General features: G+C 73.1%; 48 protein-coding genes (2 of these 48 cut by a window edge). 14 read left to right on the forward strand and 34 right to left on the reverse strand.

The features are described 5' to 3' along the window. The 4 genes from IH48_RS0107755 to IH48_RS0107770 all read right to left on the reverse strand — a co-directional run. Positions 1-106: the 5' end (the start) of a universal stress protein gene (locus tag IH48_RS0107755; protein WP_037841331.1), read on the reverse strand. It extends 419 nt beyond the left edge of the window; the window shows 106 of its 525 coding nt (coding positions 1-106); the start codon lies at positions 104-106; the stop codon falls past the left edge of the window. Positions 107-125: 19 nt separating this feature from the next. Beyond that, on the reverse strand, positions 126-620 hold the full coding sequence (locus IH48_RS0107760; protein WP_030900927.1) for a GNAT family N-acetyltransferase: 495 nt from the start codon (positions 618-620) through the stop codon (positions 126-128). 36 nt (positions 621-656) lie between these two features. Then, positions 657-2,378 carry an IlvD/Edd family dehydratase gene (locus IH48_RS0107765; RefSeq protein WP_030900932.1) on the reverse strand — a complete coding sequence of 574 codons (1,722 nt, stop codon included), beginning with the start codon at positions 2,376-2,378 and terminating at the stop codon, positions 657-659. Between the two features lie 138 nt (positions 2,379-2,516). Then, positions 2,517-3,785, reverse strand: coding sequence for a PP2C family protein-serine/threonine phosphatase (locus tag IH48_RS0107770; protein WP_030900935.1), 1,269 nt, complete (start codon positions 3,783-3,785; stop codon positions 2,517-2,519). 231 nt (positions 3,786-4,016) lie between these two features. On the opposite strand from IH48_RS0107770, the gene IH48_RS0107775 reads away from it, so the two are divergent. The 5 genes from IH48_RS0107775 to IH48_RS0107795 all read left to right on the forward strand — a co-directional run bounded on the left by IH48_RS0107775 (position 4,017) and on the right by IH48_RS0107795 (position 11,930). After that, on the forward strand, positions 4,017-7,721 hold the full coding sequence (locus IH48_RS0107775; RefSeq protein WP_051839392.1) for a nitrate reductase subunit alpha: 3,705 nt from the start codon (positions 4,017-4,019) through the stop codon (positions 7,719-7,721). Then, on the forward strand, positions 7,721-9,352 hold the full coding sequence (gene narH, locus IH48_RS0107780) for a nitrate reductase subunit beta (RefSeq protein ID WP_030900941.1): 1,632 nt from the start codon (positions 7,721-7,723) through the stop codon (positions 9,350-9,352). Before IH48_RS0107775 ends, narH (IH48_RS0107780) begins: the two co-directional genes overlap by 1 nt. Continuing rightward, the gene (narJ, locus tag IH48_RS0107785; RefSeq protein ID WP_234434168.1) at positions 9,349-10,023 is read left to right on the forward strand and encodes a nitrate reductase molybdenum cofactor assembly chaperone; all 675 of its coding nucleotides are present in this window, start codon (positions 9,349-9,351) and stop codon (positions 10,021-10,023) included. The genes narH (IH48_RS0107780) and narJ (IH48_RS0107785) overlap by 4 nt, the downstream gene beginning before the upstream one ends. Then, positions 10,020-10,763 carry a respiratory nitrate reductase subunit gamma gene (gene narI, locus IH48_RS0107790; protein WP_030900944.1) on the forward strand — a complete coding sequence of 248 codons (744 nt, stop codon included), beginning with the start codon at positions 10,020-10,022 and terminating at the stop codon, positions 10,761-10,763. The genes narJ (IH48_RS0107785) and narI (IH48_RS0107790) overlap by 4 nt, the downstream gene beginning before the upstream one ends. Before the next feature lie 327 nt (positions 10,764-11,090). After that, positions 11,091-11,930 (forward strand): ABC transporter ATP-binding protein, encoded by an 840-nt coding sequence (locus tag IH48_RS0107795; protein ID WP_030900947.1) that lies wholly within the window; start codon positions 11,091-11,093, stop codon positions 11,928-11,930. On the opposite strand, the gene IH48_RS0107800 is transcribed toward IH48_RS0107795, so the two are convergent. Together IH48_RS0107800 and IH48_RS0107805 are read right to left on the reverse strand one after the other, a co-directional pair. Further along, a complete protein-coding gene (locus tag IH48_RS0107800) occupies positions 11,899-12,282 on the reverse strand; it encodes a DUF4440 domain-containing protein (protein ID WP_030900950.1) in 384 nt (127 codons plus the stop codon). The genes IH48_RS0107795 and IH48_RS0107800 overlap by 32 nt on opposite strands. Next, positions 12,275-12,823, reverse strand: a complete 549-nt coding sequence (locus tag IH48_RS0107805) for a DUF1697 domain-containing protein (RefSeq protein WP_030900953.1) — start codon at positions 12,821-12,823, stop codon at positions 12,275-12,277. The genes IH48_RS0107800 and IH48_RS0107805 overlap by 8 nt, the downstream gene beginning before the upstream one ends. Before the next feature lie 126 nt (positions 12,824-12,949). Here IH48_RS0107805 and IH48_RS0107810 point away from each other — a divergent pair, with 126 nt between their 5' ends. After that, positions 12,950-13,816 (forward strand): phosphotransferase enzyme family protein, encoded by an 867-nt coding sequence (locus tag IH48_RS0107810; RefSeq protein WP_030900956.1) that lies wholly within the window; start codon positions 12,950-12,952, stop codon positions 13,814-13,816. Between the two features lie 177 nt (positions 13,817-13,993). On the opposite strand, the gene IH48_RS0107815 is transcribed toward IH48_RS0107810, so the two are convergent. Further along, a complete protein-coding gene (locus tag IH48_RS0107815) occupies positions 13,994-14,713 on the reverse strand; it encodes a 3'-5' exonuclease (protein ID WP_030900958.1) in 720 nt (239 codons plus the stop codon). Positions 14,714-14,841: 128 nt separating this feature from the next. After that, a complete protein-coding gene (locus IH48_RS0107820) occupies positions 14,842-16,080 on the reverse strand; it encodes an SAV2148 family HEPN domain-containing protein (RefSeq protein ID WP_030900961.1) in 1,239 nt (412 codons plus the stop codon). A 330-nt stretch (positions 16,081-16,410) separates the two neighbouring features. On the opposite strand from IH48_RS0107820, the gene glgX reads away from it, so the two are divergent. From glgX to treY, 3 genes are all read left to right on the forward strand, one after another. Then, positions 16,411-18,561 carry a glycogen debranching protein GlgX gene (gene glgX / locus IH48_RS0107825; RefSeq protein ID WP_030900965.1) on the forward strand — a complete coding sequence of 717 codons (2,151 nt, stop codon included), beginning with the start codon at positions 16,411-16,413 and terminating at the stop codon, positions 18,559-18,561. 95 nt (positions 18,562-18,656) lie between these two features. Continuing rightward, positions 18,657-19,466, forward strand: a complete 810-nt coding sequence (locus tag IH48_RS0107830) for a GNAT family N-acetyltransferase (RefSeq protein ID WP_030900968.1) — start codon at positions 18,657-18,659, stop codon at positions 19,464-19,466. A 34-nt stretch (positions 19,467-19,500) separates the two neighbouring features. Beyond that, positions 19,501-21,873 carry a malto-oligosyltrehalose synthase gene (treY, locus tag IH48_RS0107835; protein WP_030900970.1) on the forward strand — a complete coding sequence of 791 codons (2,373 nt, stop codon included), beginning with the start codon at positions 19,501-19,503 and terminating at the stop codon, positions 21,871-21,873. 540 nt (positions 21,874-22,413) lie between these two features. On the opposite strand, the gene IH48_RS0107840 is transcribed toward treY, so the two are convergent. Next, positions 22,414-22,962 (reverse strand): DUF1707 and FHA domain-containing protein, encoded by a 549-nt coding sequence (locus tag IH48_RS0107840; RefSeq protein WP_051839339.1) that lies wholly within the window; start codon positions 22,960-22,962, stop codon positions 22,414-22,416. 184 nt (positions 22,963-23,146) lie between these two features. On the opposite strand from IH48_RS0107840, the gene treZ reads away from it, so the two are divergent. Beyond that, positions 23,147-24,898, forward strand: coding sequence for a malto-oligosyltrehalose trehalohydrolase (treZ, locus tag IH48_RS0107845; RefSeq protein WP_030900976.1), 1,752 nt, complete (start codon positions 23,147-23,149; stop codon positions 24,896-24,898). Positions 24,899-24,924: 26 nt separating this feature from the next. Here treZ and IH48_RS0107850 read toward each other — a convergent pair whose 3' ends face one another. From IH48_RS0107850 to IH48_RS0107865, 4 genes are all read right to left on the reverse strand, one after another. Further along, on the reverse strand, positions 24,925-26,094 hold the full coding sequence (locus IH48_RS0107850; RefSeq protein WP_030900978.1) for an aminopeptidase P family protein: 1,170 nt from the start codon (positions 26,092-26,094) through the stop codon (positions 24,925-24,927). A 153-nt stretch (positions 26,095-26,247) separates the two neighbouring features. Continuing rightward, positions 26,248-27,057, reverse strand: a complete 810-nt coding sequence (locus tag IH48_RS0107855; protein WP_051839340.1) for an acetate uptake transporter — start codon at positions 27,055-27,057, stop codon at positions 26,248-26,250. A 199-nt stretch (positions 27,058-27,256) separates the two neighbouring features. Continuing rightward, positions 27,257-28,228, reverse strand: coding sequence for a hypothetical protein (locus tag IH48_RS0107860; RefSeq protein WP_030900984.1), 972 nt, complete (start codon positions 28,226-28,228; stop codon positions 27,257-27,259). A 130-nt stretch (positions 28,229-28,358) separates the two neighbouring features. After that, a complete protein-coding gene (locus IH48_RS0107865) occupies positions 28,359-29,063 on the reverse strand; it encodes a nucleoside/nucleotide kinase family protein (protein WP_051839342.1) in 705 nt (234 codons plus the stop codon). Between the two features lie 133 nt (positions 29,064-29,196). Between IH48_RS0107865 and IH48_RS0107870 the strand changes: the two genes are divergently transcribed. Beyond that, positions 29,197-31,698, forward strand: a complete 2,502-nt coding sequence (locus IH48_RS0107870; RefSeq protein ID WP_030900988.1) for a GTPase-associated protein 1-related protein — start codon at positions 29,197-29,199, stop codon at positions 31,696-31,698. On the opposite strand, the gene narI (IH48_RS0107875) is transcribed toward IH48_RS0107870, so the two are convergent. From narI (IH48_RS0107875) to IH48_RS0107910, 8 genes are all read right to left on the reverse strand, one after another. Further along, a complete protein-coding gene (gene narI, locus IH48_RS0107875) occupies positions 31,652-32,443 on the reverse strand; it encodes a respiratory nitrate reductase subunit gamma (RefSeq protein ID WP_030900990.1) in 792 nt (263 codons plus the stop codon). The genes IH48_RS0107870 and narI (IH48_RS0107875) overlap by 47 nt on opposite strands. Next, the gene (gene narJ, locus IH48_RS0107880) at positions 32,440-33,084 is read right to left on the reverse strand and encodes a nitrate reductase molybdenum cofactor assembly chaperone (protein WP_037841239.1); all 645 of its coding nucleotides are present in this window, start codon (positions 33,082-33,084) and stop codon (positions 32,440-32,442) included. Before narJ (IH48_RS0107880) ends, narI (IH48_RS0107875) begins: the two co-directional genes overlap by 4 nt. Beyond that, positions 33,081-34,847, reverse strand: a complete 1,767-nt coding sequence (gene narH, locus IH48_RS0107885) for a nitrate reductase subunit beta (protein WP_420705455.1) — start codon at positions 34,845-34,847, stop codon at positions 33,081-33,083. The genes narJ (IH48_RS0107880) and narH (IH48_RS0107885) overlap by 4 nt, the downstream gene beginning before the upstream one ends. Before the next feature lies 1 nt (position 34,848). Beyond that, on the reverse strand, positions 34,849-38,628 hold the full coding sequence (locus IH48_RS0107890; protein ID WP_078849547.1) for a nitrate reductase subunit alpha: 3,780 nt from the start codon (positions 38,626-38,628) through the stop codon (positions 34,849-34,851). A 198-nt stretch (positions 38,629-38,826) separates the two neighbouring features. After that, positions 38,827-39,252 (reverse strand): peptide-methionine (R)-S-oxide reductase MsrB, encoded by a 426-nt coding sequence (msrB, locus tag IH48_RS0107895; protein WP_234434169.1) that lies wholly within the window; start codon positions 39,250-39,252, stop codon positions 38,827-38,829. Between the two features lie 11 nt (positions 39,253-39,263). Beyond that, positions 39,264-40,679, reverse strand: coding sequence for a UDP-N-acetylmuramate--L-alanine ligase (gene murC / locus IH48_RS0107900; protein ID WP_030901000.1), 1,416 nt, complete (start codon positions 40,677-40,679; stop codon positions 39,264-39,266). A 63-nt stretch (positions 40,680-40,742) separates the two neighbouring features. Beyond that, on the reverse strand, positions 40,743-41,195 hold the full coding sequence (locus IH48_RS0107905; protein WP_030901002.1) for a hypothetical protein: 453 nt from the start codon (positions 41,193-41,195) through the stop codon (positions 40,743-40,745). Positions 41,196-41,407: 212 nt separating this feature from the next. Further along, on the reverse strand, positions 41,408-42,220 hold the full coding sequence (locus tag IH48_RS0107910; RefSeq protein ID WP_030901004.1) for a pyrimidine reductase family protein: 813 nt from the start codon (positions 42,218-42,220) through the stop codon (positions 41,408-41,410). Between the two features lie 37 nt (positions 42,221-42,257). Between IH48_RS0107910 and zapE the strand changes: the two genes are divergently transcribed. Beyond that, positions 42,258-43,340, forward strand: a complete 1,083-nt coding sequence (gene zapE, locus IH48_RS0107915; protein WP_030901006.1) for a cell division protein ZapE — start codon at positions 42,258-42,260, stop codon at positions 43,338-43,340. Between the two features lie 75 nt (positions 43,341-43,415). After that, a complete protein-coding gene (locus IH48_RS0107920) occupies positions 43,416-43,841 on the forward strand; it encodes an OsmC family protein (protein ID WP_030901007.1) in 426 nt (141 codons plus the stop codon). 41 nt (positions 43,842-43,882) lie between these two features. Here IH48_RS0107920 and IH48_RS36175 read toward each other — a convergent pair whose 3' ends face one another. Together IH48_RS36175 and IH48_RS0107930 are read right to left on the reverse strand one after the other, a co-directional pair. Beyond that, complete coding sequence (locus IH48_RS36175) at positions 43,883-44,035, reverse strand: hypothetical protein (protein WP_158710261.1); 153 nt, start codon at positions 44,033-44,035, stop codon at positions 43,883-43,885. Positions 44,036-44,063: 28 nt separating this feature from the next. Next, entirely contained in the window at positions 44,064-44,741 is a 678-nt protein-coding gene (locus tag IH48_RS0107930; RefSeq protein WP_030901010.1) for an AIM24 family protein, read from the reverse strand. 60 nt (positions 44,742-44,801) lie between these two features. On the opposite strand from IH48_RS0107930, the gene IH48_RS0107935 reads away from it, so the two are divergent. Next, a complete protein-coding gene (locus IH48_RS0107935) occupies positions 44,802-45,533 on the forward strand; it encodes a peptidyl-tRNA hydrolase (RefSeq protein WP_030901013.1) in 732 nt (243 codons plus the stop codon). 18 nt (positions 45,534-45,551) lie between these two features. Here the strand turns inward: IH48_RS0107935 and IH48_RS34305 are convergent, their stop codons facing one another. From IH48_RS34305 to IH48_RS0107990, 11 genes are all read right to left on the reverse strand, one after another. Further along, on the reverse strand, positions 45,552-46,064 hold the full coding sequence (locus tag IH48_RS34305) for a hypothetical protein (protein WP_051839344.1): 513 nt from the start codon (positions 46,062-46,064) through the stop codon (positions 45,552-45,554). Further along, on the reverse strand, positions 46,061-47,497 hold the full coding sequence (locus tag IH48_RS0107945; protein ID WP_030901018.1) for a sensor histidine kinase: 1,437 nt from the start codon (positions 47,495-47,497) through the stop codon (positions 46,061-46,063). Before IH48_RS0107945 ends, IH48_RS34305 begins: the two co-directional genes overlap by 4 nt. Next, entirely contained in the window at positions 47,494-48,186 is a 693-nt protein-coding gene (locus tag IH48_RS0107950; RefSeq protein WP_030901021.1) for a response regulator transcription factor, read from the reverse strand. Before IH48_RS0107950 ends, IH48_RS0107945 begins: the two co-directional genes overlap by 4 nt. Before the next feature lie 37 nt (positions 48,187-48,223). Continuing rightward, the gene (locus tag IH48_RS0107955; protein WP_051839346.1) at positions 48,224-48,793 is read right to left on the reverse strand and encodes a GerMN domain-containing protein; all 570 of its coding nucleotides are present in this window, start codon (positions 48,791-48,793) and stop codon (positions 48,224-48,226) included. 87 nt (positions 48,794-48,880) lie between these two features. Beyond that, positions 48,881-50,125: an acyltransferase family protein gene (locus IH48_RS0107960; RefSeq protein WP_030901026.1), complete on the reverse strand. Its 1,245-nt coding sequence runs from the start codon at positions 50,123-50,125 to the stop codon at positions 48,881-48,883. A 3-nt stretch (positions 50,126-50,128) separates the two neighbouring features. Then, entirely contained in the window at positions 50,129-50,956 is an 828-nt protein-coding gene (locus IH48_RS0107965; protein ID WP_030901029.1) for an SGNH/GDSL hydrolase family protein, read from the reverse strand. Between the two features lie 150 nt (positions 50,957-51,106). Next, positions 51,107-53,242 carry a 3-hydroxyacyl-CoA dehydrogenase NAD-binding domain-containing protein gene (locus IH48_RS0107970; protein WP_030901032.1) on the reverse strand — a complete coding sequence of 712 codons (2,136 nt, stop codon included), beginning with the start codon at positions 53,240-53,242 and terminating at the stop codon, positions 51,107-51,109. After that, positions 53,239-54,459 (reverse strand): thiolase family protein, encoded by a 1,221-nt coding sequence (locus IH48_RS0107975; RefSeq protein WP_030901035.1) that lies wholly within the window; start codon positions 54,457-54,459, stop codon positions 53,239-53,241. Before IH48_RS0107975 ends, IH48_RS0107970 begins: the two co-directional genes overlap by 4 nt. Positions 54,460-54,644: 185 nt before the next feature. Then, the gene (locus IH48_RS0107980; RefSeq protein ID WP_030901037.1) at positions 54,645-55,940 is read right to left on the reverse strand and encodes an HRDC domain-containing protein; all 1,296 of its coding nucleotides are present in this window, start codon (positions 55,938-55,940) and stop codon (positions 54,645-54,647) included. A 91-nt stretch (positions 55,941-56,031) separates the two neighbouring features. Continuing rightward, positions 56,032-56,700 carry a response regulator transcription factor gene (locus IH48_RS0107985; RefSeq protein WP_030901040.1) on the reverse strand — a complete coding sequence of 223 codons (669 nt, stop codon included), beginning with the start codon at positions 56,698-56,700 and terminating at the stop codon, positions 56,032-56,034. Positions 56,701-57,150: 450 nt separating this feature from the next. Continuing rightward, on the reverse strand, positions 57,151-57,671 hold the 3' portion of the coding sequence (locus IH48_RS0107990; RefSeq protein ID WP_037841244.1) for a DUF3000 domain-containing protein. Its footprint extends 175 nt past the window's final position; the window shows 521 of its 696 coding nt (coding positions 176-696); its start codon lies beyond the right edge, outside the window — the gene reads right to left on this strand; it ends in the stop codon at positions 57,151-57,153.

Here is a 57,671-nt window from a genome sequence, read left to right on the forward strand (position 1 = left end):
CGCCGACGTGCAGCAGGGTGATGGACGCGTCCCGTGGCGCGTGCGTGCGGACGGCGTCGACGCAGGAGGGCCACGTGCCCTCGACGATCCAGGCGATCATGTTCACGGTCACGCCCACCAACCTGTCACACGGCGGGCCTGTCGAGCGCGTACGCCGTCACCGGGGCTCCGCCCAGTTCGTCCTCACGGCGCGGGGTGAACCCGAGCCGCCGCGCGACCCGTACGGAGGCGTCGTTGCCGTGCCGGATCAGCGCGGTGAAACGGTCCTCGTCAAGCGTTCTCCAGCCCCACTCGAGGCAGCCGCGCGCCGCCTCCGTCGCATAGCCGTTGCCCCACACGCCGGCCCGCAGCGCCCAGCCGAGCTCGACCTCGTCGAACTGCTCCCAGTACTGCAGGCCGCTGCGCCCGATGAACTCGCCTGTGGCCTTCAACTCGACCGCGCACAGGCCGTGTCCGCGCTCGGACCACTGCCGCTCGATGCGCGCGAGCCGGTCCTCGGCCGCTTCCCGCGTGTAGGTGCCGAGGAAGCGGTTCACGCGCGGGTCCTCGTGCAGGGCGACGAACGCGTCGGTGTCCGCGAGTGTCAGCGGCCTGAGCAGCAGCCGTTCCGTCTCGATCATCGTCCGATGGTACGAGGTGCCCGGCCCGGCGGCTGGTCAGTGGGACTCGCGGCCGACCACGGGGCCCGTGGCGCCCAGCAGGAAGTCGAGATCGGCGCCCGTATCGGCCTGGGTGACGTGGTCGACGTAGAGCCTCTCCCAGCCCCGCGTGGGCGACGCGTAGCCTTCCGTGGTGGCCGACTCCGGCGTCCTGGAGGCCAGTTCGGCGTCCGGGACGTCCAGCCTGAGGGAGCGGGCCGCCACGTCGAGCTCGATCATGTCCCCGGTCCGCACGAGTGCGAGCGGGCCGCCCGCGGCGGCCTCCGGAGCGACGTGCAGGACGACCGTCCCGTACGCGGTGCCGCTCATCCGCCCGTCGCACACGCGCACCATGTCGCGCACGCCGCTCTCCAGCAGTTTCTTCGGCAGCGGCATGTTCGAGACCTCGGGCATCCCGGGGTAGCCCTTCGGCCCGCAGCCGCGCAGGACGAGGACCGAGTCGGCGTCGACGTCGAGGTCCGGGGCGTCGATCCTGGCGTGGAAGTCCTCGATGCTGTCGAAGACGACCGCGCGGCCTCGGTGGCGCAGCAGGTGCGGTGACGCGGCGGCCGGCTTGATGATCGCGCCGTCGGGCGCCAGGTTGCCGCGCAGCACCGCGATGCCCGCGGCATCCCGCAGGGGCGCCGCTCGGCCCCTGATGACCTCGGGGTCCCAGATCCGGGCATCGTCCAGGTACTCCACGAGCGGCCTGCCCGTCACGGTGAGCGCCTCGGGGTCGAGCAGGTCGCGCACTTCCCTGAGGACGGCGAGCAGGCCGCCCGCGCGGTGCAGGTCGTCCATCAGGAACCGGCCGGCGGGCTGGAGGTCGACAAGCAGCGGCACGCGGGAGCCGATGCGGTCGAAGTCGTCCAGCGTCAGCTCTGTGCCCAGGCGGCCCGCGATGGCCAGCAGGTGCACGACCGCGTTGGTGGAGCCGCCGATGGCGGCGAGCGCGACGATCGCGTTGTGGAACGAGCCGCGCGTGAGCAGCGTGCTGGGCGTGCGCTCCTCGCGTACGAGGTCCACCGCGAGCCTGCCGGTGGCGTGTGCGGACTCCAGCAGGCGGCTGTCGGGCGCGGGCGTACCGGCGGTGCCGGGCACGACCGTGCCGAGCGCCTCGGCGAGCAGCCCCATCGTGGACGCGGTGCCCATGGTGTTGCAGTGGCCCTTGCTGCGGATCATCGCGGACTCGGAGCGTATGAAGTCGTCGCGACCGAGCGTGCCGCCCCGCACCTCCTCGCTCAGCCGCCACACGTCGGTGCCGCAGCCGAGCGCCTTGCCGCGGAACGTGCCGGTGAGCATCGGGCCGCCGGGCACGACCACGGCGGGCAGGTCGACGGACGCGGCGGCCATCAGCAGGGAGGGAATGGTCTTGTCGCACCCGCCGAGCAGGACGACGCCGTCGACGGGGTTGCCGCGCAGCATCTCCTCCGTGGCCATCGCCGCCATGTTCCGCCAGAGCATGGCGGTGGGCCGCAGCAGCGTCTCGCCGAGGGAGACGACGGGCAGGTCGAGGGGGATGCCGCCCGCCTCGTGGACACCGTCCCTGACGGAGGAGGCGACCTCTTTGAGGTGCGCGTTGCAGGGTGTGAGGTCGGACGCGGTGTTGGCGATGGCGATGTGCGGGCGCCGTCCGGAGAAGGCGTCGGACGGCAGCCCCCGGCGCATCCAGGCGCGGTGGATGTAGCCGTCGCGATCGTCGCCGCCGTACCACTGCGCGCTGCGGAGTCGCGGCGTCATGTTCTTCTCGGCCTCCGGGGCGGGGACGTGGGACGAGCCGGGCAGGGTCAGCGACTGTACGCGCCGGGTGCCGGGCGGGGGAAGGTCCGCGACCTCACCCGGAAAGGCCTCGCACGCCTCCCGCCCGACGCTCGCCTCTCACCGCTGCGGGCCGCCGGGAGCGCGCAGTGCGAGCAGGGCCACGTCATCGTCGAACACCTGCCGGTTCCGGCTGATCAGGGCGTCGCACATCTCGTCGAGCGGGGCTGCGGCCAGGCGGGCCGCCTGTTCGGCCAGGTCGCCGAGGCCGATGTCGATGTCCTGGCCGCGGCGCTCGACGAGCCCGTCGGTGAACAGCACGAGGGTGCTGCCGGGACTGAGGGGATGCTCATGGGTGAAGCGGGGGACGGACGCGTCGATGCCCACCGGGATCCCGTGCCGGGCGGGCGCCAGGTAGGCGGTGCTGCCGTCCGCTTCGACCAGCAGCGGTGGCGGGTGCCCGGCGTTGCTCCACGTGAAGGTGTACTGCCCCTCCTCACCGCGGCGCCCGATGCGGCCGAGTACCAGGGTGGCCGTGGGCGGGTCGTCGAACATCGTCAGGGCGTGGTCCAGCCGTGCCATGACCAGTCCGGGCGGCCCGGCCCGGTCGTAGGCGAGCGCGCGGAGCATGTTGCGGATCTGGCCCATCGTGGGGGCGGCCTCGACGTCATGGCCCGTCACGTCCCCCACCACCACGTACATGCCGCCGTCCGGCAGGATCACGGCGTCGTACCAGTCCCCGCCCAGCCTGGGCATCTCGGAGGCGGGCTCGTAGCGGGCCGCGGCCGCGAACGGCGACAGGTCGGGAAGTACGGGCAGCATTCGGCGCTGGAAGTGCTCGGCTGCCTGCCTGAGGTGCCCGTACAGGCGGGCGTTCTCGAGGCTGATGCCCGCGGCGCTGGCCAGCGCCGTCAGCAGGTCCTCGTCGTCCTCGTCGAAGGCCGTGCCGTCCGCCTTGTCGGCGACGTAGAGATCCCCGTAGACCGTGCCGCGTACCACGAGCGGAACGCCCAGCAGGGCGCGCATGAGGGGGTGTCCGGGCGGGAAACCCGCGGCATGCGGGTGCGTGGCCACATCGGCCACCCGCAAGGACTGCCGCTCGTCCACCATGGTGTGCAGCAGGCCGTGCCCCTGGGGCAGCCCCATGGCGGCGCACAGGTGCGGGTCGTCGATGCCCACGGTGATCAGGTCGAGCACCTCACCGCTCTCCGAGAGCACGCCCAATGCCCCGTAGCGCGCGCCCACGAGACCGGTGGCCGCTTCCACGATGCGGTGCAGCACCGTGCGGGTGTCCATGTCGGCGCTGACCGTCCCGACCGCGTCCAGCAGCCGCCGCAGCCCGTGCCTGTCCAGAGCGCGCCGCGGCGGCTCCCACGGATCGTGTGCCATGGCGCTCCTCCCGTCGCGTGCCGTCCGCCACCACTTTTGTCACATTATGCCCTCAGGGGACTGACGGAGTGTCGGTCCGATCCGTTGCGGCCGCGTGCGGCGCATAGTGGTCACCACTCCATGGCGCCGGACGGGATACCGGGGCGCGCACAGCACGAGCAGGCGACCGCGGCATCCGAGGAGGCAACGCACGTGACCCAGGACCGCGTGGGTGAGGCGGCTGAGCGGCTGATGCGCTCGGCTCAGTACTTCTTCCCCGGCGAGCAGTCGCCCGACCGGCGGACGCTGCATCGCGAGGGCGGCCGGGCGGCGGAGGAGTTCTACCACGAACGATGGCGGCACGACCGCGAGGTGCGCTCCACCCACGGGGTCAACTGCACCGGCTCGTGCTCGTGGAAGGTGTACGTCAAGGACGGCATCATCACCTGGGAGACCCAGGCCACCGACTATCCCTCGGTGGGCCCCGACTCCCCGGAGTACGAGCCACGCGGCTGCCCGCGCGGCGCCTCCTTCTCCTGGTACACCTACTCGCCCACCCGCATCCGCTACCCCTATGTACGCGGGCCCCTGCTCGAACTGTGGCGGCGGGCGAAGGAGCGGCACGCCGACCCGGTCGAGGCGTGGGCATGGCTGACCGCCGACCCCGAGCGGACCTCGACGTACAAGCGCGCCCGCGGCAAGGGCGGCTTCGTGCGCTCCACGTGGGCCGAGGTGACCGAGCTGATCGCGGCCGCGCAGGTGGACACCGTGAAGCGGTACGGTCCCGACCGCATCGTCGGGTTCTCGCCGATCCCCGCGATGTCGATGACCTCCTACGCGGCCGGCACCCGGTTCCTGTCGATGATCGGCGGCACGATCTCCTCCTTCTACGACTGGTACGCCGACCTGCCGATGGCCTCCCCGCAGGTCTTCGGCGACCAGACGGACGTACCGGAGTCGGGCGACTGGTGGAACGCCGGCTACCTGATCGTCTGGGGGACCAACCTGCCGATCACCCGCACGCCCGACGCGCACTTCATGACCGAGGCCCGCTACCGCGGCCAGAAGGTCGTCGTGGTCTCCCCCGACTACAGCGACCACACGAAGTTCGCGGACGACTGGCTCGCCGCCGCCCCCGGTACGGACGGGGCGCTGGCGATGGCGATGGGCCACGTGATCCTCACCGAGTTCTACCGGGACCGGCAGGTGCCGTACTTCACCGAGTACGCCAAGACCTACACGGACCTGCCGTTCCTGGTGACACTGCGGGAGCGTGACGGGGCGTACGTCCCGGACAAGTTCCTCACCGCCGCCGACCTGCCCGCCGCCGACCTGCCCGATGCCGGCATGCCGGGCGGTGACGGGGCGGGCGGTGAAGAGGCGGCGGAGTTCAAGACCGTACTGCTGGACGCGCACACCGGCCGGCCTGTCGTCCCCAACGGGTCGCTGGGCTTCCGCTGGGCCGGCGGCAAGGACGGGCCGGACGGCCCTGAGCCCCGCTGGAACCTGCGTCTTGACGGCGTCGACCCCCTCCTGACCCTGTACGGGCGCCCGGACGGCGAGCCGGTGGCCGTGGACCTGCCGCGCTTCGACGCGGGTCCAGGGGAGTCCGGCGGGGTGCTGCGCCGCGGGGTGCCGGCGGCGCGGATCGGCGCTCACCTGGTGACCACCGTGTTCGACCTCGTCCTGGCCCAGTACGCGGTGGGGCGCGAAGGCCTTCCGGGCGATTGGCCCACAGGACACGACGACGCAGCGGTGCCCTGCACCCCGGCCTGGCAGGAGACCGTCACCGGGGTGCCGGCCAAGGCAGCGGCCCGGGTGGCGCGGGAGTTCGCCCGCAACGCGGAGCGCACGAACGGCCGGTCGATGATCGCGATGGGAGCGGGCACCAACCACTGGTTCCACTCCGACCAGATCTACCGCGCCTTCCTGTCACTGGTGATGCTGACCGGCAGCCAGGGTGTCAACGGGGGCGGCTGGGCGCACTACGTGGGCCAGGAGAAGGTACGGCCGCTGACCGGCTGGTCCCACCTCGCCTTCGGCCTCGACTGGCAGCGGCCCACCCGGCACATGGTGGGCACCCCGCTGTTCTGGCTCGCCACCGACCAGTGGCGCTACGAGGCGTTCCCCGCCGACGTGCTGACCAGCCCGCTCGGGCGGGGCGCACTCGCCGGCCGCACGCTGCCGGACTGCAACGCGCTGGCCGCACGCCTGGGGTGGATGCCCTCGCACCCCACGTTCGACCGCAACCCGCTGGACCTGTGCGACGAGGCCGCGGCGGCGGGCAAGGATGTCCAGGACCACATCGTCGACGAGCTGAAGGCGGGACGGCTCCGATTCGCGGCGGAGGACCCCGACGACCCGGTCAACTTCCCCCGTGTCCTGCTCGTCTGGCGCGCGAACCTGTTCGCGTCGTCCATGAAGGGCCACGAGTACATGCTGCGGCACCTGCTCGGTACCGACGACGCGGTCACCGCCGGACAAACGCCACCGCATCTGCGCCCCGAGGAGGTCACCTGGCGCGAGCCGGCGCCGGTGGGCAAGCTCGACCTGTCGGTGGCGGTCGACTTCCGGATGACCAGTACCTGCCTGTTCTCCGACATCGTGCTGCCCGCGGCGACCTGGTACGAGAAATTCGACCTGTCGTCCACCGACATGCACCCCTTCGTCCACGCCTTCAACCCGGCCATCGCCCCTCCCTGGCAGGCCCGCACCGACTTCGACGCCTTCCACACCATCGCCGGCGAGTTCTCCCGGCTCGCCGCCGGCCATCTCGGCGTGCGCCGGGATGTCGTCGCCGCGCCGCTGGCCCACGACACACCGGACGAGATGGCGCAGCCGCACGGCCGGGTACGGGACTGGAAGGCGGGCGAGTGCGAGCCGGTGCCCGGCCGCACGATGCCGAAACTGATCGTGGTGGAACGGGACTACGCGGCGGTCGCCGAGAAGATGGCCGCCGTGGGGCCGCTGCTCGACACGCTCGGCACCTCGACCAAGGGCCTGACCTGGAAGCCCGGCGAGGAGATCGGCTACCTGCGCTCCCGCAACGGCACGGTGCGCGGCGGCATCGCCGACGGGCGGCCCTCCATCGCCAGGGACGACCAGTTCTGCGAGGCGATCCTGGCGCTGTCCGGGACCACCAACGGCCGGCTCGCCGTCGAGTCGCTGCGCGCCCTGGAGGAGCGCACCGGCGTCGAGCTGGCCGACCTGGCCGAGGAGCGCTCCGGTGACCGGATCACCTTCCAGGACACCCGCACCCAGCCGCGTGCCGTGATCACGTCGGCGGAGTGGTCCGGCACCGAGTCCGGCGGCCGCCGCTACTCGCCGTTCACGGTCAACGTGGAACGGCTCAAACCCTGGCACACCCTCACCGGCCGCCAGCACTTCTTCCTCGATCACGACTGGATGGCCGAGTTCGGCGAGCAACTTCCGGTCTACCGGCCGCCGTTGAATGTGCTCGGCCACTTCGGTGACCCGAGCAGGTCCCCCGACGGCCGACCCGAGATCGTGGTGCGCTACCTGACTCCGCACTCGAAGTGGTCCATCCACTCCGAGTACCAGGAGAACCTGCACATGCTCACCTTGTTCCGCGGCGGGCCGGTGATCTGGATGAGCCCGCTGGACGCGGAGAAGATCGGCGTGGCGGACAACGAGTGGATCGAGGCCTACAACCGCAACGGCGTGGTCGCGTGCAGGGCCGTGGTCACGCACCGCATGCCCGAGGGCACGGTGTACATGTACCACACGATGGACCGTCACCTGAACGTGCCCAGGACGGAGACCTCGGGCCTGCACGGCGGTGGCGACAACTCCCTCACCCGTCTGCTGATCAAGCCCACCCATCTCATCGGCGGCTACGCCCAGTTCTCCTACGGCTTCAACTACATCGGTCCCACAGGCAACCAGCGCGACGAGGTCACCGTCATCCGGCGGCGGGCCCAGGAAGTGGAGTTCTGATGCGCGTGATGGCCCAGGTGGCGATGGTCATGAACCTCGACAAGTGCATCGGCTGCCACACGTGCTCGGTCACCTGCAAGCAGACGTGGACCAACCGCACGGGCACCGAGTACGTCTGGTTCAACAACGTCGAGACCAAACCGGGCGCCGGATATCCGCGCCGCTACGAGGACCAGGAGCAGTGGAAGGGCGGCTGGAAACTCGACCGGCACGGGAAGCTGCAGCTGAAGGCCGGCGGCCGGGTGCGCAAGCTGCTCACCCTCTTCTACAACCCCGATCTGCCCACACTGGACGACTACTACGAGCCGTGGACGTACGACTACGAGAGCCTCACCACGGCTCCGCTGTCCGATTCCTTCACGAGCGCCCGCCCCAAGTCGCAGCTCACCGGGCGGGACACGACCCCCGTACGCGGCCCGAACTGGGACGACGACCTGGCCGGAGCAGGCGAGCACGCCACCGTCGACCCGGATCTGAAGGGCATGTCGGAGAAGGTCCGGATGGAGTTCGAGCAGGCGTTCATGTTCTACCTGCCGCGCATCTGCGAGCACTGCCTCAACCCGTCCTGCGTGGCGTCCTGCCCCTCGGGCGCGATGTACAAGCGGGAGGAGGACGGCATCGTCCTCGTCGACCAGGACCGCTGCCGAGGCTGGCGGATGTGCGTCAGCGGCTGCCCGTACAAGAAGGTCTACTTCAACCACCGCACCGGCAAGGCCGAGAAGTGCACCTTCTGCTACCCGCGCATCGAAGCGGGGCAGCCCACCATCTGCTCCGAGACCTGCGTCGGCAGGCTGCGCCACCTCGGTGTGATGCTCTACGACGCCGACGCCGTCCTCGAAGCGGCCTCCGTCAAGGACGACAAGGACCTCTACGAGGCCCAGCTGTCGGTCTTCCTCGACCCGCACGACCCCGAGGTGCAGGCCGCCGCCGAACGCGACGGAATCGCCCACGACTGGATCCAGGCAGCCCAGCGCTCCCCGGTCCGCGCACTGATCACCGAACACCGGGTGGCGCTGCCGCTGCATCCGGAGTACCGCACGATGCCGATGGTCTGGTACGTGCCGCCGCTGTCCCCGGTGGCCGACGCCGTGCACGCCACCGGCTACCACGACGACGATCCGGACCGGATCTTCGCCGCCATCGAATCCCTGCGCATTCCGATGGAGTACCTGGCCAACCTCTTCACCGCCGGCGACACCGCCGTCGTCGAGGGCGTGCTGCGCCGGCTGGCCGCCATGCGCGGCCACATGCGCGGCCGCCAACTCGGCGACCCGGTCGACCACGAGATGCTGGCCGCGGCCGGCACGAGCGCGGAGGCCATCGAGGATCTCTACCGGCTGCTCGCCATCGCCAAGTACGACGATCGCTACGTCATCCCCAAGGCGCACGCGGAGGGCGACGGCACGCTGATGGCGCAGCACTGCTCGCTCGACCACCCGGGCGGCGGCGCGGACCAGGGGGGCCACTACCAGGACGAGCTCGGCGCCGCACCCGCCGAGCTGCCCGGGCTTTCCGCGCCGCACGGCGGAAGCCACTTCCGCGACGGCGACGGCCAGGTCCGCTTCAACCTCATCGGCTGGGACGGCAGTGGCCGGGCGCCCGGCCTGTTCGGCGAGGAGGGGGCCCGGTGATCCGCATCCGTCCCGCCCTGCGGACGACGGACGACACTCCGCTGCTGCACCGCATCGCCTCCGTCCTGCTGCGCTATCCCGACGAGGCGGTACTGGCCATGCTCGACGAGATCGCTGCCGCGCTCCCGTCACTCGCGGCCGCCGACCGGGACCGCCTGGCCACCGTCACCGGCCGGCTGCGGGCCCTGAGCCCTACCGAGGCGGCCCAGGCGTACGTCGAGACCTTCGACCACACCCGTCGCCGCAGTCTGCACCTGACCTACTACCGGCACGGGGACACACGCGCCCGCGGCATGGGGCTGCTTGCCCTCAAGCACGTCTACCGGCAGGCCGGCCACGAGCCGCCGGACGCCGAACTGCCGGACTTCCTGCCACTGGTACTGGAGTTCGCCTCGCTGGCGCCGGGGCCCGGCCGCAGAGTCCTGTTGCAGTGCCAGTCCGGCCTTGAACTGCTGCGCGAGGCGCTGCACGACCGCGGCGACCTCTACGCCCCCGTGCTCGACACCGTCTGCGGCCGGCTGCCGCGGCCGCGCGGCCGCGACCTGGACGCGCTGCGCCGGCTCGCGGCCGAGGGCCCGCCCCGCGAACAGGTCGGGCTCGAGCCCTTCGCCCCGCCCGAGTACCTGAGCGGCACCCCCGTCACTTCGTCGAGCGGAGACGGCATCCGATGAGCTCCTGGAACCTGTGGTGGTGGGTCATCCTGCCCTACCTCGCCCTCGCCACCTTCGTCGTCGGCCACATCTGGCGCTGGCAGTACGACCAGTTCGGCTGGACCAGCCGCTCCACCCAGCTGCAGGAGCGCCGCCTGCTGAAATGGGGCGCTCCGCTCTTCCACTACGGCACCTTCGCCGCCATCGCGGGCCACGTACTGGGAATCCTCGTTCCCGAGTCGTTCACCCACTGGCTGGGCATCCCCGAGGAGACCTACCGCTGGTTCTCCTCCGTCGGCGGCGCCGTGGCCGCGTTCGCCGTCATCTTCGGCGTGGCGATCCTCGCCTTCCGCCGCACCACCGTGCCCCGGGTCCGCGCCACCACCAGCCCCGTCGACTGGCTCGCCCTGCTCCTCCTGGCCGTCGTCATCGTCCTCGGCGTCATCCCCACCCTGGGCATCAACCTGTTCGGTGCGGGCTACGACTACCGGCTGAGCGTGTCCCTGTGGTTCCGCGGCCTCTTCGCCGGCAACCCCGACGTGCACGCCATCTCCCACGCACCGCTCATCTACCAGATCCACGCCACCGCCGCCTGGGCCATCCTCGCCGTATGGCCCTTCACCCGGCTCGTGCACGCGTGGAGCGTGCCCCTGTGGTATCTGTGGCGGCCGTTCGTGCTCTACCGCAGCCGCGTGCCGGCCCGCCCCGCCGAGCCCGGCACCAGCGGCCGCCGCTGGCGCCGGATCGGCGCGCGCTACTGACCGGTCCGCGCAGCACGCCCGGGCTCGCACCGCGCGCCGTGCCCGTGCGGCGTCTTGCAGGGCGGACGCGGGCGTCGGGCGGACGCGGCGTGCCGGTACGATCGGGCATGGCGGCGAGGGCCCACTGCCCCGCCGACCTGCCGTGACAGGCGGCCTCCCCGACCGGGACGCGACCGCCTCGCCCGACGGCGCGCCGGCGGGCTGACCGCTCGCCACCGGCCGCCGCGCCGGAGACACCTGCCGCGCCGCGGAGCCCTGCGGGTCATCACGGGACCGCGGAGCGCGCCCTCGCGCGCCCGCCGCAAGCCGATCGAGGAGCACCACCCCATGACCACCGAGGACAACACGGCCGCCCCACCCACCGTGGTGAGGGTGACCGACATCGACGTCGTACGCCAGGGCAGGCTGCTGCTCGACTCGGTCTCGATGACCGTTCGCGGCGGTGAGCACTGGGCGCTGCTCGGTTCCAACGGCGCGGGGAAGTCCACGCTGCTCGGGATGGTCGGCGCGCTGACCCACCCCACGCGCGGCACGGTAGAGGTGCTCGGGCGCACTCTCGGCCGTGTCGACCTGCGGGAACTGCGCACGTTCATCGGCCACGTCAATCCGCGCCACCCGCTGCGCTCGCCCCTGCGTGTGCGCGACGTCGTGCTCACCGGACTGACGAACTCGGTGGAGCCCGTGCCGCGCTGGTCGCCCCCTGCGGGCGAGCCCGAGCGCGCGTTGCGGCTCCTTTCCATGCTGGGCATGGCCGGCAAGGAGGACGCGCGCTGGCCGACGCTGTCGCAGGGCGAGCGCGGCCGCACCCTGATCGCCCGCGCCCTGATGGCGAGGCCGCGGCTGCTGCTGCTCGACGAGCCGGCGACCGGGCTCGATCTGGCGGCGCGCGAGCAGCTGCTCAGCTCGCTCGACGCGCTGCGGGCGCTCCATCCGGGGCTGGCGACGGTACTCGTCACGCACCACCTGGAGGAGCTGCCCGCGTCCACCACCCACGCGATGCTGCTGCGCGAGGGGCGGTGTGTGGCAACGGGGCTCGCCGACGAGGTCCTCACCACGGACCAGGTCAGCAAGTGCTTCGACCACCCGGTGCGCATCGAGCGGACGGATGGGCGGTGGACGGCGCGCGCCGAACGGGTCAGTCCTGCGGAGGCACTTCCTCCGGAGTGAACGCCGTGCCCTGGTGGAAGTAGAGGAGCCAGTCGCCCCCGGTCAGCCGCCACACCGAACTGCGGTGAGCTCGGCGGCCGTTGACATCGACGTCGAACGTGAGGTGCACGACGTCGGGGGCGAGCTGGACGGCGGTCAGCTCGGAGACAGTGGCGGGCGCCGAGGCCGGGCCCCTGGCTCTGAGCTCCTTGACCAGCGTCTCCCGGTTCCAGGCACGGCCCGAGGAGCCGAACGACGCGAAGTCGGGGTGCAGCAGCTCGCCGAGCAGGGCGGGCGAGGTGTGCACGGCGGGGTCGAGGAAGCGCAGCTCGCACTCGATGGCCGCCGAGGCGGCCGGCGTGGGGTCAGGCATGAGTGAGCTCCACCAGTTTGACGACGGTGTTCCAGTTGCGGCTGGTGGCGACCGTGCCCGCGGGCAGGGCGCGCTTGTCCAGCGCCTGGGCGAGCGGGGACCTGCCGACACCGTCCGGCGCGTACAGGTACAGCGCCCGGTCCCCGAGCCGGAACTCCTCCGGCAGGAAGGCGGCGGCGTCGATCCCGTCGAGGCGCTCGGGCCCCACCGGCCGTGAGTAGTAGGTGACGTGCAGCTGACGCCCCTCAAGGGATCCCGCGTCGAACGGGCAGGCGTCCATGACGCGTTTCAGGTAGGGGGCGTCCCGCACGAGGCACTCGGTCGCGAACCCGAACCGGTCGAGCAGCGCGTCCTCGATCTCCGCGCGGAGCCCGTCGTCGTCCCCGGGCGGCGCGGCGAAGACGGCGTTGCCGCTCTGCAGATACGTGCGCACGGCCTCGTAGCCGAGCCCGCCGAGAACCTCGCGCAGCTCGGCCATGGGTACCTTCCTGCGGCCCCCGACGTTGATTCCGCGCAGGAGAGCGGCGTACATCACGGTCATGGCTCCACGATAGGTGGGCGGTACCGTCCGTGGCGCCAGGCGCGAGCGGTGCCCGGGGAGACGGGATGAGAGGCTTGCGGGTCGAAGGACGTTCCGTCGGGCGCAGGTGAGCGAGTGATGATCCCCATGAACGAGGCCAGGGCCCGGGAGGTCCTGGCGGCGGCCGGCCTGCCGGGCGGCGCGGAGCTGGTCGCGCTCGGCGAGAACGCGGTCTTCCGCACGGGCGGTCTCGTCGTCAAGGTGGGCAGGGACGCTGCGCAGGCGCCTGAGCTGCTGGAGCGGGCGGAGCGCGAGGTCGCGCTCGCCGCATGGCTCGCGGACGCGGGGGTGCCGGCCGTCCGCGCGGCACAGGGGCATGCCCGTGCCGTGCTCGGTCATCCGGTGACGCTCTGGCACCGCCTGCCGGACGCCACGCGCCCCGCGGTCCCGGCGGACCTGGCGCCGCTGCTGCGGCAGGTGCACGCGCTGACGCCGCCGGACGGCCCGGCGCTCCGCCGCCGTGAACTGCTGGGCGGCGTGGAGCGCTGGCTGCGGCTCGCGGGCGACGCGATCGAGCCCGCGGACGCCGCCTACCTGCGCGCCAGGCGTGACGGCTTCGCCGCGCAGGCCGCGGACCTCACCCCGCACCTGCCGCCGGGACCCATCCACGGCGACGCGCTGCCGCGCAACGTGCACGTGACGGCGGAAGGTCCGGTCCTCGTCGACCTGGAGACCTTCTCCAGCGACCTGCGCGAGCACGACCTCGTCGTCCTCGCGCTCTCCCGCGACCGCTACGGGCTCGACCCCGCAGCGTACGACGCGTTCACCGCCGCCTACGGGTGGGACGTGCGCGAGTGGGACGGCTGCGCGGTGCTGCGCGGCGCGCGGGAGACCGCGAGCTGCGCATGGGTGGCGCAGCACGCCCCGGCGAACCCCGCGGCGCTGCGCGAGTTCGAGCGCCGCGTCGCCTCCCTGCGCGCCGGCGACGCGGCCGTCCGCTGGTACCCGTTCTGACGCACGAGCGCCCTCGACCGCGGTCGCTGAGCCCGCCGGGCCCCGGCCCTTGGAGCACGCAGGCCACTGCTGCGCCACAGCAGGGCCCGTGCGGGCCGGCAATGTCCGCACGGAAACGCCCTCGGCCGCAGTTCGCGGCTGCGCGGCGGCCGGCTTCGCGGCGCGGGCCGGCGACCCTCAGCGCGGCGCGCCTTCGCCGCGCGTCGCGTGGAGCGCGCGCAGGGGCCAGTCGCGGTCGATGACCGCGTCCGCGTTGCCCTTTCGCCGCAGGAAGCCCTCGAAGTCCTCGGCCCACTCCGCGTACCAGGCGACCTGACGCCCGTGCAGCTCCTCTGCCGACAGGGCCGACACCTTCGCGTGCCGTGCGGCTATCGCCGTCGCCACACGGACCGCCGCCAGCGCGTCGGCCGCGGCCTGGTGCGCGCCGTCGAGCACCACCCCGTACTCGCCGCAGACGGCCTCCAGCGTGCGTTTGCCGCGGCGGTAGCGGTCGACGGCGCGGTCGATGGTGTAGGGGTCGATCACCGGGCCGATCGGGCCGAGCGGCGGCAGGCCGTGCCGTCCGAGCTCCGCGCTCAGCAGCGTCAGGTCGAACGGCGCGTTGTACGCCACCACCGGGACGCCCCGCGCCCAGTATCCGCGCAAGGCCGCCGCCACCTCGGCGGCCACCTCGGGCGCCGGCCTCCCCTCGGCGGCGGCCCGTGCGGTGGAGATGCCGTGCACCGCCGATGCCTGAGCCGGGATCAGCACGCCGGGGTCGGCGAGCCAGGTGCGCCCGCCCACCACCTCGCCGTCCGCGACCTCCACCACCGCCGCCGTCACGATCCGTGCCTCCAGCGGCTCGGTGCCCGTCGTCTCCAGGTCGAACCCGGCCAGCGTTCCCCCGTGCCACGTCATGCTGACTCCCCCTCGCCGCGCTGCCGCGGCGCCTTGTCGGTTCGCGTCGATCACGCGGGGCCGCGGTGCCGTCCCCGCCCACTCACACCCTCGCACGCGGCACTGACATCACCCGCGGCGGCGGCCGTTCAGGACACCGGGCGGGAGTCCGCCCATACCGTCTCGAACTCCTCGCGGTACACCTCGAACAGGCCGTACTCGGCGTCGCGGCCCGGGCGCACGACCTCTCGTCCGCCGCCGCGCAGCACCAGCACCGGTGTCTCCATGCCGCGGGCTGTGCGCAGGTACGACTGGACGACGGCGAGTCCGCCGGGGCCGTCGCCGTCGACCAGGTACGCGGTGAACCGGGGAGTCTCGTCGAAGACGTGGATCTCGAAGGCGCCGGGGTCGTGCAGCTTCGACCTGACGCGCCGCATGTGCAGGATGTTCATCTCCACGGAACGGCTCAGTTCGCCCTTGCGCAGGCCCAGCTCACGCTCGCGCCGCTTGACGGCGCTGCTGGCCGGGTTGAGGAACAGCAGCCGCACCCGGCAGCCCGCCTCCGCGAGCCTGATCAGCCGCCGCCCGGAGAAGCCCTGCACGAGCAGGTTGAGCCCGATGCCGATCGCGTCCAGGCGGCGCGCCGCGCCGAACAGGTCCTCGGCGGGGAACTCGCGCTGCAGCCTGACCCGGTCGGCGTGGACGCGGACCACGTCCGCGTACCGGTCGCCCACCAGGTCCTCGACGGCGTCGGCCGGCAGCCGGTCCCCCGCGGGCGCCGCACCACGGCCCGTCCCGCCGAGCATCGCGAGCAGCCGGGCCGAGGCGCGCTCCGCCTGCGCGAGCACCGTCTGGGACAGCGCGCGGCCCCGCGAGACGACGTTGCGCGCGACCTCCAGCTCGTCCAGGACGAGCTCCAGGTCGCGCCGGTCGTCGACGTACGGCTCGAAGCACGGCCAGTGCTGCACGATCAGCTCGCGCAGTTGAGGGAGCGTGAGGAAGCTGAGGACGTTGTCGTCGGACGGGTCGAGCACGTATCCCTTGCGCCGCGAGACCTCGCGCACCGCGGCGGCGCGCTGCACCCACTCCTGCCCGGCGGGGCCGGCGGCTGCGATCACCCAGTCCTCGCCGTGGTGCGGTTCGTAGACGGGCCTGAGCACGGCGGCCACCACGGCGCGCGTGCGCTGCTCGACCAGATTCAGCCAGATGTACGCACGGCCGGCGAGCTGCGCGCGCGTACGGGCCTCGGCCCAGGCCTCCGCGTCCCAGTCCAGCTCCGCGCCGATCTCCATCGGGCGCGCGACGGACACCGCGCCCGGCGGGATGTCGCCCGCCACCCGCTCGTGACCTGGGTCCCCTGGGGGTAGCTCAAGACCTCCCGAGCTCACCCGCACACCGCCCCTTCCCCGCTCTCCGCGGGCCTTTCAGTGATCAAGGAAGATTACTCCGACGATCGCGGACGGCGCACGGGGAAGGAGCGTCTCGTTTCCCAACTCCCTCATTCGTGGCCGATGTTCCCCGTTCTCCGGCCGACCGATCCGCCCACAACGGCACCTTTTGCGCCACTTGCGAGCGATTGAGCGGGTCCCTTCACCGCGGCGTTCCCGTATAACGGGACCTCCACCGGGAACGGTGGTGCTAGGCACCGACCCGACTTTCGGGGAAGATCGGCGTTAAGTGACCCGTACCACCCGGATCAGAATGGAAGAGACTCGTCTATGCAGGTCTGGCCGGGACAGATGTATCCCCTCGGCGCCACGTACGACGGCGCGGGCACGAACTTCGCGGTCTACTCGGAGGCCGCCGACCGGATCGAGTTGTGCCTCCTGCACGACGACGGCTCCGAGACGGCGGTCGAGCTGCGCGAGACCGACGCGTTCGTGCGCCACGCGTACCTGCCCGGAGTCATGCCGGGCCAGCGCTACGGGTTCCGCGTGCACGGACCGTACGCCCCCGAGAGGGGGCAGCGCTGCAACTCGGCGAAGCTGCTGCTCGACCCGTACGCGCGCGCGATCAGCGGCGCCATCGAGTGGGGCGAGGAGGTGTACGGCTACCACTTCGGCAAGCCGGACTCGCGCAACGACATGGACTCGGCCCCGCACACGATGTCCTCGGTGGTCGTCAACCCGTACTTCGACTGGGGCGGCGACCGCCCGCCCCGTACCGACTACCACCGCACGGTGATCTACGAGGCACACGTCAAGGGCCTGACGATGCTGCACCCGGCGCTGCCGGACGAGTTGCGCGGCACGTACGCGGGCCTCGCGCACCCCGCGGTGATCGAGCACCTGACGGAGCTCGGGGTGACGGCCCTGGAGATGATGCCCGTACACCAGTTCGTCAACGACCACCGGCTGTCCGACGCGGGGCTCGCCAACTACTGGGGCTACAACACCATCGGCTTCTTCGCCCCGCACAACGCCTACGCCTCCTGGGGCGACCGCGGTGAGCAGGTGCTGGAGTTCAAGCAGGCGGTGAAGGCGCTGCACGAGGCCGGGATCGAGGTGATCCTCGACGTGGTCTACAACCACACGGCGGAGGGCAACCACCTCGGCCCCACGCTCTCCTTCCGCGGCCTGGACAACCCGCAGTACTACCGGCTGACGGACGACCCCCGCTACTACATGGACACGACCGGCACCGGCAACTCGCTGCTGATGCGCTCGCCGCACGTGCTCCAGCTGATCATGGACTCGCTGCGCTACTGGGTCACGGAGATGCACGTCGACGGCTTCCGCTTCGACCTCGCCGCGACCCTGGCCCGCCAGTTCCACGAGGTGGACAGGCTGTCGTCGTTCTTCGACCTCGTCCAGCAGGACCCGGTGGTCAGCCAGGTCAAGCTGATCGCCGAGCCCTGGGACGTCGGCGAGGGCGGCTACCAGGTGGGCAACTTCCCGCCGCTGTGGACCGAGTGGAACGGCAAGTACCGCGACACCGTGCGCGACCTGTGGCGCGGCGAGCCGCGCACGCTGGCGGAGTTCGCGTCCCGGCTGACAGGCTCGTCCGACCTCTACCAGGACGACGGCCGCAGGCCGCTCGCCTCGATCAACTTCACGACCTGCCACGACGGCTTCACACTGCACGACCTCGTCGCGTACAACGACAAGCACAACGATGCCAATGGCGAGGACAACAGGGACGGCGAGGGCTACAACCGCTCCTGGAACTGCGGCGCCGAGGGCGACACCGGCGACGCGGGCATCCTGGAGCTGCGCCGCCGCCAGATGCGCAACTTCATCGCGACGCTGCTGCTCTCGCAGGGCGTGCCCATGCTGAGCCACGGCGACGAGTTCGCCCGCACGCAGGGCGGTAACAACAACGCCTACTGCCAGGACAACGAGATCTCCTGGGTGCGCTGGCCCGATCCCGGCGGAAAGGCGGAGGACGGTTCGCAGAAGGAGGCGGGCGACGGCGAGTCCATGCTCGAGTTCACCCGTGCCATGGTCTGGCTGCGCCGCGACCACCCGGTGTTCCGGCGGCGCCGCTTCTTCCACGGCCGTCCGGTTCAGGGCACGCACGACGAGCTCTCGGACATCTCGTGGTTCACCCCCGAGGGTGACGAGATGGAGCAGCAGGACTGGCAGGCGGCGAGCGCGTCGGCGATGACGGTGTTCCTCAACGGGCACGCCATCTCCGAGCCGGGGCCGCGCGGCGAGCGGATCGCGGACGACTCGTTCCTGCTGATGTTCAACGCGAGCCCCGGCGACCTGGAGTTCCTGCTGCCCGTCAACCACGGCAGGCAGTGGCAGGTCGTAGTGGACACCTCGCGGCCCGACGGGGTGCCGCACGGACAGGGCCCGAAGGCGGACGGCGGCGACAGGATCACGGTGATGTCCCGGTCCATGACGGTCCTGATGCGCCCGGCCTGACCTGCGGGCGGGCGCGCGGCGGCCGGAAGCTGCCGGTGGGCTGCCGGGGCGGAAACCCGGTTGCCGCCGGCCCCGGCGGGTGCTGGGGTACGGGCATGGACGACGACGGGATACTGGCGCTCTTCGACCGGCAGATGCGGCGGGACGCCGCGCCCGACTCCGCCGGCGAGCGCGTGGAGCGTGCGGGCCGTGTCGTGCGGCACAGCGGCGGCACGGACGACTGGAACGGGGTGCTCTGGTCAGACCTGGACGCGGCGTCGGCCGACGCGGCGATCGCGGCCGAGATCGCGCACTTCACAGCCGCCGGCCACGCCTTCGAATGGAAGCTCTACGGCCACGACACGCCGCACGACCTGGGCGTCCGTCTCGCTGCCGCCGGGTTCGTGGCGGAGCCCGTGGAGACGCTGATGCTCGCGGAGACCGCGCGGATCGTGGCCTCCACCGCGGACGCGCGGCCGCCGGAGGGGGTGCGCCTCGTGCCGGTGACGGACGCGGCGGGCGTGGCGCTGATGGCCCAGGTGCACGACGAGGTGTTCGGACCGGGCAGCTCCTCCTTCCGCGACCGGCTCGCCCGGCAGCTCGCCGAGGCGCCGGGGACGGTCGACGCCGTGGTGGCCGTCGCGGGCAGCACGCCGGTCTGCGCGGCTCGCGCGGAGCTGCCGCCGGGCAAGGAGTTCGCGAGCCTGTGGGGCGGCGGCACGCTGCCGCGCTGGCGTGGCCGCGGGCTGTACCGCGCGCTGGTGGCCAGGCGTGCGAGGCTCGCACAGCAGAGCGGCCACCGGTTCCTCCAGGTGGACGCGAGCGACGAGAGCCGCCCCATCCTTGAGCGGCTCGGGTTCGCCGCCCTGACCACGACGACGCCGTACGTGTACGACCGCACCCCCGGCCGCCAGGCCCGCCCGTGACACGAATCGCGCCGCACGGGGTACGTAGGTGTCCATGACGCCCTCCTCGACGTACCGGCTCCAGCTCCAGCCGGACTTCCCCTTCTCCGCGGCCGAGAAGGCGGTGCCCTACCTGGCCGCGCTCGGCATCTCGCACCTGCACCTGTCGCCGGTGCTCGAGGCGGTGCCGGGGTCCACGCACGGCTACGACGTCGTCGACCACACGTCGGTGCGGGCCGAGCTCGGCGGCGAGGAGGGGCTGCGCCAACTTGCGCGGCGGGCGCGCGAGCACGGCCTGGGCATCGTGCTGGACATCGTGCCGAACCACATGGCGATGTCGCCGCGGTACAACCCGGTGCTGCGCGAGGTGCTGCGCGACGGTGCCGGCTCCCCTTACGCACGCTGGTTCGACATCGACTGGGCTGCGGGTGGCGGCAAGGTGCTGCTGCCGGTGCTGCCCGGGCCGGTCGGCGGCGAACTCGCGCATCTGCGCGTCGAGGGCGCTGAGCTGTGCCACGGCGAGCAGCGCTTCCCGCTCGCGCCGGGCACGGAGGGCCTGCCCCTGCCGGAGCTGCTCGACGCTCAGCACTACCGGCTCGCGTGGTGGCGGCTCGCCCGCACGGAGCTGAACTACCGGCGGTTCTTCACCATCTCGGACCTGATCGGGGTCAGGGTCGAGGATCCCGAGGTGTTCGCGGCGAGCCACGCGAAGATCCTCGAACTGGTGCGGGACGGCGTGGTGGACGGCCTCAGGGTCGACCACCCGGACGGGCTCGCCGACCCAGGGCAGTACCTGCTGCGGCTGAACGAGGCGACGGGCGGCTGCTGGACCGTCGTCGAGAAGATCCTCACCGGCGACGAGCGGCTGCCCGCCGGGTGGGCGGTGGCCGGCACGACCGGGTACGACGCGCTGCGCCGCGTCGACGGGCTGTTCACCGACGCGGCGGGCGCGCAGGCCCTTCAGCGCCGGTTCCGTGAGGTGGTGACGGTCGCGGACGACCGCGGCGGGCGCTGGGAGCCCACCGTGCGCAGGGCCGCCTACAAGGTGCTGCTGCACGAGCTGGCCGCGGAGACCGCGTTCCTGGTGCGCACGGCGAGCCGGATCTGCGCGGCGGACCCCGCCCTGCGCGACCGCGCGCCGTGGGCGCTGGAGACGGCGATCAGGGAGCTCCTGGTGCGGGTGCCGCTCTACCGCCCGTACGCCGTGCCGGGCGGCCCCCGCACCCGGGAGGCGGTGGCCGCGGTGTCCGAGGAGGCGGCGCGCGAGGCGAAGGCCGCCTTCACGGTTCCCGAGGAGGCCGCGGCGGTCGACGTCGTGCGGGAGCTGGCGCTCGGCGGGCTCGGCACCGGCCCCGACGAGGTGGCGTTCTGCGCCCGGTTCGCGCAGACGGCGTCGGCGCTGCGCGCCAAGTCCGTGGAGGACACGGCGTTCTACCGGTTCCTGCCGCTGCTCTCCGCGAACGAGGTGGGCGGCGACCCGTCGGCGCCCACCGTCGAGCCCGGCGCGTTCCACGCGTTCTGCGAGCGGCTCGCCCGCGACTGGCCCGCCACGGGCACCGTGCTGACCACGCACGACACGAAGCGCAGCGCGGACGTACGCGCCGGCATCGCGGTCCTCACGCAGTGCCCGAAGTGGTGGAACGACCTGCTGGCGCAGGTCTCGGGTGTCGTCGCGCCGGACGCTCAGGTGGCCTGGCAGGCGTGGCAGACGGCGGTGGGGTTCACCCCCTCGGGCGACGCGCCCGACGTGGACGCGGTGCTCGCGGCCGCGCCGGACGGCACGCGGATGGAGGGGGCGCTGCTGAAGTCCGTGCGGGAGGCGGGCCTGCGCACGAGCTGGACGGAGGGCGATGCGCGCTTCGAGCGCGCGGTGCAGGACTTCGTCGCGGCGGGGCCCGCGGGCCCGGCGCGCCGCACGGTCGCGCACTTCACGCGCGCGCTCGAGCCGTACGTGCGGGCGGGGGCACTGGGCGCGGCGCTCGTGCACCTGACCATGCCGGGCGTGCCGGATCTGTACCAGGGCACGGAGCGCGACTACTTCGCGCTCGTCGACCCGGACAACAGGGCCCGCTTCAGGCCGGGGCCGCCGGACGAGAAGACGGTCGTGACGACGGCCGCGCTGCGCCTGCGGCGCGAACGTCCGGCCGCCTTCGGCGAGTCGGGCACGTACGCGCGCCTCGACACGCTGGGCCCCGCCGCAGCCCACTGCGTGGCGTTCTGCCGCACCGGCGAGGTGGTCACGGCGGTGACCCGTCTGCCGCTGCGCCTCGCGGAGGCGGGCGGCTGGCGCGACACGGCCCTGCTGCTGCCGCCCGGACGGTGGCGCGACGTACTGGCGGCACCCGCACGCGTGTACGAGGAGGGCGCGGTGGAACTGGCGACCCTCTTCCAGGACCGCCCGGTGGCGCTGCTGGCCCGCGAGCCCTGACCGCCGGGCGGACGGCCCGCCACATGCCGGAAGTCCCCTTCCGCGCCCTGCCGGACGGCCCCGCTCGACCGCGTGGCCACCGGGTTCGGCGGGATGCGGGGAAGGCACGGCGCCTGGGCCGGAGTCGCGGCGGAACACCGGCGCGACCGTCCGGCGGGGCCGCACCGTGTCCGGCGCGGGCGAGCCCCGTTCGCGCGAGACAGGGCGGACACCGGGCTCAAGGCAGTCCGGGCACGGTACAGGGCCCGGGCCATGCGGCCGGAGGCATCTGCGCGGTCCCGCCGCGACCATCCGCCGGGACCGCGCGGCGTGCCGGGTCTCCGCCCTGCGGACCCGGGCGGGCGCGCCGCGTCCCCGCGCGGCCGGGCCGGCACCGGGCCCAGCGCAGTCCGCAGACGCCGCAGGGCCCGGCCCACGCACCCGCAGACGTTCGCGCGGACACCGCCGCGACCGCCCGACGGGACCCCGCCGCGTGCCCCGTCCCCGCGCGGCGGACCCGGGCGGGCACCCCGCAGGGGTCGTCGCGGCCGCGACGGCCCTTCAGTGTGCCGCGATGCGGAAGCTCATCCGGCCGAAGCTCACCTGGTCGCCCTCCGCGACGACCGTCGTGGTGGTCACTCTGCGGCCGTTGACCGTCGTGCCGTTCGTCGAACCCAGGTCGCGCAGCACCCACAGGCCGTGCTCGCACGTCAGCACGGCATGGCGCCGAGAGACGGTGTCGTGCGCGAGTCGCAGCCCGTTGCCGGGGTCGCGGCCGATGGACAGCGGGATCGGGCCCGGCTGCGGCAGCAGCAGCTTCGGCAGCCTCTCCACCTGCCATGCCGTGCGCAGCCGCAGCGAGAACGCGGACACCTTCCCGACAGCACCGAACAGCCGCCTGGAGAGCCTGCCTTCGCTCTCCAGATCCGCCGTCAGCGGTTTCAGCTCGTCGGCCCTGCGGGCCGAGAGAACCAGGTCCATCCTGCGCAGGAAGGTGTCCTGCGAGAGCTTCCCCGCCGCAACGCCCTCCCTGAGCACCGCCAGGACCCGGTCACGCTCGGCGTCGGAGAGCCGCGGCAGGTGCACGGGCCGGTCGGAGGGGGGCGTCACACACCCGATTGTCGGGCCCGGGGCACACGGGTGTCCAGACGGGCAGGACGCGGGCCCCCGCCGGTCATGTGAGCCGTGCGCGGGCGGGAGAACCTGGAGCCCGCTCGGCGCGCTGCCCCGGCGCGGGGCGGTGTGACTTGCCACCATGTGGGGAGTGTCAGTTGCAGACGACGAGGGGGGACCCGTGCGGTTCGAGGTGTGGGCGCCGAAGGCACAGGATCGGGTCGTGCTGCGGCTCGACGGCGAGGACGTCGCGATGCGGCCGGAGCCCGGCAGGTGCGGCTGGTGGGCGGTGGAGGCGCCGGCGGGTGACGGCAGCCGGTACGGCTACGCGCTCGACGGCGGCCCGGTGCTGCCCGATCCGCGCTCGCGCCGCCAGCCCGAAGGACCCGACGGGCCGAGCGCGGTCGTCGGCCCCGAGGCGTACGAGCGGCCGGCGCCGTGGACGGGCAGGGCGCTGCCAGGCGCGGTCCTCTACGAGCTGCACATCGGCACGTTCACCCGGGAGGGCACGCTCGACGCGGCCGCGGCCCAGCTCGACGCGGTCGCGGAACTGGGCGTGACGCACGTCGAGCTGATGCCGCTGTGCCCGTTCCCGGGCCGGCACGGCTGGGGGTACGAGGGTGTCTCGCTGTGGGCCGTGCACGAGCCGTACGGCGGCCCCGCGGCGCTGAGCCGGTTCGTCGACGCGGCGCACGAGCGGGGACTCGGCGTGGTGCTCGACGTCGTCCACAACCACCTCGGTCCCTCCGGCAACCACCTCCCGATGTTCGGCCCGTACTTCACCGACACGCACCACACGCCGTGGGGCGCCGCGGTCAACCTCGACGCGCCGGGGTCCGACGAGGTCCGCGCCTTCCTGCTCGGCAGCGCGCTCGCCTGGCTGCGGGACTTCGGCCTCGACGGCCTGCGGCTCGACGCGGTGCACGCGCTGGCCGACACCCGGGCGCTCACGTTCCTCGAGGAGCTGTCGGCGGAGGTGGACCGCCTGGGCGCCGAGACGGGCAGGCCGCTGTTCCTGATCGCCGAGTCCGACCTGTGCGACCCTCGCACCACGACGCCGCGCCCGCTGGGCGGCCTCGGCCTGCACGCACAGTGGAACGACGACTTCCACCACGCGCTGCACACCGCGCTGACCGGCGAGTCGCAGGGCTACTACGGGGACTTCGCCCGCGCGCCGCTCGCCGCCCTGGCGAAGACACTGACCCGCGTGTTCTTCCACGACGGCACGTACTCCACCTTCCGCGGCAGGACGCACGGCCGGCCCGTGAACCGTACGCGCACGCCCGCGCACCGCTTCCTCGGCTACGCGCAGACGCACGACCAGATCGGCAACCGCGCCCAGGGTGACCGCCTCTCCGCGACGCTGCCGCAGGGCCTGCTGGCGTGCGCGGCGGCGCTCGTGCTCACGGGGCCGCACACGCCGATGCTGTTCATGGGCGAGGAGTGGGGCGCGACGACCCCGTGGCAGTTCTTCACCGACCACACGGACCCGGAGCTCGCCAGGGCCGTACGGGACGGCAGGCGACGGGAGTTCGCCCCGCACGGCTGGGCCGCCGAGGACATCCCCGACCCGCAGGACCCGGCGACGAGGGAGCGGTCCTGCCTGGACCGCTCCGAACGCGACGAGGAACCGCACGCACGGCTGCTCGCCTGGTACAGGGCGCTGATCGCGCTGCGCGCCGACCAGCCCGACCTGTCCGACCCCGACCTCACCGCCGTGGCCGTCGCCTTCGACGAGGCCGAGCGCTGGCTGACGTTCCGGCGCGGCGAGTTGCGGATCGCGGTGAACCTGTCGGACGCGCCACGGGACATCCCGCTGGGAGGCGGCGCGCCCCACCGCCTCCTGGCCTCCTGGGAGGAGGTCCCACCGCCGGACTCCACGGGAGTGCTGCGGCTGCCCGCCAGGTGCGCGGCCGTCCTGGCGAGCACCTGATCGCACGTCAGGGGCCGCGCGGAGCGCTACTCGACGATCGCCATCTCGCGCGGTGTGTTGTTGCACCGGCGGCCGCCCGTCTCCGTCGCCGTCACGATGTCCTCGATCCTGACCCCGAACCTGCCGGGCAGGTAGACGCCCGGCTCGATCGAGAAGCACATGCCGGGCACGATCGGGCGCTCTTCGCCCTCGATCATGTAGGGCGGCTCGTGCGTGGTGACGCCGATGCCGTGACCCGTGCGGTGGATGAAGTACGGTCCGTAGCCGGCGTCCTCGATCACCGCGCGCGCCGCACGGTCCACGTCCTGGCACGTGGCCCCGGGGCGGACGGCGAGGAACCCGGCCTGCTGCGCCTCCCGCACGGTGTCGTGGACGCGCCGCTCCTGTGCCGTCGGCTCGCCGACGTGGACGGTGCGCGTCGTGTCGGAGCCGTACCCGTGCTTGAGGCCGCCGAAGTCCAGGACGACCATGTCCCCCTGCTCGACGACGCGTTCGCCGGCCTCGTGGTGCGGGTCGGCGCCGTTGGGGCCCGAGCCGACGACCGTGAAGTCGACCTGTGAGTGGCCGTGCGCCAGCAGGAGCGCGGCGAGGTCCGCCGCGATCTCGGACTCCCTGCGTCCCGCGAAGCGCACCGTCAGGATGTCCTCGTACGCGGCGTCCGCCGCCGCGCCCGCCGCCTCGACCCTGGCGAGTTCCCGGGCGTCCTTGACCGCGCGCAGCATCGGCATCGCGTCGGACAGGCCTCGGTAGGAGGTGGCGGGGAGTGCGCGCTGGAGCGCGAGCAGGTGCAGTGCCCAGGCGTTGTCGCTGATGCCGAACCGGCCGCCGGCGTCCAGCAGTCCGGCCGTCAGCGCGTAAGGATCGTCGGCGTCCGTCCAGCCGCTCAGTGTGAGCGCGGGCGCGCCCGGGGCGTGTTCCGCGTCCCCGGCCTCCAGCGCGGGCACGACCAGGGTGGGGCGGCTGCCGGCGTCCGCCGCGGCCGGCACGACCAGCAGCGTCAGCCGCTCGGTGTCGGCGCTCGGCCGGTACCCGGTCAGGTACGTCATGTCCGGGCCGGGGGCGACGAGGAGACCCGCGAGTCCCGCCGCCGCGGCGTCGGCCGCGGCGCGCTCCATGCGCGCGCGGTAGTCGACGGCGGTGAAGGGGGCCGGAGCGGGCGGGAGATCGGACGCGGATGCGGAATCGGTGGAGGCCATCGCACCATCCTGCCAACGCGGGCCGTGCCGCGCGAGGGGGAATCGGCGGGAACGCACGGGAGTGGGCCGGCGCGGACGGCCGCTGTCGCGGCCGCGTCCCGCCGGCCCACCCGTATCCGTCTCACACGCCTCGGAAGGCCTGGCCTCGGAGGACTACTGGCCAACCTTGGTCCCGGGCTCGCCCATCGGGTAGCTGATGGGCCGCACGGCGCGGTGGCCCGGCAGGTTGCCGCGCATGCTCCACTCGCCGACCGGGAGGATGACGCGTCCCTTGAAGGCGCTCTTGAGCATCATCGCCCCAGCCGTGTAGAAAGCGGCCGCCGACGCCGCCACCAGGACCCAGCCGGCCGCGTTGACGAGGTCGGACGAGGGCGAGATCAGCCCCGCGGCGAGCAGGGAGGAACCCGCGGCGAGCAGTATCAGCACGAGGAACAGCGCCATGTTCTCCGCGAGCGCGGCCAGCGCGCCGAACAGTGTCACGACGGCCAGGACTATCCACCAGAACCCGAACGCCTGCGTGGTGAACACGTTCGGCGGCAGGAGGCCGTTGGCGGCCATCAGGGCCGTCATGCCCCAGGCGAGCCAGAAGGCGCCCCAGGTGCCGTGCATCGCCGTGGCCACGCCGTCCCTCGCACGGTACGACCACATGCCGGCGAGGAGCTGGGCGAGTCCGCCGAAGAAGATGGCGAACGGCGCGATGATCACCGGGGACAGCAGGGAATTGCCCCACCATCCGGCCAGGTTGGAGGCCACCATGAAGGTGGCGCCCGCGAAGCCGAACAGGCCCAGGATCGAAGGGGCCGCGATCGGCGTGACGACGAGGCGGCTGCGTGCCGCCCAGTCCTCGTAGCTGCCTTCGTAGGAGTCGTACGAGTGGGATCCGTCCGAGCCGTGGCTGTGGCCGTTGTGCCGAGGTTCGCCGTTTCGGGTCGGAGGCCCTGCTGGAGGGTGGTAACTGCTCATCTCGCGGTCCTCGCCTCTCTCGCGTTGGGCTCGTGGAGCCCGATTCGGAGACCCGGCGCCGTCGATGAACGACCCGCCGCGTCGCAGCAGACGAGGTACCCGGGCGAAGAGCTGCTAGTCACATCAAAAGTGACTTATTGCCCGTTTCGTCACGCGAGAGCTTCCAGACCCTCATCCACCAGCATGTATGAGTGCGGTGCTACCGCCGGCCGCCGTCCGGCGGCTCCTGCGCGGTCAGCCGCGCGAGCACTTCCTGGAAGTCGTCGTCGACCACGATCCGCACCTCGTCGTCACTCTCCGCGCCCTTCTGGCTGAGCTGCGTGATCACACCGCCCCGCCACCAGTAGACGTACGGGCTGATCGCGCCCGGCGTGTCCTCGAAGGCGGACGCGGCGAACATCGCCATGCCCGCGAGCGACGGCACGACGCCCGCGTCGCGGATGACGTGGAAGGCCAGTTGGTGGCGGAACGGCATCGCGACGAGAGCACCGTCGGCCGTGAGCTGCTGACCGGTGGTCTGCCTGACCACCGTCTCCAGCGCGAGGACCCGGCTCGCCGTGTAGAAGGAGTCGCCGACGACGACCTCGAACCGCATGCCCTCGTCGCCCGTGACGGTCTCCCGGCCCTCGACCGGCAGTTCGCGCAGGTTGTCCATGGCGCGCCGGCGCAGCCCGTCGGTCTCGCCGAGCTGGCCGAGTGCCTCGTCGGTCAGCATCATCACGGACTCGGGCAGGTCGAGCGCGAGCAGTTCGTAGAGACCGGGGGCGACGTAGCGCGCGTAGCCGAAGTTCTCCGCGTCGAGCCCCTCTCCGCTGATCACCCTCGGGTACAGCTGGGCCCTGATCTGCGCGGGCGGCAGCGTGTCGAGCGCCGAGGGACCGTCCACGGTGCGCAGCACCATGGCGGCATGCCTGCGGGCCAGTTCGCCCCAGGCTCGCGGTCCCCTGTCGTCGTTGTGGCAGACGGCGGCGAGATTCCCGAGGCCGAACTGCCGTCCCGCGTTGTCCACCACGGCGCCCTCGTACAGCGTCACCTCCAGGCCGTGCTCGGCGAACGCCTCGCGGACCTGTGAACGGAAGTACGCGGCCTCGTCGACCGAGAAGAACGAGAACGCGGGGTCACGCGGTGTGTCGCGCGCGTCACGCCGTGATCCCCGCCGGAACAGCCGCACCTCGCGTCGCCTCCGTCCTTGCTCTCATGCCGTCTCCCGCATCCGCGCCTTCCCAGGTGGTGCCTCTGCCCTTTCGATGCTATGCCCACTCCTCCCGGGCGCCGATAACCGTTTCGTTACCGGTCGGGGTTTACGGCTCACTGGGCGAGCCGGTCTCCGCGGGACCGAAGACGTCGTACGCGAGCACCACGTCGGCCCGGTCCCTGCCGCGGGCCACCAGGCGCGCGTTGACCTCGTCCGAGCGCTCCACCCAGCGCTGGGCGAAGGCGCGCTCCTTGCCGAAGCGCACGTGCCGCTCGACCAGCCGCCGCACGCGCGCCTCGGGGTCGGGGTCGAGGTACCACGCCTCGTCGAGGAGCGGCCGCACAGGGGCCCAGGACGGGTCGTCGTGGAGCAGGTAGTTGCCCTCGGTGACGACGAGCTCCACCTCGGGCGGTACACCGATGCTCCCGGCCACCGCCTCTTCCAGTGACCTGTCGAACACGGGCGCGTACACCACGACGCCGGGCCGCGCCGCGCGCAGCCGGGCCAGCAGCTCGACGTAGCCGGCCGCGTCGAAGGTGTCGGGGGCGCCCTTGCGGTCCGCCCTGCCGAGTCGCTCCAGCTCCGCCTGTGCGAGGTGGAAGCCGTCCATGGGCACCAGGGCGGCGGCGTCCCGCCCGTGCCGCTCGACCAGCCTGCCGACGAGTCGCCGCGCGAGCGTCGACTTGCCGGCGCCTGGCGCGCCCGCGATGCCCAGCAGGCTGCGGCGCCCCGGGACGCAGAGGCCGCGGGCGCGTTCGACGAGCCCGTCGAACACACGGGGGTCATGCGCATGGGGGTGGTGCGTTTCCATGGCCGCATTGTGGCCGGGCGGGCCAGGCGGGCCGGCGCTCGGGGGTCTGCTCGACGCCGTGCGCCACGATCTGAAAAGCTCTCGGTGCGGGCGATGTCCGCACGGTGATCAGGGTACGAAGGGGAAACCGGGTATGAGCCTGGCGCAGCTGCACTACACCTCGGCCCCACGGGGTGGCGCCGACGCGCCCGGCGCAGGGTTCACCGCCGTCACGCCAGGGGTTTCGCGTGAACTACGGGGGGAGGCCGAGCGGTTGCTCGCGTACGAGCCGCCGCGTGACGCTCCCCCGCACCCCTCTGCCGCCGAACTGGCCGCGTTCCCGACGGCGTTGAGCCACAGCCTGCTGGCGGACGGCAGCCGCCTGCTGGCGCGTGCGGTGTGTACGGGCGTGGACCACAGCGGACGCTGGTGCGCATTCCACGCGCACGCGGTCGTCATCCCCCAGGACGCGGAACTACCGGGCGGCGCACTGCCGTTCGCGACGTGGGAGGCACCGCAGTGGGCGTCCGCCGCACCCGTGGACGGGCGCGTGGTGCCGCAGGCCTCCTTCGACGCGGCGCCCGCGCCCGGCGGGCCGCTGGGCACCGGCGCGCTCACCGCGTTCGCGACGACCAGGGCCGCGCGGCTGGCCGCGTTCCTCACGGCCGTCCGCGAGTTGTGCGAGGGCCGGCACGCGCGGCCGGGCGCCCCGGCACGGCTGTTCGTCGTGGAGCGTGACAGCACGGACGTGGCGCGCTGGCTGGCGCTGGCCTGCGCCACGCTGCCCCGCGGGTACGCGCGGAGGCTGACGTTCACCACGTACACCCGCAGGCCAGGACAGGCCCCGCAGCAGATCGTGGGGGTGCTGCCCGCCGACGCGGCCTCCCTGGCGGGCCGCAGGGGCCAGGACGGCGCATCGCGCATATTCGACGGGACGGCGCACGGCGAAGCCGGCGTGCCGCCCGGCACCACGGGCCGCCTCGCAGCCGATCCCACCGACACGACGGCCGCCTGGGCCGCCACGGCGGCCCGCGTCTGGCTGTCCGGGGTGCCCGACGTGTTCGAGGCAGCCGGCGCGCTGCCGGACGGCAGGCTGTCCGCCGGCGCCCTCGCCTGCGCGGCCCTCACGGCGGGCGTAGCCCTCGACGCGGAGGAGCGCGCGGAGGCGGCGGCGTGGGCGCGGCTGCACGCGCGGGTCCTGGACGCCGGTGTGGTGGACCGGGTCGTGACCGCGCTGTGCGAGACCACCGGGGAGCGCTCGCACGCCGAGGCCGCGGCGCTGGCCAGGCTGCTGGGCGCGCTCGGCATGACCGCCTCTCCCGCGACGACGGCGGCGCTGGGAGCCCTGGTGCTGACCCTGGCCGTGCGCATGCCGTCGGCGGTGCCCGAACTGCCGGTCGCGCGCCTCACCGCCTTGCCCGTGTCCGTGAAGGACCGGCTCGCCCTCGACCTCGCGGAGGAGCTGCGTGCCGGGGTGGCGGGCGGCTCGGGCGGCGTCGCGGACCCGCCGACGCTGCTTCGGGTCGCCGGTGTCCTGGGGGTGGACTGCGCGGATCTGCTGCCCGGCGTGGCGGGCAGACTCGCGGCCGCGCTCGCGGCCGACCCGGAGGGGGCGTGGGGCCCCGCTGTGGAGGCGGTGCTCGACGAGCAGTTCGAGCTGCGAACGGAGCTGCTGAGCGCCCTCGACGCCCGGGCGGCCGAGGATCCGGCCGCCGCCGTCCGGCTGATGGCCGTCACCGCGCTGGAGCTGACCGGCGTCCAGGCGCTGCCGCACCTGCGGATGTGCGCGGACGCCCCGCACGGGGGCAGGCCCGCCGGGGAGCGGGTGGGCGCCCTGCACGAGGCGCTGCGCGCGGCGGGTGTCTCGCCGCTCGCCGAGCCGCTGGTGCTGCGGACCGCCGTGCGCCTGGTGTGGGACGGCGCACTGCCGACGGCGAGCGAGGCCCGTCAGATGCTCGACGAGACGGGCTCCGACGCGCACCGCGTCGCAGGCACCTGGCACGTCCTGGTGCGGTCCGCGCTCGAAGCTCCCGCGGACGATCCCGCCGCGCCCGCGCTCGCCCCCGTACTGCTGCGCTGCTTCCCCGACACGATCGGGCCAGGGCCGCGCGACGCCCTGCGGCTGCTGGAGTTCGCGGGCGCGCTGGAGGACGTGCGGGTGGCGGCGCCCTGGGTGGAGCCCGCCCTGGCCGCGCGGGAGGCCGCCAGGCGCCACGGCCCCGTCGCGCCCGCCGTGCTCGACCGGCTCGGCGCGGCGCTCGCGAGCCGCCTGCTGTCGCGGGAGCGCCCCGACGGCGAGCTGTACGCGCTGATACACCGGGGTGACGCCGCGCTCCTCGCCGCGTACACGGCCGCGGCGCGCACCGACCCGGTCGCGGCGAGGCTGCGCACGGTGCCCGCGTACGCGGCGGACTGCTTCGCCGCGTGGACGTCGCTGCCAGGCGCGACGGGCGACTGGGACCAGGCGCGGACGGCGCTGCTCGACAAGGTGCTGCGGCCCGCGGTGCGCGCGCTGCCCGCAGCTGACCTGGCCGAGGTGGAGCGCCATCTCGAAGCGGCCGGCGCCCACCGCGCCGAGGAGTTCCGCGCCTGGCAGCGCGAGTCGGCGCTCAGCCGGCTCGGTCGCCGGCTCGGCGGGCTCGGCCGGCGCGCCTGAGCGGCCGGTCGCGGGGCCCGCCCGGCGCGGGAAGCGCGGGTTTCGCGGGGTGCCGGTAGGGCGTGGGGCGCGCGTGCGAGCGGTAGACGACGTACGGGCGGACGAGGTAGCCGAGTGGCGCGGTGAACGCGTGCACCAGCCGGCTGAACGGCCAGAGGGCGAACAGCACCATGGCGAGCAGCGCGTGCAGCCGGTAGACGAGGGGCGCGTGCGCCATCGCGGCCACGTCCGGGTCGAGCGCGAACAGGCTGCGGAACCAGATCGACACACCCCTGCGGTAGTCGTACGACTGGGCCGCGGCCCCCGATGCCGTCGCGGCGAGCCCGGCGGCGATGACCGCGACGAGCAGCGGGATGACGATCCGGTCGCTGCGGCTGGTGGCCCGGCGCACGGCGCGCACCCGCAGCCGCCGGTAGAGCAGGACGGCGAGTCCCGCCGCGGTGGCGGCGCCCGCGATCCCGCCCATCAGCAGGGCATTGGCGTGGTACAGCTCCTCGCTGACGTGCAGCCGGTCCGTGACCCACTCGGGGACGAGCAGGCCCCCGGCGTGGCCCGCGATGACGAAGAACAGCCCGTAGTGGAACAGCGGGCCGCCCACGCGCAGCAGCCGGTGCTCGTGGAGCTGACTGGAGCGGGTCGTGAACCCGAACCGGTCGTAGTGGTAGCGCCACGCGGTGCCCGCGACGAGCAGCGCGAGCACGAGGTAGGGCAGCGCGCCCCACAGGGCGATGTCGAGGTGGGTCACCTGCGGGCTCCTCGGGGATCTGGTCCGGCCGGCCGGACGGGGAAGGGGTCGAGCGCCACGAGCTGCGCTCCCGCGCCCACGCTCTCCGCGGGCGGCCCCGAGCGCGCGAGCCTGAGCGCCTCCTCGTGGCAGGAGGGCCCCGCGCCCGGCAGGCAGTCGCACACGGCGCGCAGCACGTCGGCGTACGGGCTGAGGTACGAGCCGAGCGCGTAGCGCAGCACCTCGACGGCGGCCCGGTGCTCGATGAGCAGGGCGGTGCCGGGGCCCGGGCAGCGTGCCGCGAACTCCAGCAGTAGCGGCAGGAAGTCGGGCAGCTCGTCGTCGGGCGGCTGCCAGCCCTCGGCGCGGTAGCGGGACTTGATGGCCGCGAGCGAGGTGCCGCGGCGGCGGGTGTCGCCGTCGGTGCAGTAGGTGAGGTAGAGGCAGCGGCGCCTGCTGCGGTCGAAGGTCGCGACGTAGCGCGCGGACAGTTCGAGCGCGGGCATGCCGTCGACGGCGTCGCAGAACCGCAGCAGGGGGGCGGCCTCCGGCGCGCCGAGGGGCGTGAGCGCGCCACGCACGCTGTCGAGCAGGCCGGGCCAGCTCTCGTCGGGGTGGCCGAGGAGCAGCGAGGCGGCCTGCAGTACGGCGGCCCGGTTCACCGCGGCCCCCCGGTGCCCGCGCCCTTGCCCGGGCCCTCGGCCGTGCCGGCCTCTGCCGCCGGGCGTGGGAAGAGTCCGGTGGGGCGGCCCCTGCCGTTCCAGTTGAGGAGGTTGACGCGGCCGAGCAGCCCGCCGGCCGCGGCCGGCTGCTCGCCGTGTCCGCCTCCGCAGCCCGTCCCCGCGCCCGCGCCCGCGGGTACGAGCGGCGGCGCGTGGAAGGTGTCCGGATCGAGCGGGCCGCCGGGCATCATGCCGGGTCCGCCCGCCCCGTCGAGGCTGCACCCGCCACCGTGGCCGTCGCCGCCTGCCGCCGGGTCGGTGTACCCGGTGGGGATCACGTAGCGCTCCTCGTACTTGGCGAGCGCCAGCAACCGGTACATGGACCGCATCGAGCGCTCGTCCATGCCGACCGAGCGTGCGATCGCCGGGTCCTGCTCCTCGCCCAGGTTGACGCGCCGCATGTGGGAGCGCATCGCGGCGAGCCGGCACAGTGCGGCCTCCACGGGCGCGGTGTCGCCCGCCGTGAAGAGTTCGGCGAGGTATTCGAGCGGGATGCGCAGGGAGCCGATGGCGCCGAACAGGCTGGCCGGGTCCTCGCCGTCGTGTCCCGACGAGGTGAGCGCGTCGACCACGGGCGACAGCGGCGGCACGTACCAGACCATCGGCATCGTGCGGTACTCCGGGTGCAGCGGCAGCGCGACGCGGTAGTCGGTGATGAGGGCGCGCACGGGCGAGCGGCGCGCGGCCTCGACCCAGTCGTGCGGGATGCCGGACTCCTCGGCGTCGCGCGCCACTTCGGGGTCCCCGGGGTCGAGGAAGCAGCCGAGCTGTGCCTCGTACAGGTCCTGCTCGTCGGTGGTGGCCGCCGCCTCGCCGACCTTGTCGGGGTCGTAGAGCATCACACCGAGGTAGCGGAGCCTGCCGACGCAGGTCTCGGAGCAGACGGTGGGCTCCCCCGCCTCGATGCGCGGGTAGCAGAAGGTGCACTTCTCGGCCTTGCCGGTGGCGTGGTTGAAGTACACCTTCTTGTACGGGCAGCCGCTGACGCACATCCGCCAGCCCCGGCAGCGGTCCTGGTCGACAAGGACGATGCCGTCCTCGACGCGCTTGTACAGCGCGCCGGAAGGACACACCGCGACGCAGGCGGGGTTGAGGCAGTGCTCGCAGATGCGCGGCAGGTAGAACATGAACGCCTGCTCGTACTCCAGGCGGACCTTGTCGCTCATCTTCCGCAGCACCGGGTCGGCGGCGAGCTGCTCGGGGCCGCCGCCGAGGTCGTCGTCCCAGTTCGGGCCCCAAGTGACGTCGGCGGGCGCGCCGTCGATCAGGGAGCGCGGGCGCGCGGTGGGCAGGTCGTCGCCGAGCGGGGCGGTGGTCAGGTTCTCGTAGTCGTACGTCCAGGGCTGGTAGTAGTCGTCGAGGGTGGGCAGTTCGGGGTTGGCGAACAGGCGCGCGAGGCGGCGCGCCCTGCCGCCTGTGCGCGGCACGAGACGGCCGTGCTTGAGTTCCCAGCCGCCGCGCCACCTGTCCTGGTCCTCGTGCCCGCGCGGGTAGCCCTGGCCCGGGCGGGTCTCGACGTTGTTGAACCACGCGTACTCGGTGCCGGTGCGGTTGGTCCACGTCTGCTTGCACGTGACGGAGCAGGTGTGGCAGCCGATGCACTTGTCGAGGTTCATCACCATGGCGACCTGGGCCATGACCCGGCGCGGCCGCGGGGGGCGTCCGGTGTGCTGCCGGGTGCGTCGGCTCTTGCTGCGAGGCATGTCAGTACTCCACGTGCTGGGAACGGCGGCGGATGGTGGTGACCGTGTCGCGCTGGCTGCCGGTCGGTCCGTAGTAGTTCGGCGAGAACGACAACTGGCCGTAGCCGCCGATGAGGTGAGTCGGCTTGATGAGCAGCTTGGTGAGGGCGTTGTGCACGCCGCCCCGGCGCCCGGTCGCCTCCGTGCGCGGCACGTTCACGAGGCGTTCCTGGACGTGGTACATGAACACCGTGCCGGCCGGCATGCGGTGGGAGACGATGGCACGCGCCGCGACGACGCCGTTGGCGTTGACGGCCTCGACCCACTCGTTGTCGGCCGCGCCGATGGCGGCGGCGTCGGCGGGGCTCATCCAGATGACGGGGCCGCCGCGCGCGAGTGTCTGCATCAGCAGGTTCTCCTGGTACTCGGAGTGGATCGACCACTTCGAGTGCGGTGTGACATAACGCACCGTCACGGCCCGTCCTGTGGCCGCGCCCGGTTCGCCGGTGGGTTCGTTCAGTGCCGCGAGGTCGAGCGGCGGCCGGAACACGGGCAGTTGCTCTCCCAGTTCGGCCATCCAGTCGTGGTCGAGGTAGAAGTGCTGCCGTCCGGTCAGGGTGTGCCAGGGCTTGTTGTGCTCGGTGTTGACGGTGAAGGGCGAGTACCTGCGGTCGGTGGCCTCCTTGCCCGACCACTCGAAGCTCGTACCCACCTGTACGGGCCGCTCCTGCGTGTCGGAGAAGACCACACGCCGTTCGGCGACGGAGTCCGCGAGCTCGCCGAGCCCGGTGTCCGCTCCGCAGCGGTCCGCCAGGCGCCTGAACCCCTCGGCGGCGATACGCCCGTTGGTCGTGCCGGACAGGGCGAGGATCGCCTCGCACAGCTTGACGTCGGTGTCGAGCGAAGGCCGCCCGACTGCGGGGCCCTCGGCCGCGGACGTGCCGCACCGCTCGGCGAGCCGCGCCGCCTCCGCGTGCGGCTGCACGGTGACGCCCTTGACGGTCATGCCGTGCTCCTCGGCCAGCGGCCCGAACGCGGCGAGCTTGTCGGCGACGGCCGTGTAGTCACGCTCGACCAGGGTTACCCGCTGGGTGGTGCGCCCCGGCCGCGGCGGTGGTCCGCCGGCCGCCCAGTCGGCGACCGTGCCACCCGGCTGGGCGGTCTCGTCCTCGGAGTCGTGCTGGAGCGCCGTGGCGACGAGGTCGTAGGCGGTGCCGAGGCGTCCCTCGGCCAACTCGGCGACCTTGCGGGCGAGTCCGTGGAAGATCTCGAAGTCCGTGCGGGCCTGCCAGGGCGGTGTGATGGCGGGGCTGAAGGCGTGCACGTAGGGGTGCATGTCCGTGCTGGACAGGTCGTGCTTCTCGTACCAGGTTGCGGCGGGCAGCACGAGGTCGGAGAAGAGCGTGGTCGACGTCATGCGGAAGTCGAGCGAGAGCAGCAGGTCGAGCTTGCCGCGCGGCGCCTCGTCGCGCCAGGTGACGTCCCGGGGCCGGCTGCCCTCGGGGGCCGCTTCCGCGCTCGCGTTGTCCCGCGCTCCGAGCAGGTGGCGCAGGAAGTACTCGTTGCCCTTGGCGGACGAGCCGATGAGGTTGGCCCGCCACACGGTCAGCACGCGCGGCCAGTTGGCGGGGGCGTCCGGGTCCTCGCAGGCGAAGCGGAGCCGCCCGTCGGCGAGCCGGTCGGCGACCCAGTCGCCGGCCTCCTCGCCGCTGGCGCGCACCTGCCGCCCGAGGTCGAGCGGGTTGCCGTCGAAGGTCGGGTACGAGGGCATCCAGCCGAGCCGGACCGACTGGGCGACGAGGTCGGCGGTGTGGCGCCCGGTGAAGGTGCCGCGGCCGGTGGGTGAGGCCAGGGCGTCGGCGCCGTACGCCTCGTAGCGCCACTGGCCGGTGTGCAGGTACCAGTACGGGGTCCCGGCCATCTGGCGCGAGGGGCGTACCCAGTCGGCGGCGGTCGACAGCTGCTGCCAGCCGGTGTAGGGGCGCACCTTCTCCTGGCCGACGTAGTGGGCCCAGCCGCCGCCGTTGACGCCCTGGCAGCCGGTGAGGATCAGCAGGGAGAGGAACGAGCGGTAGATGGTGTCGGAGTGGAACCAGTGGTTGGTGCCCGCCCCCATCACGATCATGGAGCGGCCGCGGGTCTTCTCGGCCGTGGCGGCGAACTCGCGTGCCACCCGGATCGCGGCGGCCGCCGGCACGGAGGTGATCTCCTCCTGCCAGACGGGGGTGCCGGGCTCTGCCGCGTCGTCGTACCCGGCGGGCCACTGCCCGGGCAGTCCTGGCCTGGCCACCGCGTACCGCGCGAGCAGCAGGTCGAAGACGGTGGTGACGAGGCGTCCGCCGACCTCGCGGGCGGGTACGCCCCGGGCGACGGTGGGCGCATCGTGCCCGCCCGGTGCGGTGTCGAACCGCGGCAGTACCGTCTCCACGCCCATGCCGCCGTGGTGGTGGAAGGACAGCAGCGGGTCGACGCCGCCGAGGTCGAGGTTCCAGTTGCCGGTGCCGCTCTTGGCCCAGCGGTGGCCGAGCGTGCCCTTCGGGGCGACGACCTCGTCGGTGTCCGAGTCGACCAGCACCGGCATCCAGCGGCGCGCCTGGGCGTCCGCGTCCTGGGCGAGCCCGAGCTCGGCCGCCGTGACGAACTTGCCCGGCACGTACCTGCCGTCCGCACGCTTCTCGAGCGCGACGAGGAACGGCAGGTCGGTGAAGCGTTTGACGTAGTCGGCGAAGTAGGGAGCCTGCCGCTCGACGAAGTACTCGCTGAGGATGACGTGGCCCATGGCCATGGCGAGCGCGCCGTCCGTGCCAGGATGCGGATGCAGCCACTCGTCGGCGAACTTCGTGGCGTCCGCGTAGTCGGGCGAGACCACCACGACCTTCTGGCCCCGGTAGCGCGCCTCCGCCATCCAGTGCGCGTCCGGCGTCCGCGTCACCGGCACGTTCGAACCCCACAGCATCAGGTACGCCGCGTCCCACCAGTCCCCCGACTCCGGCACGTCCGTCTGGTCCCCGAACACCTGCGGCGACGCCACCGGCAGATCCGCGTACCAGTCGTAGAACGAGATCATCGGCGCACCGATCAACGACATGAACCGCGCGCCGATCGCGTGCGAGGCCATCGACATGGCCGGGATGGGCGAGAAGCCCGCGACGCGGTCGGGCCCGTACCTGGCGATGGTGTGGACGTGCGCGGCCGCGGCCATCTCCAGCGCCTCGTCCCACGAGACGCGCACGAGGCCGCCTCGGCCCCTGGCCGACTGGTAGGCGCGGCGCCGTTCGGGATCGTCCGTGATCTCGGCCCAGGCGGCGACGGGATCGCCGAGCCTGCGCCTCGCCTCCCGGTACATGTCGACGAGCACGCCCCGTGCCAGGGGGTGGCGGACGCGGGTCGGCGAGTAGGTGTACCAGGAGAAGGACGCGCCGCGAGGGCAGCCGCGCGGCTCGTACTCGGGCCTGTCGGGGCCGACCGTGGGGTAGTCGGTCTGCTGCGTCTCCCAGGTGATCAGGCCGTCCTTGACGTACACCTTCCAGGAGCACGAGCCGGTGCAGTTCACGCCGTGGGTCGAGCGCACGACCTTGTCGTGCGACCAGCGCTCCCGGTACGGCGTGTCGTTGACGGACTGGTCCGAGCGGAACACCGCCCTGCCGTCGGCGGTGACCGGTGCGGTGCGCACCAGCCGCCCCGCCGCGAGCAGCCTGTCCGCGGCCGCCCCCGCGATCTTCTCGCCCCGTTCGCGCGCCCTGCCGAGCACCACCACACGCCCTCCTCGCTGCACACCACCTGCGATTGACACGGAGAGCATTCATCCAGCTACCAACGGTAACTGCTGGTGCTTGACTCTACTTGTGGAGAGATAGCGAGGACTTTTCAACCACTTTGCGTTCTTTTCTGAAGGAACGTCAATGCACGAGGTCGGACCATATGACTGCCGTCGGGTACGCACGCGAAACGGCCCGGCCGCAGCGGACACAGCCGCCGCGGCCGGGCCGCTCGGTCGGGCTCAGGCCTCGTCGGGCGTGAGCTTCAGCGAGATGCTGTTGATGCAGTAGCGCTGGTCCGTGGGGGTGGGGTAGCCCTCACCCTTGAAGACGTGGCCGAGGTGCGAGCCGCAGTCCGCACAGCGGACCTCGGTGCGGGCCATGCCGAAGGAGCGGTCCTCGATCAGCTCCACCGCGTCACTGTCCTTCGGGTCGAAGAACGACGGCCAGCCGCAGTGCGACTCGAACTTCGTGTCCGAGCGGAAGAGCTCGGCGCCGCAGGCGCGGCACGCGTACACACCCGCCGTCTTGGTGTCGGTGTACTCGCCGGTGAAGGCCGGCTCGGTGGCCGCCCCGCGCAGGACCGCGTACTCCTTGTCGGACAGTTCGGCACGCCACTGGTCGTCGGTCTTGACGACGTCGTATGCCTTCTTGATTCCGGATGCCACGCGAACTCCTCTCAGTCGCCCAGGCGGGCGAGGACCAGCGGGCCGAGGTCCGTGACGTCACCCGCCCCCATGGTGAGAACGAGGTCACCCCCCCTGACCATTCCCGCGACCAGGCCGGGCACGGCGTCCTTGGAGTGCACCGGCGTGACCTCGGCGCCCGCCGTGCGCGCCGCTTCGATGATCAGCTCGCTGGTGACGCCGGGCAGCGGGTCCTCGCGCGCGGGGTAGATGTCGAGGACGGCCGACGCGTCGGCGAGGGCGAGCGCCTCGCCCATCTCGCGGCCCAGTTCCCGCGTGCGGGAGAACAGGTGCGGCTGGAAGACGACGACCAGCTTGGACTCGCCGGGCAGCGCTGCCCGCATGGCCTCCAGGTCGGCGGTCATCTCCGTCGGGTGGTGGGCGTACGAGTCGACGACCCGCACCCCGCCGGCCTCGCCCTTGAGCTGGAGGCGGCGGCCGACTCCGGTGTACGAGCCGAGCGCTGCCGCCAGGTCTCCCGCGGGCACGCCGAGCGCCACGCCGGCGACGAGCGCGGCGACCGCGTTGGTGGCGTAGTGGCGGCCCGGCACGGACACCTCGAAGGCCACCTCCACGCCGTCGAGCACGACGGTCACCTGGCTGGTCAGCCCGTTCGGCTCGATGGCGAGGATGCGTACGTCCGCGTCCGGGGAGAGCCCGTAGGTGACGATCCGCGGCGTGTCCGTTCCTCGACGCGCTCGCCGCACCCGCCGCGTCAGCTCGACCGCCCCCGCCTGGTCGGCGGAGACGACGAGCGTCCCGCCGGGCACGATCTTGGCCGCGAACTTCTCGAACGACTCGTGGATCTCGTCCATCGACGCGTAGTTCGCATGGTGGTCGAGCTCGACGTTGAGGACGATCGCGACCTCGGGGTCGTACTTCTGGAAGCTGCGGTCGCTCTCGTCGGCCTCGGCCACGAAGATGTCGCCGTCGCCATGGCTCGCGTTGGTGCCCGGGCCCGCGAGGTCGCCGCCGATGGCGTACGAGGGCGCGAGGCCCAGCTCGCCGAGCGCCACCGCCAGCATCGACGTGGTGGTCGTCTTGCCGTGCGTGCCGGCGACGGCCAGGCCGCGCCCGCCGCGCATCAGCGAGGCGAGCGCGTCCGACCTGTGCACCACGGGGATGGAGAGCTCTTCCGCCCGCACCAGCTCGGGGTTGTCCGCCCGGATGGCGCTGGAGACGACGACGCACGTGGCGTCGTCGGCGAGGTGCGCGGCGTCGTGCCCGACGTGGACGACGACCCCGACCGTCCGCAGCGCCTCGGCCGTGGCCGACTCCCTGGCGTCGCTGCCGGCCACCTTCGCGCCGCGCTGGGCGAGGATCTTGGCGATGCCCGACATGCCCGCGCCGCCGATGCCGATGAAGTGCGGCCGCTCCATGGCGGCGGGGATGCCGGTGGCGGATGCCATACGTGTCTCCAGTGGGGGCTCGCGCGGGAGCCTGACAGGTCAGGCCGTGGGTCGCGCCTCACCCTATTCGCTGTGCGCGAAGAGTTTGAGCACCGGTACGCCGACCTGGTGGCGCGCCCGCGACGCCCAGTCGCGGTGGAAGAACTCCTCGACGTAGTGGGGTTCGGTCAGCACGATGACCTCGTCGGCCCCCGATTCCTCGACGGCCGACTTGAGCCGGTCGAGCGGGTGCTTCTCGACGACCTGCCCGGTGGCCTCGGTGCCCGCGCCGCGCAGGGCGGTGAGCGAGTGGGCGAGCGCCACCCGCGCCGGGTGTCTGGCCTCCTCGCCCTCCGGCTCCTCGGTCTCCTGGGAGGCCTCCTTGAGCTCGCCGTAGGCCACGTCGTCGATCGCGCGCAGCAGCACGTCGGCCTGGTCCCCGCGGGGCTGCATGAGCACCACGAAAGACACCTTCTGGTCGCCGTGGAGGGTCGTCACGAACTCCACGTCCTCGGGCGTCAGGGCCTTCTCGATCATCAGTACGCTTGTGAACACGACAGGCGCCCTTCCGTCCGTCCTGGCGGGCCGCAGCCGCGGCCCACTGCTGAAACCATCCTTCCCCGCGCTCGCACGGGGTCGCGACTAGTCTGCCCAGCCGGGGCTAACCGGAACGAGGGATTCCGTCAGGTGGGCTCGAAAATTCGTTCCCTGCCGTACGTCCGCCCCTCCCGCGGTACCCGGCCTTCCGGCTACCCCTTGCCGCCGGAGATCCACTCGGCACCGGCGCGCGCATAGCGGCAGAACAGGAAACCGCCCTCGCTCAGCAGCGACACCGGCTCGAACCGCTCGGGGACGGCGACCTCGGGCCCGCCCGCCACACGCTGCGCTGACCCCGCCGTGAGCAGCGGCGACACCGTGAGGCACAGCTCGTCGAGCAGGCGGCTCGCCACGAACTGGCCGAGCAGCCGGGGTCCGCCCTCCGTCAGCAGCCTGGTGAGGCCGCGCTCCGCCAGGGCGTCCACCGCGCGCACCGGATCCACGCCCAGGCCGTCGCCGGCGACCACCACATCGACGCCGGCCTTCTCCGCCTCCCGCATACGCTCCGGCGGCGCCGCGGCCCCCGTGAGCAGCAGCGTCGGCACGCGCGGTGCCGTGAACAGGGGCCGCGAGAAGTCGAGCGCCAGGCTCGCCGACACCACGGCGATCGCGGGCGCGGGCCCCTGGCCCGAGGCGGCGCGGCGCGCCGCGAACGCCTCCCTGGCCCGCGCGGGCCGGTAGTCCACCTGCCGCACGGTCTCCGCGCCGACCACGACGACATCGGCGAGCGCGCGCAGTACCCCGAAGATCCGCATGTCGCCGTCGGACGAGATCGTCTGCGAACGGCCCTCGTGCTGGGCCGCCCCGTCCAGCGTCGACACCATGTTCGCCCGCAGCCAGGGCCGATCGGCCGCCTGGGCCGGGTACGCGTAGGCGTGGGCCAGCTCCTCCAGCGTCCACGCGCGGTCGCCTCCGGGCGGCGGCCCCTCGGGTGTCAGATCGGTCACAGGGAACAGGCGTCGCATGCGAAGCAGTCTGGTCAAACTCCTAGAGTTGAGCAATGTGACCTCCTCGACCGCCGCGGCAGGCGGCTCCACCACCGCCGCCCCGCTCTCCCTGTGCGCACGCGAACCCCGGGTACCCGCCGACCGGCTGGTGGCCGAGATGGTGCCGCCGCCGCGCTTCGACTCCGTGCGCTTCGGCACGTACGTGCCCGACCCCGCGCAGCCCAGCCAGGCCGAGGCGGTCGAGGTGCTGCGCGCCTTCGCCGCGGGGATCGGCGACGACGGCGGGGCGGCGGGGGGCAGGCGCCGCTGGTTCGCCCGCAGGCCCGCCGAGCAGGCAGGGCCGCGCGGGGTCTACCTGGACGGCGGCTACGGCGTCGGCAAGACCCACCTGCTCGCCTCGCTCTGGCACGCGGCGCCCGCACCGGCCGACCGCAAGGCGTTCGGCACGTTCGTTGAGCTGACGAACCTGGTGGGCGCCCTCGGCTTCCAGCAGACCGTCCGCACGCTCAGCGGCCACCGGCTGCTGTGCATCGACGAGTTCGAGCTCGACGACCCGGGCGACACCGTCCTCGTCTCCACGCTGCTCGGCAAGCTGGTCGAGGCGGGCGTGGCGCTCGCCGCGACCTCCAACACGCTGCCCGGCAAGCTCGGCGAGGGGCGGTTCGCCGCGGTCGACTTCCTCCGCGAGATCCAGGGCCTGTCCGCACACTTCAGGCCGGTGCGCATCGACGGCGACGACTACCGCCACCGCGGGCTCCCCGAGGCGCCGCGACCGTACCCGGCGGAGCGTGTCACCGCCGCGGCGGGGGCCATCGCAGGCGCGAGCCTCGACGCGTTCCCCGATCTGCTCGACCACCTGGCCACGGTCCACCCGAGCCGGTACGGGGCGCTGACCGACGGGCTGCGCGCGGTCTGCCTGACGGACGTGCGCCCGGTGGGCGACCAGTCGAGGGCGCTGCGGCTCGTCGTGCTCGCCGACCGGCTCTACGACCGGGAGATACCGGTCCTGGCGTCGGGCGTACCGTTCGACCGGCTGTTCGGAGAGGAGATGCTGAACGGCGGCTACCGCAAGAAGTACTTCCGCGCCATCTCCCGGCTCACCGCACTGGCCAGGGAGGCGGAGGGGTTGATCGGGTAGGTTCCGGCACCGGATAGGTTCTGAAGCCGTACGTAACCGATCGGAGCCGTACGCAACCAGAGAAAGGGATCCACCATGGCCACCACGCGCCAGGCACACACCGTCTGGGAGGGCAACCTCCCCAAGGGTGCAGGGAACGTCACCTTCGACTCCTCCGGCATTCCCCAGCAGGCGGTCACCTGGGCCTCCCGCGCGGAGGAGGCGAACGGCAAGACCAGCCCGGAGGAGCTGATCGCCGCCGCCCACTCCAGCTGCTTCTCGATGGCGCTGTCGAACGGCCTCGACAAGGCCGGCACCCCGCCGACCAAGCTCACCACGCAGGCCGAGGTCACCTTCCAGCCCGGCACCGGCATCACCGGCGTGCACCTCACCGTGCAGGGCGAGGTCCCCGGTCTCGACGAGGCCGGCTTCGTGAAGGCCGCCGAGGACGCCAAGGCCAACTGCCCGGTGAGCCAGGCGCTCTCCGGCACGACGATCACGCTGAGCGCGTCGCTCGCCTGATCACGTCGGGCCGGCCCCGCGCGGGCACCGCCCGTGCGGGGTCAGCCCGAACAGGCCTGGCGCTGGGCCTCCTGCCACTCGCAGACGGGGCAGTACGTGGCGCCCCTGGTGGACTCCGGGTACTCGCTCGGCTCCCCGCACAGCACGCAGTCCGCACGGGCCTCGGTTCTCGTGGCGTCGGTGGCGTCGGTCATGCCGCCCACGCTACGCCCGCTCACGCACTCAGTGGGCGCCGCTCTGCGCGGGGGTCGCCTCGCTCGGCCTGACGATGACGAAGCCCTCGCCGCGGAGCATGAGCTGGACGGCCTCGCCCGAGCCGCCGCGGATCATCGAGCCGACGGACTGCGAGCGGTGCAGCGTCGTCTCGAGCTGGGCGCTCCAGCCGACGACCGCGTCCGTGTCCACGTACACGGGCTGCTGCGTGGTGACGGGGATGACGATCGGGTTGCCCTCGCAGATCACGGCGAGCTTGCCGTAGCCGGTGAACAGGCTGTTGAAGAGGCCACCGCCGGTCATGCCCGCGCCCTTGACCATCTTGATCTCGTAGCTGAGGGTCGGGTCGAAGCACAGGACGTTGCGGCCGTTTATGGTCAGGGCGTCGCCCTGCTCGATCTCGACGATGAAGCAGTTCGCCGCCTCGTGCGCGAACCACGCCTCACCCTGGCCCCTGACCGCCATGAGCGGCAGCCCCTCGCCGGTGATGGCGCGCTTGAGCATGCCGCCGACGCCCTGGCCCTTGCGTTCGAACTGGAGGTTGCCGCGGAAGGCGATCATGGCCCCTTGGCGCGCGTGCATCTCACCGTTGACGACGTACTTGACCGACTTGGCGTTCTGGAGGGTCATTCCGGGTGCGGCGGGCTGCTGGGCGAGGTGCTCGGTGGCGAAGAGGTCGCTTTTCATGCACGCATACTCACCCGGAGGCATGGATTCCGCCAAGAAGCGACCTGAGAGACTTGCGCGGTGACCACAGAGCCGAACGACACACCGCGCGACGACCCGAAGGACGAGGCCCCGCAGTTCGTCCTGCCGCTGGTGCTGCGACTGGAACGGACGGCACCGCCGTCCCGCACGGACGCGCTGGAGACGGCGGCGCGCGCCGTGCTGACGATTCTCTCCGACGAGCGGTCGCTCGGCGGGGGCGAGTGGGCCGCCCGCATGCGCGACTGGCAGGACGCGCGCATCAGGAAGGTGGTGCGCAGGGCGCGCGGCGCGGAGTGGCGCAGGGCCGCGGCACTGCCCGGCGTCACGGTGACCGGCACGTGCGCCGAGAGCCCCGCCGAGGTGCGGGTGCACCCGCCTGTTCCGCTGGACGGCTGGCCGAAGGACCTCGCGCGCCTCCAGGTCTCGGGCACGGAGCTGCCCGAGGCCGCAAAACCGCCCGCGCCGCCGGCCCCCGGCGTGGCGGTGCTCTGGTTCAACCCCGACCTGGAGATGTCCGCGGGCAAGGCGTGCGCCCAGGCGGGGCACGGTGCGCAGCTGGCCTGGTGGGCGCTGCCCGAGGCGGACAGGAAGGCATGGCGCGAGAGCGGCTTCACGCTGGCCGCGCGAGTCGCCTCGCGCGAGAGGTGGCGGGACCTGCAACCGAGCGGGCTGCCCGTGGTCGAGGATGCCGGTTTCACGGAGATCGCCCCGGGCAGCGCGACGGTGATCGCCGACCACCCGGCCCTGAGGGCCGCGGCACGCGGGGCCTGAGGCGGCCGCCCGCGGTCGCTACGGCGTGCACACGCCGGTGGCGGTGCCGGTCTTCGCGGTGCGGTGGACGGTCACCTTGACCACGTGCGGACTCGTTGCCTCCGCCGCGCTCACCGCGTCGGCGGCCGTGCACACCAATTGGCGCATGGCGGGCCGGGACGCCCAGTATCCGGCGGGTGCGAACGCCTGGGCCGAATCCGTCCCGCGGGCCGTGACGACAGCGGGCAGGTGAGGGGCGTAGCTGATCAGGCCACGGGCGCGTTCGGCGGTGTCGGGTCCCTGGGCGAGCTGCCGCAGGGCCGCCCCGACGGGGTCGGGGCCGCGGTAGGGGCGCGAGACGCGTTCGAGTCCCTGGGACGAGTAGAAGTAGACGTGGACGGCGGCTGCGGGACGGCTGGGCGCGACATGCGCGGCCACGGCCGGTGATCCGGCCGGCGCCGGACCCGCGTCGCCGACGGAGCACGCGCTCAGGGGCCCCAGGAGCAGCAGCGCGGCTACGGTGGCCGGCAGGCCTGCACGGTGGTGTTTCATCGCGGCTCGCGCGGCATCGTGAAGGTGAACACCGCTCCTCCTTCCGGTGCGTTGGCCGCGGTGAGGGTGCCGCCGTGCAGGCGGGCGTTCTCCGCGGCTATGGCCAGTCCGAGGCCGCTGCCTCCGCTGCGCGTGCGGGCACCGTCCCCCTTGGTGAAGCGGTCGAAGACGTGCGGCAGTACCTCGCGGGGGATGCCGGGGCCGTCGTCGCGGACGGTGATCGCGATGGTGCCGGACGACTCGTGGGCGTGGATGCTCACCCGCGCGCGCGGACCGCCGTGGCGCAGGGCGTTGCCGACGAGGTTGGCGAGGACGACGTCGACGCGGCGCGGATCGAGGCGGACGCGCAGCCCCTCGGGGGTGTCGACGTCCACCCGGCCCTGCCAGTGCCGCAGAGCGAGTGTCTTGCGGACGAGTTCGCCGACGTCGATCTCGTCGGTGTTGAGCCGGGCGGCGCCCGCGTCGAACCGGGAGATCTCCATCAAATCCTCGACCATGTGGGCGAGTTTGCGTGTCTCGCCGGCCACCAGGCTGAGGGCCTCCGCGGTCTCCGGTGCGAGGTGGCCGGACGCGGCGTCGTGGTCGACGATGCCTGTGACGGCGGTCATCGCGGCGAGCGGGGTGCGCAGTTCGTGGGAGACGTCGGCGGCGAACCGGCGTGCCTTGGCCTCCATGCCGCGCAAGGCGGCGGCGTCGGCCTGCAGCGTCGCGGCCATGGCGTTGAAGGTGCGGCCCAGTTCGGCGATCTCGTCGTGGCCGGTGACGTCGATGCGGGTGGAGAGGGCGCCGGTGGCCATGGTCTCGGCGGCCGCGCGCAGCCTGCTGACCGGGCGCAGGAAGCGGCGGGCGGCCAGCAGGGCGAGCACGGCGGAGGCGGCGACGACGGGCAGGACGCCGGCCCGGGCGGCGGCGATCAGCGAGGCGACGTCCTGCTGCTGGGGTTCGAGGGAGAAGGCCGCATAGACGACGAGGCCCGAGGGCGTCTGCGGGTGGCCGGCGGAGGTGACGGGCAGGGCGATGGCGAGGCGGGGCCGCCCGTCGTCGTGGAAGCGCTGCGTCAGCGCCGTGCTGGCCGATGCCGCGGCTGCACGCAGGTGGGCCGGCAGTACGGGGGCGGGGTCGTGGGCGGCCGTCGGCGGGCCGCCGCGGTAGGCGGCGGCGGTGCGCCAGTCGCGGGCGCCGCCCGCACGGTCGAGTTGCACGACGAGATCGTGCAGGTCGGACGCGGCGGGCCGGGCAGGCAGGTCGGGGACGAGTGAGTCGACCTGGGCCCGCAGGTCGTGCACGGCGCTGTCCTGGGCGCGCCCGACTATCGCGTCGCGCGCCTTGTGGAAGGTCAGGGCGGCCGTGGTCAGCGCGGAGAGCGCGGAGAGCAGGACGAAGGTGACGACCAGCCGGGTGCGCAGGCCGTGCGGCAGGAGCCGGCGCTTCACAGCGGGCCGAAGCGGTAGCCGAAGCCCCGCACTGTCTGGACGTAGTGCGGCCGGCGCGGGTCGTCCTCGATCTTGGCCCGCAGGCGCATCACGCACGCGTCGACGAGCCTGAAGTCGCCGTAGTAGCTGTGCTCCCAGACCTCTTCGAGCAGCTGCTGGCGGCCGAAGGTCCGCTCGGGCCAGGCCGACAGGAACAACAGCAGCTTGAGCTCCGAGGGCGCGAGCGCGAGGTCCTCACCGCGCTTGCGTACGCTCAGGGCCGCGCGGTCGATCTCCAGGTCCGCGTAGGTGGCGCGCTCGTCGCCCGCCCGGGCATCGGGCTGTGAGGGGGCCAGGCGGCGCAGGACGGCGCGCATGCGGGCTTCGATGACCTCGTCGCTCGCGGGTTTGACGATGTAGTCGTCGGCGCCCGCCTCCAGGCCGACGACCACGTCGATGTCGTCGCTGCGTGCCGAGAGGACGACGATGGGCACCTGACTGGTTCCGCGGACACGCCGGCAGACCTCGAGGCCGCTCATGCCGGGCAGCATCAGGTCGAGCAGCACGATGTCCGGCGGCGCGGCGGCGAGCGCCTCCAGACCGTCCTCCCCCGTGCCGACCGCCTCCGTCTCGTGGCCGCGGCGGTGCAGCCCGAGCGTGACGCCCCTGCGGACGGCGGGGTCGTCCTCGATCAGCAGGACTCGTGCCATGGGTGCTGCCTCGCTTTCGTCGTACTCCACCGGTGCGTCAGCGCGCCCGGCCGCCGGTGTTCAGCGGGGCGGCGGCGCCGCTTCCGTCGCACAGCACGGGCCAGGCCTCCCCCCGCAGACCTGATTCGTGGATCCGCACGACCACGTCCTGCGGCCGCTCGCCGCCGGGGATGCCCGGCGCGGCGGCCGCCGTGCACACGAGCTGGCTGACCGCCGTCCTGTCCAGCTCCGAGACCAGCCACGGCAGGTACAGGTCGACCGCTCCCCGCGACGCCCGGGCCCTGACCCGGTGAGCGCCCGAGGGCAGTGCGGTGACCAGGCCTCGTGCGCGCTCCGACGGTGCGGGTCCGGCCAGGAGCTCGTCGAGGGCACCCTGTGGCCCGGCGCCCTCCGGCGCGGTACGGGCGACGGGCCATATGCCGCGTGACGTGAGGAAATACACGCGGAACACATGCGCCTGCGCCTCGACCCGCTGCCCCCGGGCCGGCGCGCCTGCCCTGCTGGGTCCTGTGGCGGTGACGCCGCAGCCGGCGAGCAGCGCGGCCGCCAGGACCCACACGGCGGGGGCCGCCGGGATCCGCGGCCCGTGCCACGGAAGGTGTCTCACGCACCCGCCCTCCTTTGCCGCGCCCCTCGCCACGCGTCTGCCGCGCGGCTGTCCGCTCTCCGCTGTCCTGGAGGTGCCGAGCGGGGCCTACGGTTCCATCAGCCGGTGCACGTCCACCGACCCGGCTCCCAGCGTGGGCTGCGGTATCGCCGCCCACACCGCGGCCGCCACCAATGCCGTCGCGCCGAGCACGGCGAGCCCGCGGCGGCTGGTGGCCCACCGGGCCCGGAACCGCACCGGGTCCTCGACCAGCTTCTTCGACAGGGCGGCCGCGGCAAGGGACAGCGCGATCAGCACGGCCGTACGGGGCGGGCCGCCGAAGCCGAGGACGTCCGCGGGAAGCAGCAGGTACACCGGCCAGTGCCACAGGTACAGGCCGTAGGAGAGCTCTCCCAACCGGCGCGGCACCACGCTGCCGAGCGCGCGCCCTGTGCGCCCGTCGGGCACGGCGGCGAGCGTGGCGATCAGCACGGCGGCGACGAGCGAGTGCAGGAACATCCCGCCCTGGAACAGCCCGGGCGCGTGCTGCCCGTCGGTGAGCGCCCAGGACGCCACCAGGCCGCACGCCAGGACGGCGCACAGCAGGTCCGCAGCCTGCCGCGGCACGCGGGCGAACCCCGCCCTCACCGGCCGGGTGGCGACCGCGGCACCCAGCAGCAGCGAGAACGCCCGCGTGTCGGTGCCCTCGTAGACCCGCGTGGTGTCCACCGCAGTGTCGAACATGATCATCAACGCGAGGGAGACGCAGGCGCCCACCACGGCGAGAGAGGCCACCCGGCGCTCGCCGTGGCGTCCGCGGCCGGCCAACAGGACCACCACCGGCCAGGCCAGATAGAACTGCCACTCCACGGCGATGCTCCACAAATGGGAGAACAGGCGCGTGTCCGAGGCGTTCCAGTAGCCGACCTGTTCGGCGATGAAGTGCCAGTTGACCGCCTGTGCGGCGGCCCATGGCGCGTCGTCGAGAGCGAAGGCGAGCAGGCTCGGGGAGCCGAACACCCAGGCCAGGAGCAGAGTGGCCACGCCCATGACGACCAGGGCCGGCAGCAGGCGCCGCGCCCTGCGTGCCCAGAATGCGGCGAGGTCGATCCCGCCGGCCCGCCTCGTCTCGGCCAGCAGCAGCCCGGTGATCAGGAAGCCCGACAGCACGAAGAACAGGTCGACGCCGAGGAAGCCGCCGCGCAGGTAGCCCGCGTGGAAGAGCAGCACCGCCGCGACGGCCAGCCCCCGAAGGCCGTCGAGCGGGGCGAGGTGCGGGCGGCCCGCCCGTGGGGTGGGGAGCGGGACGGGCGAGGGATGTGAGCGGCCGGGCGCCGCACGGTGCTGGGCCATCGGTCAGCTGCAGCCGAGCTTGGCGTACCTCTGGTTGGACACCCATGTCCCCGTGGCCCACTCGTTCGGCGGGGCCGGGGTGAACCCGTATCGCTTGCCGAGCCGCTCGGTGAACCACTTGGCGAAGGCCGCGGACCCCTGCTGGCAGGAGTGGATGCCGTCGGGCGCCCGCTGGGCCTTGGCGGCGCCGCTGTCCGTGCCCCACAGCGCCGAGGCGTCGGCGAAGGCCACCTTCGCGCCACCGGCGCCGGCGACCTTGCCGGCGGCCTTCGGAGCGCTCTCGATCTGTGCCGCGTGCTTCTTGTAGAAGTCGTCCAGCTTGAACGGCGGAGCGGAGACGATGACGAGGTCGGCGCCGGCGTGCCCGGCCGCCTTGGCCAGCTTCTCGTACGAGGCGCGCTGCTGCTCGGGCGTGCCCCAGTCGTAGGTGGTGATCTGGTAGGCGAGCACGTCGGGCCGGTAGGAGGCGAGGTCCTTGCGAAGTTGCTTCCACGTCGACCGTGCGATCGGAAGGGACATCTTGTCGCCCTCGACGATGGTGCCGCCGCCGTCGGACGAGTCGTTCTTGAACCCCACGCCGCTCGCCTTCAGCGCCGCGCCGAGTGGCAGCGCCTCGACGCCTGCGATGGAGTCACCCAGCCACAGGACCTTCCTGTCCTTGGCGGGGAGCGATGCGGACGGCGCGGGTTCGGACCGCACGCCGGATCCGGCGGAGCCGCCGCACCCGGTCAGGACGGCGGCCGCGGCCACGGCGAGTGCGGCCGCGACGGCGACGGGACGCCGGCGGTGCGTGCGGGTCAGGGAGCCACGGGGGCTGGTTTCGTTCTGCATGGCCTCAGCACACCAGCGGAAAACGCCATCAGGACCCGTCGTCATACGCTCATCACACAACGAGAAAGCGGCCGTCATGCCCGAGCACCGTCCGGCACGGGAAAGGGCGGGGTACGGGCGGCCGCGCCCGTACCCCGCCCTTGCTGTCGGCTACGCCGTCGCCGGCACGCTCGCGACGCCCGGCGGCAGGAAGCGCCGTCCGAGCACCCGCTCGGACACGCCCTCACGGTCCAGGTAGGGCGTCACTCCGCCCAGGTGGAACGGCCAGCCGGCGCCGGTGATCAGGCACAGGTCGATGTCCTGCGCCTCTGCGACAACGCCGTCGTCGAGCATCAGCCCGATCTCCTCGGCGACCGCGTCGAGGACGCGGTCCCGCACCTGCTCCTGCGTCAGGACCCGGTCCCCCTGCCTCATCAGGGCGAGGACGTCGGGGTCGAGTTCGGGCTTGCCCGAGTCGTGGACGTAGAAGCCGCGCTTGCCGGCCTCCACGACCGCCCGCAGGTTCTGAGACACGGTGAACCGGTCGGGGAAGGCCGCGTGCAGCGTCTCGGAGACGTGCAGGCCGATCGCGGGGCCGACCAGTTCGAGCAGGACGAGCGGCGACATCGGCAGGCCGAGCGGCTCGACGGCGCGCTCCGCGACATCGACCGGCGTGCCCTCGTCGATGACGTTCTGGATCTCGCCCATGAAGCGGGTCAGCACCCGGTTGACGACGAACGCCGGCGCGTCCTTGACGAGCACGGCCGTCTTGCGGAGCTTCTTCGCCACGGCGAACGCCGTGGCGAGCGACGCGTCGTCCGTGCGCTCGCCGCGTACGACCTCCAGCAGCGGCAGCACGGCGACCGGGTTGAAGAAGTGGAAGCCGACGACCCGCTCGGGGTGGGCGAGGCCGGCCGCCATCTCGCCGACCGACAGGGACGACGTGTTGGTGGCGAGGATCGCCGTCTCCGGGACGACCGCCTCCACCTCGGCGAACACCTGCTGCTTGACGCCCATCTCCTCGAACACGGCCTCGATCACGAAGTCCGCGTCGGAGAACCCCTCGGCCTTGTCGAGCACTCCGGTGACGAGACCCTTGAGGCGGTTGGCCGTGTCCTGGTCGATCCTGCCCTTGCCGAGCAGCTTGTCGACCTCCGCGTGCACGTAGCCGACGCCCTTGTCGATGCGCTCCTGGTCGACGTCCGTGAGGACGACGGGCACCTGGAGGCGGCGCACGAACAGCAGCGCCAGCTGGGACGCCATCAGGCCCGCACCGACCACGCCGACCTTGTTCACGGGGCGCGCGAGGTTCTTGTCCGGCGCGCCGGCGGGCCGCTTGGCCCGTCCCTGGACGAGGTTGAAGGCGTAGATGCCGGAGCGCAGCTCGCCGCTCATCACCAGGTCGGCGAGCGCCTCGGTCTCCGCTTCGAACCCGGCCGCCACATCGCCGTCCTTGACGCGGGCGATGATGTCGAGCGCCCGGTAGGCGCCGGGGGCCGCGCCGTGCACCTTGGAGTCGGCGACGGCCCTGCCCCACTCGACGGCCTGGTCCCACGCCTCGCCGCGGTCGATCTCCGGGCGTACGACCTCCAGTTCGCCCTTGAGGACGGCGGCGGTCCAGACGAGGGACTGCTCCAGGAAGTCCGCGGCCTCGAAGATCGCGTCGGCGATGCCGAGCTCGAAGACCTGCTCGCCCTTGAGCTGGCGGTTCTGGTTGAGGGCGTTCTCGATGATGACGTTGACGGCGGGGCCGGCGCCGATCAGGTTCGGCAGCAGGGTGCAGCCGCCCCAGCCGGGCACCAGGCCGAGGAAGACCTCGGGGAAGGAGAACGCCGCGATCGACGAGGAGACGGTGCGGTACTGGCAGTGCAGGCCGATCTCGACGCCGCCGCCCATTGCCGCGCCGTTGTAGTAGGCGAAGGCCGGGACGGCGATGGCGCCGAGCCGCGCGAACACGTCGTGGCCCGCCTGGCCGATGGCGGCCGCCTCGTCCCTGCTGCGCAGCAGCCCGACGCCCTTGAGGTCGGCGCCGACGGCGAAGACGAACGGCTTGCCCGTGACGCCGACGCCCACGATGGTGCCGTCCGCGGCCTCGCGCTCGACCTGGTCGATCGCCGCGTCGATGTTCGCGAGCGACTGCGGCCCGAAGCTGGTGGGCTTCGTGTGGTCGAAGCCGTTGTCCAGCGTGATCAGCGCGAAGCGCCCGGCGTCGGCCGGCAGGTCGAGGTGGCGCACGTGCGCCTGGGTGACGACCTCGTCGGGGAAGACCTCGGCCGCGCCCTTCAGCAGTTCGGCGATGTTGCTCACTTGCTGCCTCCGTCGAAGTGCGGGTTCTCCCAGACGACCGTCGCGCCCATGCCGAAGCCGACGCACATCGTGGTCAGGCCGTAGCGGACGTGCGGGTTCTCCTCGAACTGCCGGGACAGCTGCGTCATCAGCCGGACCCCGGACGAGGCGAGCGGGTGGCCGAACGCGATGGCGCCGCCGTACTGGTTGACGCGCTCGTCGTCGTCGGCGATGCCGTAGTGGTCGAGGAACGCGAGCACCTGCACCGCGAAGGCCTCGTTGATCTCGAACAGCCCGATGTCGGAGATCGACAGGCCCGTCTTGGCGAGGGCCTTCTCGGTCGCCGGGATCGGTCCGTAGCCCATGACCTCGGGCTCCACGCCCGCGAAGGCGTAGCCGACGAGGCGCATCCGCACCGGCAGGCCCTGCTCGCGCGCGAAGTCCTCGGCGGCGATGAGGGAGGCGGTGGCGCCGTCGTTGAGGCCGGCTGCGTTGCCAGCGGTGACCCGGCCGTGCGGGCGGAACGGGGTCTTGAGGCCGGCCAGCGTCTCCAGCGTGGTGCCGGGGCGCATCGGCTCGTCGGCCGTCACGAGGCCCCAGCCGGTCTCCCCCGCCTCGGGCGAGGTGCGGCGGACCGAGATCGGCACCAGGTCCTGCTGGATCCTGCCGTTCGCGTACGCCTTGGCGGCGCGCTCCTGGGAGCGCACGGCGTACTCGTCGGCGCGCCGCTTCGTGAGGTGCGGGAACCGGTCGTGCAGGTTCTCCGCGGTCATGCCCATGAACAGGGCGGACTCGTCGACGAGCTTCTCGGACACGAACCGCGGGTTGGGGTCGACGCCCTCGCCCATCGGGTGGCGGCCCATGTGCTCGACGCCGCCGGCCACGACGACGTCGTACGCGCCGAAGGCGATGGAGCCCGCCGTGGTGGTGACGGCGGTCAGCGCGCCGGCGCACATGCGGTCGATCGCGTAACCGGGCACGGACTTCGGCAGGCCCGCGAGAATGCCCGCGGTGCGGCCGATGGTCAGCCCCTGGTCGCCGATCTGCGTGGTCGCGGCGACGGCGACCTCGTCGATGCGGGCCGGGTCCAGGTCCGGGTTGCGCCGCAGCAGCTCCCGGATCGACTTCACGACGAGATCGTCCGCGCGGGTCTCGTGGTAGATGCCCTTCGGGCCCGCCTTGCCGAACGGGGTGCGGACGCCGTCGACGAAGACGACGTCCCTGACGGTACGAGGCACGATTGGCTCTCCTCCAGGGTGCGGGGTGGCACAGCTGCGGCGCGCACGGAGGCGCGCTGCCGCCAATGCTACTCGCGAGTAATTAGCCTGCCCACCCCCATCATGGCGAGCGTTCAACGTCACACCCGCCACCGCCGCACCCGGGGGTCCCCTCCCGGGCGCGGCCCGTGCTCAGCGCCGTGCCGCTACCGGGCCGACAGCGCCTCGGTCAGCAGCACAGTCACCTGCTCGACCTGCCACGGCCGGGCGCCGTGCCCACGCAGTGCCGCGGCCACCGCTTCCGGCGTGGGCTCGGCGGGCGGCTCCCAGCAGACGCGGCGGACGGTGTCGGGCGTGATCAGGTTCTCCTGCGGCATGTGCAGTTCCTCCGCGAGGGACGTCACCGCGGCGCGCGCGGCCGAGAGCCGTGCTGCGGCCCGCGGATCCTTGTCGGCCCAGGAGCGCGGGGGCGGCGGCCCCTGGAGCGCCTGCCCCGGCTGCGGCAGGTCCGGCTCGGGCAGCGCGCGTGCGCGGTCGACCGCGGCCTGCCACTGATCGAGCTGGCGCCTGCCGACCCGGTGACCGAAGCCGGGGAGCGCGCCGAGCGCGTGCACGTTCTGCGGCAGAGCGAGCGCCGCCTCGACGATCGCCGCGTCACCGAGCACCTTGCCGGGCGAGACGTCACGCCGCTGCGCGATCCGGTCGCGGGTGTTCCACAGCTCGCGCACGACGGCCATCTGCCGGCGCCTGCGGACCTTGTGCATCCCGGACGTCCTGCGCCAGGGGTCCTTGCGCGGCGGCGCCGGCGGAGCCGTGGCGATGGCGTCGAACTCCTGGAGCGCCCACTCCAGCTTGCCCTGCCGGTCGAGCTCCTTCTCCAGCGCGTCGCGCAGGTCCACGAGCAGCTCGACGTCGAGCGCCGCGTACCTGAGCCAGGGTTCGGGCAGCGGGCGGCTCGACCAGTCGACGGCCGAGTGCCCCTTCTCCAGCGAGAAGCCGAGGACCGTCTCCGCCATCGCGCCGAGTCCCACGCGCGGATAGCCCGCGAGCCGTCCCGCGAGTTCCGTGTCGAAGAGCCTGGTGGGCCGCATACCTATGTCCCGCAGGCACGGCAGGTCCTGGGTGGCGGCGTGCAGGATCCACTCGGCACCGGCGATCGCCTCGCCCAGCCCGGAGAGGTCGGGGCAGCCGACCGGGTCGACGAGCGCCGTGCCCGCGCCCTCACGGCGCAGCTGGACGAGGTAGGCGCGCTGCCCGTACCGGTAGCCCGAGGCTCGCTCGGCGTCGACGGCCACGGGCCCGCGCCCCGCCGCGAAGGCCGCGACCACCTCGGCGAGCGCCGCGTCGGTGGCGACGACCGGCGGGATCCCCTCGCGTGGCTCCAGCAGGGGGATCGGTGCCGGGGCGACGTCTGGTGCGGGCTGCGACACCCACGGTTCTCGCCGCGGGCCCCCCGTGGTGCGCAGTTCCGGGTCTGCTGCGGTCTCTTGGGCGTCGGTCACCCGTCAAGGGTATCCGTGAACGGAAGACGCCCGTCGACGGAACGTTCCGTCGACGGGCGGTGCGGGCCCGGCGGGACCTCGCAGGACGCGGTCAGTGGATGATGCCGGTCCGCAGCGCGACGGCGACCATGCCGGCGCGGTCGCCCGTGCCGAGCTTGCGTGCGATGCGGGCGAGGTGGCTCTTGACCGTCAGCGCCGACAGGCCCATCGAGACGCCGATGGCCTTGTTGGACTGCCCCTCGGCGACGAGCCTCAGGACCTCGACCTCGCGGCCGGACAGCTCGCGGTAGCCACCGGGGTGGCTCGGGGCGCCGGGCGCGCCGGGCGGGCGCCGGTGCATACGGGCGCCGGCACCGATCGGCGCCGCGCCCGGGCGGCTCGGGTGGCCGATATTGGTGCGCGTACCGGTGACGACGTAGCCCTTCACGCCGCCTGCGAGTGCGTTGCGTACCGCGCCGATGTCGTCCGCCGCGGAGAGGGCGAGGCCGTTGGGCCAGCCCGCCGCGCGGGTCTCGGACAGCAGGGTGAGGCCCGAGCCGTCGGGCAGGTGGACGTCGGCCACGCAGATGTCGCGCGGGCTGCCCACGCGGGGGCGTGCCTCCGCGATGGACGACGCCTCGATGACGTCACGGACTCCCAGCGCCCACAGGTGGCGCGTGACGGTGGAGCGGACGCGCGGATCGGCCACGACAACCATGGCCGTCGGCTTGTTCGGGCGGTAGGCGACCAGGCTTGCGGGCTGCTCGAGGAGAACGGACACCAGGCCTCCTGGGGAAGGTGCGGACGGGGCCGGCCGGGGGGATTGAGCCGGGGGGAACCGTGTGTGACAGGGTCACTGACCTCTTCGGCAGCTATCCCGCCCGCCTTTAGGGAAAGATCACGATCTAGTGAGTAACAATTGGGGCAATTCGGACACTCGCTCGACTTTGCCCTGCGTGCACGCCTTTCCGGCGGGCCCGGCGGGGAACCGAACACCCGGCCCGCCGTCATGAGCCCCGCCGCGGCCTCCGGTGGGCCAGGGGCCGTCGCCGTACCGGGCCCGGGCCTCCCAGGACCGGCAGGTGGCTTCCGAGGGGTCCGAGGGACAGGGGAAAGCGGCAGCCGAGGCGACGGGGGAGGTCACGGCCTGGGGCCGCGCTCCGGCAGACGGCCGTGCCCGACGGGCGTTGGAAGACAGGCGCGGCGAAACCGGCGTCCGGCCCCGCGGGCGTCAGGTCGCCTGGGGTCCGCGGCGCTGCGGCAGGGACACCACTCCCCCGCCGGGTCCCGCCTCCGCGGCCGCGGACTGCGGGCCGTAATCGCGGGTGGCCGGAGGCAGGCCCGCGATCTGGCGCAGCAGGTCGCACCAGGCGGCCAGGTGCGCCGCCGTGTCGGGGACGCCGCCGTGCCCCTCGCGCGGCGTCCACGACGCCCTGATCTCGATCTGGTTGCTCGGACGGCGCTCCGCGAGACCGCCGAAGTAGTGCGAGCCCGCGCGCGTGACCGTGCCGCTCGGCTCGCCGTACCCGAGCCCGCGCGCCTCGAGCGCGCCGGTCAGCCACGACCATGACACGTCGGGCAGCAGCGGGTCGGCCGCCATCTCCGCCTCCAGCTCCGCCCGTACGAGAGTGACCAGGCGGAATGTTCCGTGCCATCCCTCGTGGCCCGCCGGGTCGTGCAGGAGCACGAGGCGGCCGTCCGCGAGATCGTCCTCGCCGTCGACGACGGTCGCCTCCAGCGCGTACGCGTGCG

Origin of the sequence: Streptomyces sp. NRRL F-5126 (assembly GCF_000721265.1) — a bacterium.
Lineage (GTDB): Bacteria > Actinomycetota > Actinomycetes > Streptomycetales > Streptomycetaceae > Streptomyces.

Bases quoted from the DNA above. Each gene is read 5' to 3' on its own strand.
- narH (WP_420705455.1), bottom strand. From the start codon at position 34,847: ATGCCTCGCAGCAAGAGCCGACGCACCCGGCAGCACACCGGACGCCCC.
- IH48_RS0107850 (WP_030900978.1), bottom strand. From the start codon at position 26,094: ATGGCCTCCACCGATTCCGCATCCGCGTCCGATCTCCCGCCCGCTCCG.
- IH48_RS0107950 (WP_030901021.1), bottom strand. From the start codon at position 48,186: ATGGCACGAGTCCTGCTGATCGAGGACGACCCCGCCGTCCGCAGGGGC.
- IH48_RS0107830 (WP_030900968.1), top strand. From the start codon at position 18,657: ATGGACGACGACGGGATACTGGCGCTCTTCGACCGGCAGATGCGGCGG.
- IH48_RS0107865 (WP_051839342.1), bottom strand. From the start codon at position 29,063: ATGGAAACGCACCACCCCCATGCGCATGACCCCCGTGTGTTCGACGGG.
- IH48_RS34305 (WP_051839344.1), bottom strand. From the start codon at position 46,064: ATGAAACACCACCGTGCAGGCCTGCCGGCCACCGTAGCCGCGCTGCTG.
- IH48_RS0107775 (WP_051839392.1), top strand. From the start codon at position 4,017: ATGCGCTCGGCTCAGTACTTCTTCCCCGGCGAGCAGTCGCCCGACCGG.
- IH48_RS0107920 (WP_030901007.1), top strand. From the start codon at position 43,416: ATGGCCACCACGCGCCAGGCACACACCGTCTGGGAGGGCAACCTCCCC.
- IH48_RS0107810 (WP_030900956.1), top strand. From the start codon at position 12,950: ATGAACGAGGCCAGGGCCCGGGAGGTCCTGGCGGCGGCCGGCCTGCCG.
- IH48_RS0107805 (WP_030900953.1), bottom strand. From the start codon at position 12,823: ATGACCGTGATGTACGCCGCTCTCCTGCGCGGAATCAACGTCGGGGGC.
- glgX (WP_030900965.1), top strand. From the start codon at position 16,411: ATGCAGGTCTGGCCGGGACAGATGTATCCCCTCGGCGCCACGTACGAC.
- IH48_RS0107795 (WP_030900947.1), top strand. From the start codon at position 11,091: ATGACCACCGAGGACAACACGGCCGCCCCACCCACCGTGGTGAGGGTG.
- IH48_RS0107910 (WP_030901004.1), bottom strand. From the start codon at position 42,220: ATGCGACGCCTGTTCCCTGTGACCGATCTGACACCCGAGGGGCCGCCG.
- IH48_RS0107815 (WP_030900958.1), bottom strand. From the start codon at position 14,713: ATGACGTGGCACGGGGGAACGCTGGCCGGGTTCGACCTGGAGACGACG.
- IH48_RS0107770 (WP_030900935.1), bottom strand. From the start codon at position 3,785: ATGGCACACGATCCGTGGGAGCCGCCGCGGCGCGCTCTGGACAGGCAC.
- IH48_RS0107890 (WP_078849547.1), bottom strand. From the start codon at position 38,628: ATGCTCTCCGTGTCAATCGCAGGTGGTGTGCAGCGAGGAGGGCGTGTG.
- IH48_RS0107965 (WP_030901029.1), bottom strand. From the start codon at position 50,956: ATGCAGAACGAAACCAGCCCCCGTGGCTCCCTGACCCGCACGCACCGC.
- IH48_RS36175 (WP_158710261.1), bottom strand. From the start codon at position 44,035: ATGACCGACGCCACCGACGCCACGAGAACCGAGGCCCGTGCGGACTGC.
- IH48_RS0107765 (WP_030900932.1), bottom strand. From the start codon at position 2,378: ATGACGCCGCGACTCCGCAGCGCGCAGTGGTACGGCGGCGACGATCGC.
- IH48_RS0107870 (WP_030900988.1), top strand. From the start codon at position 29,197: ATGAGCCTGGCGCAGCTGCACTACACCTCGGCCCCACGGGGTGGCGCC.
- murC (WP_030901000.1), bottom strand. From the start codon at position 40,679: ATGGCATCCGCCACCGGCATCCCCGCCGCCATGGAGCGGCCGCACTTC.
- IH48_RS0107760 (WP_030900927.1), bottom strand. From the start codon at position 620: ATGATCGAGACGGAACGGCTGCTGCTCAGGCCGCTGACACTCGCGGAC.
- narH (WP_030900941.1), top strand. From the start codon at position 7,721: ATGCGCGTGATGGCCCAGGTGGCGATGGTCATGAACCTCGACAAGTGC.
- narI (WP_030900944.1), top strand. From the start codon at position 10,020: ATGAGCTCCTGGAACCTGTGGTGGTGGGTCATCCTGCCCTACCTCGCC.
- IH48_RS0107930 (WP_030901010.1), bottom strand. From the start codon at position 44,741: ATGAAAAGCGACCTCTTCGCCACCGAGCACCTCGCCCAGCAGCCCGCC.
- IH48_RS0107960 (WP_030901026.1), bottom strand. From the start codon at position 50,125: ATGGCCCAGCACCGTGCGGCGCCCGGCCGCTCACATCCCTCGCCCGTC.
- IH48_RS0107800 (WP_030900950.1), bottom strand. From the start codon at position 12,282: ATGCCTGACCCCACGCCGGCCGCCTCGGCGGCCATCGAGTGCGAGCTG.
- IH48_RS0107905 (WP_030901002.1), bottom strand. From the start codon at position 41,195: ATGATCGAGAAGGCCCTGACGCCCGAGGACGTGGAGTTCGTGACGACC.
- treY (WP_030900970.1), top strand. From the start codon at position 19,501: ATGACGCCCTCCTCGACGTACCGGCTCCAGCTCCAGCCGGACTTCCCC.
- IH48_RS0107855 (WP_051839340.1), bottom strand. From the start codon at position 27,057: ATGAGCAGTTACCACCCTCCAGCAGGGCCTCCGACCCGAAACGGCGAA.